54 protein-coding genes, 1 tRNA gene and 1 pseudogene (1 of these 56 only partly in view) are annotated in these 56,754 nt (G+C 71.5%); 32 read left to right on the top strand and 24 right to left on the bottom strand.

What is annotated here, in order from left to right; translation table 11 throughout:
- Both ACFT4A_RS20305 and ACFT4A_RS20310 read left to right on the top strand, forming a co-directional pair.
- Positions 1-1,678: PTS fructose transporter subunit IIC (locus tag ACFT4A_RS20305; RefSeq protein WP_382832098.1), on the top strand; the 1,678-nt coding region annotated here is incomplete at its 5' end.
- Between the two features lie 117 nt (positions 1,679-1,795).
- Positions 1,796-1,957 (top strand): hypothetical protein, encoded by a 162-nt coding sequence (locus tag ACFT4A_RS20310; RefSeq protein ID WP_382832100.1) that lies wholly within the window; start codon positions 1,796-1,798, stop codon positions 1,955-1,957.
- A gap of 17 nt (positions 1,958-1,974) precedes the next feature.
- On the opposite strand, the gene ACFT4A_RS20315 is transcribed toward ACFT4A_RS20310, so the two are convergent.
- The 4 genes from ACFT4A_RS20315 to ACFT4A_RS20330 all read right to left on the bottom strand — a co-directional run bounded on the left by ACFT4A_RS20315 (position 1,975) and on the right by ACFT4A_RS20330 (position 6,613).
- Positions 1,975-2,721: a DUF6227 family protein gene (locus ACFT4A_RS20315; protein ID WP_382832102.1), complete on the bottom strand. Its 747-nt coding sequence runs from the start codon at positions 2,719-2,721 to the stop codon at positions 1,975-1,977.
- Positions 2,722-2,900: 179 nt separating this feature from the next.
- Positions 2,901-4,118 (bottom strand): Ig-like domain-containing protein, encoded by a 1,218-nt coding sequence (locus ACFT4A_RS20320; RefSeq protein WP_382832104.1) that lies wholly within the window; start codon positions 4,116-4,118, stop codon positions 2,901-2,903.
- A gap of 166 nt (positions 4,119-4,284) precedes the next feature.
- Complete coding sequence (locus ACFT4A_RS20325) at positions 4,285-5,325, bottom strand: P1 family peptidase (RefSeq protein ID WP_382832106.1); 1,041 nt, start codon at positions 5,323-5,325, stop codon at positions 4,285-4,287.
- A 58-nt stretch (positions 5,326-5,383) separates the two neighbouring features.
- A complete protein-coding gene (locus ACFT4A_RS20330; protein ID WP_382832107.1) occupies positions 5,384-6,613 on the bottom strand; it encodes a low temperature requirement protein A in 1,230 nt (409 codons plus the stop codon).
- A gap of 56 nt (positions 6,614-6,669) precedes the next feature.
- Here ACFT4A_RS20330 and ACFT4A_RS20335 point away from each other — a divergent pair, with 56 nt between their 5' ends.
- Positions 6,670-6,849, top strand: a complete 180-nt coding sequence (locus ACFT4A_RS20335; RefSeq protein ID WP_382832108.1) for a hypothetical protein — start codon at positions 6,670-6,672, stop codon at positions 6,847-6,849.
- Between the two features lie 7 nt (positions 6,850-6,856).
- On the opposite strand, the gene mscL is transcribed toward ACFT4A_RS20335, so the two are convergent.
- From mscL to ACFT4A_RS20365, 6 genes are all read right to left on the bottom strand, one after another.
- Positions 6,857-7,321, bottom strand: a complete 465-nt coding sequence (mscL, locus tag ACFT4A_RS20340; protein WP_382832109.1) for a large conductance mechanosensitive channel protein MscL — start codon at positions 7,319-7,321, stop codon at positions 6,857-6,859.
- A gap of 123 nt (positions 7,322-7,444) precedes the next feature.
- Complete coding sequence (locus ACFT4A_RS20345; RefSeq protein ID WP_382832323.1) at positions 7,445-7,999, bottom strand: hypothetical protein; 555 nt, start codon at positions 7,997-7,999, stop codon at positions 7,445-7,447.
- Between the two features lie 270 nt (positions 8,000-8,269).
- Positions 8,270-9,157: an S-methyl-5'-thioadenosine phosphorylase gene (locus ACFT4A_RS20350; protein ID WP_382832111.1), complete on the bottom strand. Its 888-nt coding sequence runs from the start codon at positions 9,155-9,157 to the stop codon at positions 8,270-8,272.
- A 78-nt stretch (positions 9,158-9,235) separates the two neighbouring features.
- Positions 9,236-9,577, bottom strand: coding sequence for an FmdB family zinc ribbon protein (locus ACFT4A_RS20355; RefSeq protein WP_382832112.1), 342 nt, complete (start codon positions 9,575-9,577; stop codon positions 9,236-9,238).
- Between the two features lie 67 nt (positions 9,578-9,644).
- Positions 9,645-10,955, bottom strand: a complete 1,311-nt coding sequence (locus tag ACFT4A_RS20360) for an MFS transporter (protein ID WP_382832114.1) — start codon at positions 10,953-10,955, stop codon at positions 9,645-9,647.
- A gap of 250 nt (positions 10,956-11,205) precedes the next feature.
- Positions 11,206-12,735 (bottom strand): potassium/proton antiporter, encoded by a 1,530-nt coding sequence (locus tag ACFT4A_RS20365; protein WP_382832115.1) that lies wholly within the window; start codon positions 12,733-12,735, stop codon positions 11,206-11,208.
- Positions 12,736-12,973: 238 nt separating this feature from the next.
- On the opposite strand from ACFT4A_RS20365, the gene ACFT4A_RS20370 reads away from it, so the two are divergent.
- Positions 12,974-15,766, top strand: a complete 2,793-nt coding sequence (locus tag ACFT4A_RS20370; protein WP_382832117.1) for a penicillin acylase family protein — start codon at positions 12,974-12,976, stop codon at positions 15,764-15,766.
- Positions 15,767-15,834: 68 nt separating this feature from the next.
- On the opposite strand, the gene ACFT4A_RS20375 is transcribed toward ACFT4A_RS20370, so the two are convergent.
- Positions 15,835-16,464, bottom strand: a complete 630-nt coding sequence (locus ACFT4A_RS20375; RefSeq protein WP_382832119.1) for a 5-formyltetrahydrofolate cyclo-ligase — start codon at positions 16,462-16,464, stop codon at positions 15,835-15,837.
- Between the two features lie 93 nt (positions 16,465-16,557).
- Here ACFT4A_RS20375 and galU point away from each other — a divergent pair, with 93 nt between their 5' ends.
- The 7 genes from galU (at position 16,558) to ACFT4A_RS20410 (ending at position 22,016) form a co-directional block, all read left to right on the top strand.
- Positions 16,558-17,460, top strand: a complete 903-nt coding sequence (gene galU / locus ACFT4A_RS20380) for a UTP--glucose-1-phosphate uridylyltransferase GalU (protein WP_382832121.1) — start codon at positions 16,558-16,560, stop codon at positions 17,458-17,460.
- A gap of 4 nt (positions 17,461-17,464) precedes the next feature.
- The gene (gene glp / locus ACFT4A_RS20385; protein WP_382832122.1) at positions 17,465-18,802 is read left to right on the top strand and encodes a gephyrin-like molybdotransferase Glp; all 1,338 of its coding nucleotides are present in this window, start codon (positions 17,465-17,467) and stop codon (positions 18,800-18,802) included.
- A 62-nt stretch (positions 18,803-18,864) separates the two neighbouring features.
- Positions 18,865-19,359 carry a cyclic pyranopterin monophosphate synthase MoaC gene (moaC, locus tag ACFT4A_RS20390; RefSeq protein WP_193479936.1) on the top strand — a complete coding sequence of 165 codons (495 nt, stop codon included), beginning with the start codon at positions 18,865-18,867 and terminating at the stop codon, positions 19,357-19,359.
- A complete protein-coding gene (locus tag ACFT4A_RS20395; protein ID WP_382832124.1) occupies positions 19,356-19,856 on the top strand; it encodes a molybdenum cofactor biosynthesis protein B in 501 nt (166 codons plus the stop codon). Before moaC ends, ACFT4A_RS20395 begins: the two co-directional genes overlap by 4 nt.
- Before the next feature lie 23 nt (positions 19,857-19,879).
- Positions 19,880-20,500, top strand: a complete 621-nt coding sequence (locus ACFT4A_RS20400) for a GNAT family N-acetyltransferase (RefSeq protein WP_382832325.1) — start codon at positions 19,880-19,882, stop codon at positions 20,498-20,500.
- A 172-nt stretch (positions 20,501-20,672) separates the two neighbouring features.
- Positions 20,673-21,860 (top strand): gephyrin-like molybdotransferase receptor GlpR, encoded by a 1,188-nt coding sequence (gene glpR / locus ACFT4A_RS20405; protein WP_382832126.1) that lies wholly within the window; start codon positions 20,673-20,675, stop codon positions 21,858-21,860.
- 82 nt (positions 21,861-21,942) lie between these two features.
- Positions 21,943-22,016: transfer RNA gene (locus ACFT4A_RS20410), tRNA-Ala, on the top strand.
- 69 nt (positions 22,017-22,085) lie between these two features.
- On the opposite strand, the gene ACFT4A_RS20415 is transcribed toward ACFT4A_RS20410, so the two are convergent.
- Positions 22,086-22,562, bottom strand: coding sequence for a GNAT family N-acetyltransferase (locus ACFT4A_RS20415; RefSeq protein ID WP_382832128.1), 477 nt, complete (start codon positions 22,560-22,562; stop codon positions 22,086-22,088).
- A 186-nt stretch (positions 22,563-22,748) separates the two neighbouring features.
- Between ACFT4A_RS20415 and ACFT4A_RS20420 the strand changes: the two genes are divergently transcribed.
- Both ACFT4A_RS20420 and ACFT4A_RS20425 read left to right on the top strand, forming a co-directional pair.
- Positions 22,749-22,982, top strand: a complete 234-nt coding sequence (locus ACFT4A_RS20420; protein ID WP_382832130.1) for a hypothetical protein — start codon at positions 22,749-22,751, stop codon at positions 22,980-22,982.
- 23 nt (positions 22,983-23,005) lie between these two features.
- Positions 23,006-23,830, top strand: coding sequence for an exodeoxyribonuclease III (locus ACFT4A_RS20425; protein WP_382832132.1), 825 nt, complete (start codon positions 23,006-23,008; stop codon positions 23,828-23,830).
- Positions 23,831-23,834: 4 nt separating this feature from the next.
- On the opposite strand, the gene ACFT4A_RS20430 is transcribed toward ACFT4A_RS20425, so the two are convergent.
- Positions 23,835-24,455 (bottom strand): MerR family transcriptional regulator, encoded by a 621-nt coding sequence (locus ACFT4A_RS20430; protein ID WP_382832327.1) that lies wholly within the window; start codon positions 24,453-24,455, stop codon positions 23,835-23,837.
- A 156-nt stretch (positions 24,456-24,611) separates the two neighbouring features.
- On the opposite strand from ACFT4A_RS20430, the gene ACFT4A_RS20435 reads away from it, so the two are divergent.
- The 4 genes from ACFT4A_RS20435 (at position 24,612) to ACFT4A_RS20450 (ending at position 28,237) form a co-directional block, all read left to right on the top strand.
- Positions 24,612-26,132 carry a flavin-containing monooxygenase gene (locus ACFT4A_RS20435; RefSeq protein WP_382832134.1) on the top strand — a complete coding sequence of 507 codons (1,521 nt, stop codon included), beginning with the start codon at positions 24,612-24,614 and terminating at the stop codon, positions 26,130-26,132.
- Positions 26,129-27,052 (top strand): alpha/beta fold hydrolase, encoded by a 924-nt coding sequence (locus ACFT4A_RS20440; protein WP_382832136.1) that lies wholly within the window; start codon positions 26,129-26,131, stop codon positions 27,050-27,052. The genes ACFT4A_RS20435 and ACFT4A_RS20440 overlap by 4 nt, the downstream gene beginning before the upstream one ends.
- Positions 27,049-27,933, top strand: coding sequence for an SDR family oxidoreductase (locus tag ACFT4A_RS20445; protein WP_382832138.1), 885 nt, complete (start codon positions 27,049-27,051; stop codon positions 27,931-27,933). The genes ACFT4A_RS20440 and ACFT4A_RS20445 overlap by 4 nt, the downstream gene beginning before the upstream one ends.
- A gap of 76 nt (positions 27,934-28,009) precedes the next feature.
- A complete protein-coding gene (locus tag ACFT4A_RS20450; RefSeq protein ID WP_382832139.1) occupies positions 28,010-28,237 on the top strand; it encodes a hypothetical protein in 228 nt (75 codons plus the stop codon).
- A gap of 58 nt (positions 28,238-28,295) precedes the next feature.
- On the opposite strand, the gene ACFT4A_RS20455 is transcribed toward ACFT4A_RS20450, so the two are convergent.
- Positions 28,296-31,538, bottom strand: coding sequence for a S41 family peptidase (locus tag ACFT4A_RS20455; protein WP_382832141.1), 3,243 nt, complete (start codon positions 31,536-31,538; stop codon positions 28,296-28,298).
- 140 nt (positions 31,539-31,678) lie between these two features.
- On the opposite strand from ACFT4A_RS20455, the gene ACFT4A_RS20460 reads away from it, so the two are divergent.
- The 3 genes and pseudogenes from ACFT4A_RS20460 (at position 31,679) to ACFT4A_RS20470 (ending at position 35,837) form a co-directional block, all read left to right on the top strand.
- Entirely contained in the window at positions 31,679-32,278 is a 600-nt protein-coding gene (locus tag ACFT4A_RS20460) for a TetR/AcrR family transcriptional regulator (RefSeq protein ID WP_382832143.1), read from the top strand.
- Between the two features lie 112 nt (positions 32,279-32,390).
- Entirely contained in the window at positions 32,391-34,592 is a 2,202-nt protein-coding gene (locus tag ACFT4A_RS20465) for an MMPL family transporter (RefSeq protein ID WP_382832145.1), read from the top strand.
- Positions 34,593-34,777: 185 nt separating this feature from the next.
- Positions 34,778-35,837: pseudogene (locus tag ACFT4A_RS20470) on the top strand (RNA-guided endonuclease InsQ/TnpB family protein).
- Here the strand turns inward: ACFT4A_RS20470 and ACFT4A_RS20475 are convergent.
- Entirely contained in the window at positions 35,818-36,489 is a 672-nt protein-coding gene (locus tag ACFT4A_RS20475; RefSeq protein WP_382832147.1) for a DUF4097 family beta strand repeat-containing protein, read from the bottom strand. The pseudogene ACFT4A_RS20470 and the gene ACFT4A_RS20475 overlap by 20 nt on opposite strands.
- A gap of 223 nt (positions 36,490-36,712) precedes the next feature.
- Between ACFT4A_RS20475 and ACFT4A_RS20480 the strand changes: the two genes are divergently transcribed.
- The 4 genes from ACFT4A_RS20480 to ACFT4A_RS20495 all read left to right on the top strand — a co-directional run bounded on the left by ACFT4A_RS20480 (position 36,713) and on the right by ACFT4A_RS20495 (position 39,212).
- Positions 36,713-37,432, top strand: a complete 720-nt coding sequence (locus tag ACFT4A_RS20480) for a helix-turn-helix domain-containing protein (protein WP_382832149.1) — start codon at positions 36,713-36,715, stop codon at positions 37,430-37,432.
- A gap of 75 nt (positions 37,433-37,507) precedes the next feature.
- Positions 37,508-38,023, top strand: a complete 516-nt coding sequence (locus ACFT4A_RS20485) for a YbaK/EbsC family protein (protein ID WP_382832151.1) — start codon at positions 37,508-37,510, stop codon at positions 38,021-38,023.
- Positions 38,020-38,865, top strand: a complete 846-nt coding sequence (locus tag ACFT4A_RS20490; RefSeq protein WP_382832153.1) for an EamA family transporter — start codon at positions 38,020-38,022, stop codon at positions 38,863-38,865. The genes ACFT4A_RS20485 and ACFT4A_RS20490 overlap by 4 nt, the downstream gene beginning before the upstream one ends.
- Positions 38,866-38,936: 71 nt before the next feature.
- A complete protein-coding gene (locus ACFT4A_RS20495) occupies positions 38,937-39,212 on the top strand; it encodes a DUF1876 domain-containing protein (RefSeq protein ID WP_382832154.1) in 276 nt (91 codons plus the stop codon).
- Between the two features lie 27 nt (positions 39,213-39,239).
- On the opposite strand, the gene ACFT4A_RS20500 is transcribed toward ACFT4A_RS20495, so the two are convergent.
- The 6 genes from ACFT4A_RS20500 to ACFT4A_RS20525 all read right to left on the bottom strand — a co-directional run bounded on the left by ACFT4A_RS20500 (position 39,240) and on the right by ACFT4A_RS20525 (position 44,077).
- The gene (locus tag ACFT4A_RS20500) at positions 39,240-40,403 is read right to left on the bottom strand and encodes a serine hydrolase domain-containing protein (RefSeq protein WP_382832156.1); all 1,164 of its coding nucleotides are present in this window, start codon (positions 40,401-40,403) and stop codon (positions 39,240-39,242) included.
- 43 nt (positions 40,404-40,446) lie between these two features.
- Positions 40,447-40,893 carry an organic hydroperoxide resistance protein gene (locus tag ACFT4A_RS20505; protein WP_382832158.1) on the bottom strand — a complete coding sequence of 149 codons (447 nt, stop codon included), beginning with the start codon at positions 40,891-40,893 and terminating at the stop codon, positions 40,447-40,449.
- 105 nt (positions 40,894-40,998) lie between these two features.
- The gene (locus ACFT4A_RS20510) at positions 40,999-41,469 is read right to left on the bottom strand and encodes a MarR family winged helix-turn-helix transcriptional regulator (RefSeq protein WP_382832160.1); all 471 of its coding nucleotides are present in this window, start codon (positions 41,467-41,469) and stop codon (positions 40,999-41,001) included.
- Between the two features lie 10 nt (positions 41,470-41,479).
- Complete coding sequence (locus tag ACFT4A_RS20515) at positions 41,480-42,247, bottom strand: energy-coupling factor ABC transporter ATP-binding protein (RefSeq protein WP_382832162.1); 768 nt, start codon at positions 42,245-42,247, stop codon at positions 41,480-41,482.
- Positions 42,235-42,996, bottom strand: a complete 762-nt coding sequence (gene cbiQ / locus ACFT4A_RS20520) for a cobalt ECF transporter T component CbiQ (RefSeq protein ID WP_382832164.1) — start codon at positions 42,994-42,996, stop codon at positions 42,235-42,237. Before cbiQ ends, ACFT4A_RS20515 begins: the two co-directional genes overlap by 13 nt.
- A 1-nt stretch (position 42,997) precedes the next feature.
- Positions 42,998-44,077 (bottom strand): energy-coupling factor ABC transporter permease, encoded by a 1,080-nt coding sequence (locus ACFT4A_RS20525; RefSeq protein ID WP_382832166.1) that lies wholly within the window; start codon positions 44,075-44,077, stop codon positions 42,998-43,000.
- Positions 44,078-44,246: 169 nt separating this feature from the next.
- Between ACFT4A_RS20525 and ACFT4A_RS20530 the strand changes: the two genes are divergently transcribed.
- On the top strand, positions 44,247-44,612 hold the full coding sequence (locus ACFT4A_RS20530) for an SsgA family sporulation/cell division regulator (protein ID WP_382832168.1): 366 nt from the start codon (positions 44,247-44,249) through the stop codon (positions 44,610-44,612).
- A gap of 9 nt (positions 44,613-44,621) precedes the next feature.
- Here the strand turns inward: ACFT4A_RS20530 and ACFT4A_RS20535 are convergent, their stop codons facing one another.
- The 3 genes from ACFT4A_RS20535 to ACFT4A_RS20545 form a co-directional block, all read right to left on the bottom strand.
- Complete coding sequence (locus ACFT4A_RS20535) at positions 44,622-46,292, bottom strand: penicillin-binding transpeptidase domain-containing protein (protein ID WP_382832170.1); 1,671 nt, start codon at positions 46,290-46,292, stop codon at positions 44,622-44,624.
- 97 nt (positions 46,293-46,389) lie between these two features.
- On the bottom strand, positions 46,390-48,021 hold the full coding sequence (locus tag ACFT4A_RS20540) for a penicillin-binding transpeptidase domain-containing protein (RefSeq protein WP_382832329.1): 1,632 nt from the start codon (positions 48,019-48,021) through the stop codon (positions 46,390-46,392).
- Positions 48,022-48,152: 131 nt separating this feature from the next.
- Complete coding sequence (locus ACFT4A_RS20545) at positions 48,153-49,898, bottom strand: dolichyl-phosphate-mannose--protein mannosyltransferase (protein ID WP_382832172.1); 1,746 nt, start codon at positions 49,896-49,898, stop codon at positions 48,153-48,155.
- An 85-nt stretch (positions 49,899-49,983) separates the two neighbouring features.
- On the opposite strand from ACFT4A_RS20545, the gene rsmI reads away from it, so the two are divergent.
- The 7 genes from rsmI to ACFT4A_RS20580 all read left to right on the top strand — a co-directional run.
- Complete coding sequence (gene rsmI, locus ACFT4A_RS20550) at positions 49,984-50,829, top strand: 16S rRNA (cytidine(1402)-2'-O)-methyltransferase (protein ID WP_215120901.1); 846 nt, start codon at positions 49,984-49,986, stop codon at positions 50,827-50,829.
- Positions 50,830-51,033: 204 nt separating this feature from the next.
- Positions 51,034-51,480: a hypothetical protein gene (locus ACFT4A_RS20555; protein ID WP_382832174.1), complete on the top strand. Its 447-nt coding sequence runs from the start codon at positions 51,034-51,036 to the stop codon at positions 51,478-51,480.
- Positions 51,481-51,560: 80 nt separating this feature from the next.
- A complete protein-coding gene (locus ACFT4A_RS20560; RefSeq protein ID WP_382832175.1) occupies positions 51,561-52,442 on the top strand; it encodes a TatD family hydrolase in 882 nt (293 codons plus the stop codon).
- Between the two features lie 131 nt (positions 52,443-52,573).
- Positions 52,574-53,923, top strand: coding sequence for a ubiquitin-like domain-containing protein (locus ACFT4A_RS20565; protein ID WP_382832177.1), 1,350 nt, complete (start codon positions 52,574-52,576; stop codon positions 53,921-53,923).
- Between the two features lie 50 nt (positions 53,924-53,973).
- On the top strand, positions 53,974-54,861 hold the full coding sequence (gene rsmA, locus ACFT4A_RS20570; protein WP_382832178.1) for a 16S rRNA (adenine(1518)-N(6)/adenine(1519)-N(6))-dimethyltransferase RsmA: 888 nt from the start codon (positions 53,974-53,976) through the stop codon (positions 54,859-54,861).
- The gene (locus ACFT4A_RS20575) at positions 54,858-55,757 is read left to right on the top strand and encodes a 4-(cytidine 5'-diphospho)-2-C-methyl-D-erythritol kinase (protein ID WP_382832180.1); all 900 of its coding nucleotides are present in this window, start codon (positions 54,858-54,860) and stop codon (positions 55,755-55,757) included. The genes rsmA and ACFT4A_RS20575 overlap by 4 nt, the downstream gene beginning before the upstream one ends.
- A 64-nt stretch (positions 55,758-55,821) precedes the next feature.
- Positions 55,822-56,754, top strand: the 5' portion of a protein-coding gene (locus ACFT4A_RS20580) for a HEAT repeat domain-containing protein (protein ID WP_382832182.1). 288 nt of this gene lie beyond the right edge of the window; only the first 933 of its 1,221 coding nucleotides appear in the window; the start codon lies at positions 55,822-55,824; the stop codon falls past the right edge of the window.

Consider the following 56,754-nt stretch of genomic DNA (forward strand, 5'->3'; position numbering starts at 1 on the left):
CTCCCTCACCGCACCACCTCGTACAACACCTGCCCCCCAGGCCCCCGCCCCCCCACACGCAACCCCCACCCCCCGCCCCCCCCCCGCGGCCCCCCGCCCGCGCCCCCGGGGCGCGCCCCCCCCCGCCCCCGCCACGGTCACCGACGACGACTCCGGGGCCGAGAGCGCCCCCGAGGAGCGCCCGTTCCGCATCGTCGCCGTCACCTCCTGCCCCACCGGCATCGCCCACACCTACATGGCGGCCGAGTCGCTGGAGAACGCCGGCCGTGAGGCGGGCGTCGAAGTCACCGTCGAGACACAGGGCTCGGCCGGGTTCACCCGGCTCGACCCGGAGGTCATCGCGGCGGCGGACGGCGTGATCTTCGCCCACGACGTGTCCGTACGGGAGAAGGACCGCTTCGCCGGCAAGCCGACCGTCGACGTCGGTGTGAAGGCGGGCATCAACCGCCCCGCCGAACTCATCGCCGAGGTACGGGAGAAGGCCGCGCGCGGCGAGGTCACCTCCGGCTCCCCGGGCACCACGCCCGTCGAGCGCGCCGGCGACTCCGGCGAGGGCTACGGCACCAAGCTGCGCAAGTGGCTGATGTCCGGCGTCAGTTACATGGTGCCGTTCGTCGCGGCGGGCGGTCTGCTGATCGCCCTCGGCTTCGCGATCGGCGGCTACAAGGTCAACAAGGCCCCGTCGGTGATGGACCACTTCCTGTGGACGCAGGCCGACAGCTGGGCGGCCCTGCTCTTCCAGATCGGTGGCGTCGCCTTCGGCTTCCTCGTCCCGGTCCTGGCGGGCTACATCGCCTACGGCATGGCCGACCGGCCCGGTCTGGTGCCCGGCTTCGTCGGCGGCTCGATCGCACTGACCATCAACGCCGGTTTCCTCGGGGGCCTCGCGGCCGGTCTGATCGCCGGTGGCGTGGTCATCGCGATCCAGAAGGTGAACATCCCGGCGGCGCTGCGCGGCATCATGCCGGTGGTGGTGATCCCGCTGATCTCCTCGGCGATCGTCGGGTTCCTGATGTTCGTCGTCATCGGCAAGCCCATCGCCGAGGCGCAGAAGGGCATGACCGACTGGCTGAACAGCCTGTCCGGCGCCAACGCCATCCTGCTCGGCACCCTCCTCGGCCTGATGATGTGCTTCGACCTCGGCGGGCCCGTCAACAAGGTCGCCTACACCTTCGCCACGGCCGGTATCGCGGTCTCCGACCCCAGCGACTCCGCGATGAAGATCATGGCGGCGGTCATGGCGGCCGGCATGGTGCCCCCGCTGGCGATGGCCCTGGCCACGACCGTGCGCGGCAAGCTCTTCAACGCCACCGAGCGCGAGAACGGCAAGGCCGCCTGGGTGCTCGGCGCCTCCTTCATCTCCGAGGGCGCGATCCCGTTCGCCGCGGCCGACCCGCTGCGCGTCATCCCGGCCTCCATGGCGGGCGGCGCGATCACCGGTGCCCTGTCGATGGCCTTCGGCGCCACCCTGCGCGCCCCGCACGGCGGCATCTTCGTGGTCCCGCTGATCGGCAACCCGCTGCTCTACCTGGTCGCCATCGCCGCGGGCGTCTGTGTCACGACCGCCCTGGTGATCGTCCTGAAGGGCATGCGCAAGCAGGCCCCGGGCGCCACCGCGGCCCCCGGCGAGGGCACCGCGGCCCCGGCGGCGGAGACCAAGCAGCCGGTGGCGGCGTGACACCCGAAGCGGTCCGTCCCTTTCGTGGCGTGTGAACCGTTCATGCCACCTGCGAGATAGATCACGAAAATCACGGCCCGGGACCGAAGTCCCGGGCCGTGGTGTCTACTGGAACGCATGCCTGAGCACCTCTCCGGGTGGCCCGAAGGCCACTCACTCCCCGCTCTCCCGCAACAGCGGCAGACAGGCCCCCGGTCGGAGTCCGTGGAGCTGACCACGGAGGAGAGAGACGCCTTCACCGAGCTGGTGCGCCAGTTGGGCGGAGGCCGGGGCGTCTAGGAAGGCCGCGACGGCTCCTACGAGAGCTGCGCCGCCCGCCGCTCCATCGCCTCGCGCGCCGCGTCCTCGCTGACGTACACCTCGCACATGTGCCGCCCGTCCGGCGTCGCCGTGTGCTCGACCTCCCAGAGGGAGAGCTCCTCGCCGTCACCCAGCAGGAACGCGTGCTCGTAGAGCGAGAAGCCCAGCCCCGCCCGGCCGGCGCGGCAGGGGCGGCCGAAGGCCTGGGTGATCCGGTGGCCGGACGCCGTGGCCAGCAGCGCCGCCGTGTCCGCGCCCGGCCGGTCCGTGTTCTCCGCCCGGCGCAGTAAACGGCGCGCGTGGTCCGCCGAGTCGTCGCTGGCATAGGCGTGCCGGGGCACGGGGACCGGTGACAGCTGCACCGTCACCGGCAGTTCGAAGTCGGGCGTGTCCGGCGGCAGCGGCAGACGCGCGGTCGCGGCCCGCAGCTCCTCCTCGTCCACATAGACCTCGTGCTGCGGTTCGCTGCCCGGAGCGGTGTTGTGGACGAGCTCCCAGAGCGTGAGCGCCGAACCGTCGGCGAGCAGCCACGTGTGCCGGTACGTCTCCCGGTGCAGGCCCGCGCTGTGGTGCGCGGAGTGCAGCGAACCGTCGTGGGCCAGGGCGCAGTCCAGCCGCCGGATCGTCTCGTCCGGTAGCTCGAAGGAGTTCAGGGCGCGGCCGAGGAGTCGCGCGAGGTGCTCCTCCGGAGACTCGGGCGAGTCGTGGGGTTCGTACGCTGCCGTCTCGTACGGAACGCTCAAGGTTTCTCCCGGCGTTGCTGCATGTCACCTTGTGGGTGCATACCGTAGCCCCTCGGTCGGACATCATGTCCGGGAACCGAGAAAACGTACGTCCGGGAAAACGCGCGGGCCGCGCGAATGGTTCCCGCGCGGCCCGGTCGGTCCGTCAAAAACCCCAGTTGGGGCGGCTGTTCAGTCGCTCACGACTCGCTGCCCGCGACCCACTGGCTCCAGTCCATGTTCCAGCCGTTGAGCCCGTTGTCCGGCGACACCGTCTTGTCGGGGGAGTTCTTCACGATCACCACGTCCCCGATGAGGGAGTTGTCGTAGAACCACTTGGCGGGCGTGCTGCCCCCGGCGCCCTGGACGTCCGCGAGGCCGACGCAGCCGTGGCTGGTGCCCTGGCGCCCGAAGGGTGGGTTGCCCTTGTTGTACCAGTAGTTGCCGTGGATGAACGTGCCGGACGTCGTCAGGCGCATCGCGTGCGGCACGTCCGGGATGTCGTACTCACCGCCGAGACCGACCGTCCGGCTGTTCATACGGGTCTGCGTGAACTTCTCCGAGATCACCATCTGCCCGTTGTACGTGGTGTGCTCCGGGCTGCCCGCCGAGATCGGGATCGTCTTGATGGTCTTGCCGTCCCGGACCACCGTCATGGTCTGCGTGTTGACGTCGACCGTGGAGACCTGCGAGCGCCCGACGGTGAAGGTGACCGTCTTCTTCTGCACGCCGTAGACGCCGTTCGCGCCCTCGACCCCGTCCAGGTCGATCTTCATCGTCACCTTGGAGCCGGCCTTCCAGTACTCCTCGGGCCGGAAGTCGAGCCGCTGCCCGTTGAACCAGTGCCCGACCACCTTCTGCCCGCTGCTGGAGGTGACCGTGATCCGCGACTGCACGGCCTTCCGCTCGGTGATGGCCTTGTCGAAGGTGAACGACACCGGCATGCCCGCACCGACCGTGGTGCCGTCGTCCGGCGTGTACGTCCCGATGAAGCTGTTCGACGACGACACCGTCGTGAAGATCGAGTTGGCGGCGGCCGTCCGGCCGTCCGAGTCCTTCGCGGTCGCGGATATCTGGTACTTCGTGCCGCGCTCCAGCTGCTCCTTCGGCTTCCACGCCTTGCCGTCGGAGGAGATCGAGCCCGGCACGGCCTCACCGTCGCCCGCCAGCGTCATCTTCACCTCGGTCAGCTTCCCGTCGCTGACCTTCACACCGGTCGAGTTGATGGACGCGCCCGTGGAGCCGTCCTTCGCCGAGATGGCTATCTTCGCGACGGACGTGTTGCCCGTGCCCTTGCCGCCCTTCTCGTCGTCCTTGGCGGTGGCGCTGCCACCGCAGGCGGTGAGCGTCAGGGCGCCGACCATCAGGGCGGCACAGGCCCCCAGTGTGCGCCGCGCGGCAATGTCCGGCGTTGTCACGGGCTGCTCCCAGTTCGTGTGATGTGAGTGATCCGCTCCAGTACGTGAAGCAAGAGGGGCCCGGCGGCCGTTCGGGTTCCGTCCGACCGCCAGGAACGACATCACCGTTACATTGCCGGGACAATGTCCGGCACCGCTGTGGAGCCGCTGTGCGGTGCCCGGCCGCTCAACGGCCCGCGTACAACTCCCCGTACGACGGCCACGCCCCGCCCGGGCCGTCGACCGACTCGGCGGCGCGCACCGCCCCCACGATCGCCCGGGTCACCACATCGGCGCCCGCCGCGAGGACCTCGTTGAGGGCGAGCGGGTCCGCGGCGTCCAGGGCGCGCTCTCCCGTCGCCAGCGTGAACACCGTGTCCCCGTCGTTGAGCAGGTGTACCGGCCGCACCGCGCGGGCGATGCCGTCGTGCGCCGTGCCGGCCAGCTTCTGCGCCTGTGCCTTCGACAGATCCGCGTCCGTGGCGACCACCGCGAGCGTGGTGTTGAGCGGCGGAGGCGCGCTCCTCGCGGCCGTCTCGGCGAGGCGCCGCCGTGCGGCCTCATGGACCTCCGTCTCCGGATACTCCACCCGTCCCTGGAACAACTCCCCGTACAGCACCCCCGTTTCCGGATCCACCGTCGAACCCGCCGCGTTGGCCACCACCAGCGCGGCCACCGTGACCCCCGAGCCGAGCACCGTGCTCGCGCTGCCGATACCGCCCTTCACCACCCCGGTCACCGCCCCCGTACCTGCGCCCACGCACCCCTGGGCCACCCGCGCGCCGGGCCCGCTCGCCGCCGCCGCCTCGACCGCGGCACGGCCGGTGGCCGCGTCCGGCCGGGCCCGGAAGTCGCCGCCCCGCCCCAGATCGAAGACACAGGCGGCGGGCACCACCGGCACGACATGCGCCGGATCCGCCCCGACCCGGATCCCGCGCCCCCGTTCCTCCAGCCAGGCCATCACCCCCGAGGCCGCGTCCAGCCCGTAGGCGCTGCCGCCGGTCAGCACGATCGCCTCGACCTTCCGCACCACGTTGCGCGGGTCGAGCGCGTCCGTCTCCTTGGTGCCGGGGCCACCGCCCCGCACGTCCACGGCGGCCACGGCCCCGCCCTCCGGGGCGAGCACGACCGTGGTGCCGGTGAGCCAGCCGTCGCCGGCGCGGGTCGCGTGCCCCACACGCAGGCCGGAGACATCCGTCAGAGCGTCCACCAGAGCGTCAACTGTCATGGCGCCCAGTGTTGTCCAGTCGTCGGCCCTCGCGGGTGCACCGGGCCGGACGGCGCGCTCAGCCGGCCGGGCTCGACGACTGCCGGGCCCTCGCCGGGCGCGCGGCCAGAGTCTCTCCCGCCACCACCGACAGCACGCAGACCACGCCCGCCGTGAGCACCGCCCAGTCACCCAGGAACGTGCAGCAGATCACCAGCAGTGCCGTCGTCGGCAGCACCAGCTGCTGGGCGATGCCCGCCTTGAAGTGACGCGAGTGCAGGGCCCACACGGTCAGCAGATACAGGGCCGTCGGCAGGGTCACGGCGGCCGACGCCGCCAGCAGGGAGATGTGCGCCTCGCCGACCGTCTGCTCCACCGCCACCTCCAGCCCGGCCCCGATCGCGGCCGCCGAGGCGAAGACCACGTAGTGGCCGTAGCCCCACAGGAACGCCTGCCGGTTGGAGCGCAGATGGCCGTGGATCGGGACCACGAAGTAGATCCACCACGCGGCGAAGATGATCAGCAGCCCGCCCGACGCGATGGGGAGGAGCTCGCCCAGCGCGTCGTTCTCGTCGATACCGGACTTCACGGCGATCGTGGCCGCGGCGATCGTCTCGCCGAGCACGATGATGGTGAACAGCCCGTAGCGCTCCGCGATATGGCGGGGATGCCAGGACGTGGGACGGCCCCGCTCCGCGAAGAGCGGCACGCACATCTCCAGCAGCGCCATCACCAGGAACCACCAGGGCCGGGCGCCCTCGGGCAGGAGCAGCAGCCCCAGCCAGCCGACCTGGCAGAGCAGCACCCCGCCGGCGTAGCGCAGGGCCGTCGTACGCTCCGCGCCCTCGGCGGCACGGGCCGCCCGCAGCCACTGCGACGCCAGGGCCAGCCGCATGATCACGTAGCCCAGCCAGACCACGAGGTAGTCGTGGTCCTCGAACGCCTGTGAGACCCCCGCCGCGAGGACCAGCACACCCGCGATCTGCACCAGCGTGACGACCCGGTACAGCACGTCGTCGTTGTCGTACGCCGAGGCGAACCACGAGAAGTTCATCCAGGCCCACCACACCGCGAAGAAGATCATCGCGTAGTCGAGGATCCCCTCGCCGGCATGGCCCTCGGCGACGGAGTGCACCAGCTGGATGCCCGCCTGGGCGACGGCCACGACGAAGCACAGGTCGAAGAAGAGCTCCAGCGGCGAGGCCGTCCGGTGCGCCTCGTCGCGTCCGCGGGCCCTGAGCCTGCGCAGCGGTCCCCGGTCGGCGGGCGGGCCGGAGGGGACGGGCGGGGGAGTGGGGCTGGGCGTCATGATTCCCAGCACAACAGAAGGCGCGGGGATTTTCTCCGCGACCGTACCCTGGACGCATGAGCAGCGCCCCCGATCCCCAGCCGCCCGCGCCGAAGCCGGCGCTGGTCTTCGACGACCCGCTCGACCAGCAGTCCTCCGACGACACGGACCGCGGCTGGGGCGAGCGCACCGACTCGGGCGGTGGCGCGGCCGACCTCAAGCGCTTCCTCGACGAGAAGCCGCCCCACCACATCTGAGCCGGCGCTACCGCTCCTGCTGGTCGTGCCCCGCACCACGCTGTGCGACCAGCGTGTCCCGGATCTCCTTCAGCACCTCCAGCTCGGTCACCTCGATGACCTCCTGTGTGCCTTCCTTCGCCTTGCGGCGGGCCTCCTGCCGGGCCAGGTACTTCGCCATGGGCAGGACCATCAAGAAGTAGACGACCGCCGCGGTGATCACGAAGCTCATGGCGGCGCCGAGAACGGAACCCCACAGGATCTGGATGCCTTCCTCGCCCTGGCACGTCGAGCTCAGGCATGAGCTGTAGTGGTCGAGGTTCTTGGTCCCGATGGCTCCGACGACCGGGTTGACGATCCCCTTCACCACGGCGTTGACGATGTTCGTGAACGCGGCGCCGATCACCACCGCCACGGCCAGATCGACGACGTTCCCGCGCATCAGGAAGGCCTTGAAGCCCTCCCAGAGGCTCGGTTCCTTCTTCTCGCTCACCTCGGGGCCTTTCCTCGCACGAGCAGCTTATGGAACAAAACGCTCCGCAACCTACGTCACGCTTGGGCCGAATCGAGCACCTGGGTCCCTCGAACGAGGGCCTTGACCAGATCGTGCACAGCATCACCACAGGGTCACCGCCAACCGTGCCGTCGCGCTCGCCCCGGCGAGCCGGGCGGCGGTGGCACGCGGCACCGAGAGGACGACCAGTGCCCCGCCGTCGGTCGCGCCCTCCAGGGGCTCCGGCACCTTCGTCACCCTGGCCCCGCGCGCGACGACACGGGCGTCGCCGCCCGACACCGTCCCCTCGGCGGCGATGACGTCGACCCGGTCGCCCGGCCGCAGCAGCCGTACCGTCGCCGCGTCGGCGATCCGGATCGGGGCCGTCACCGGGCCCGTCGCACCCGCACCCGCACCCGCACCCGCTCCCGCCACCGCCGCACCCGCCCCCGCGGCATCACGCGTCCGCCCGGACCGCTCCCCGGACACCGAGGCCGTGTGCGCGGGGGACTGGGCCCGGGGCTGACCACGGGCCCCGTCACCGTCACGCGGTCCCGCCGCCACCAGCGCGGTCGCGGTGACCGCGAGCCCGACGGCCAGGGCCCGCCGCCGGTGCCGCCCGAGCCGGCCCGACCGGTACCGGCCCCCGCGCACCCGCACGGGATCGAAGCGCGGCACCTCACGCGTCGCGGGCACCTCGGGGCCGGGCGGGAGTGCGGCGACGGGGGAGCCGCCGAAAAGAGCGGACGTGAGCGGAGCGAGGGACACGGGAACCACCACCTGCGACGAGGACCGGCTTGCGCTCCCCACGATGAGGCTTCCCGCCGCCGCCCGCTCGGGCCTGTGGACCTACCCCGGCCTGTGGACAACTCCCTCACCCGAACGGCGAGTTCCGCCGCCCCACCACCACGGCCCGCCACCAGACGCGCACCACCAGACGCCCACCAGCTACGGCAACACGAACCCCGGATCCATCCCACCCAACGCCCCGCCACACAGACAGTCCCGCTCGTCCTCCCCCGGCAACCCGGCCACCGCGTCGAACAGCACCCCCCGCAACCGCCCCACGTTCGCCGCGAACACCCGCAGCACCTCGTCGTGCGAGACGCCCTCCCCGCTCTCGGCACCCGCGTCGAGGTCGGTGACCAGGGTCAGGGACGTGTAGCAGAGCTCCAGCTCACGGGCGAGGGCCGCCTCGGGATGCCCGGTCATCCCCACCACCGACCAGCCCTGCGCCTGGTGCCACAACGATTCGGCACGGGTCGAGAAGCGCGGCCCCTCGACCACGACCAGCGTGCCGCCGTCCACCGGCTCCCAGTCCCGGCCGCGCGCCGCCTTCAGCGCCACGGCCCGCCCGGCGGAGCAGTAGGGGTCGGCCAGCGACACGTGCACCACGTTCGGCACCGACCCGTCGGGCAGCGGCTCTCCGTCGAAGTACGTGTTCGCGCGGGACTTCGTGCGGTCGACCAGCTGGTCCGGCACCAGCAGCGTGCCCGGCCCGTACTCGGGACGCAGTCCGCCCACGGCGCACGGGGCGAGCACCTGGCGCACGCCGACCGAGCGCAGGGCCCACAGGTTGGCCCGGTAGTTGATCCGGTGCGGCGGCAGATGGTGGCCCCGCCCGTGCCGCGGCAGGAAGGCGACCCGCCGGCCGGCGATGTCACCGAGGAAGAGGGAGTCGCTGGGCGGCCCGTACGGGGTGTCGACCTGGACCTCGGTCACGTCGTCGAGGAAGGAGTAGAACCCGGAGCCGCCGATGACGCCGATCCCGGCGCCCTGCCCGTCCACCGGGCCCGCCACGTCCGTCGAGCCCGCCACGTTCGCCTTGTTCGCCATGTCCGCACCCTAACCGCACGCGGAAACGCCGAGGACCCCGTCGCCCGAAGGGCGGCAGGGTCCCGTGGAAATCAGGCCTTACGCGGCGGTGGTGCTGCTGCTGGTGGAGCTGCCCGTGCCCGACGAGGAACTCGAGGACGAGCTCGACGAAGAGCTCGAACCGGAACTCGAGCCGGAGCCCGAACCGGAGTCGGAGGACGATGAGGAGCTCGACGACTTCGCCGGGGAGCTGCTCGACGAGGAGCCGCGGCTGTCGTTCCGGTAGAAGCCGGAGCCCTTGAAGACGATGCCGACCGCCGAGAACACCTTCTTCAGGCGGCCCGCGCAGTTCGGGCACTCGGTGAGGGCGTCGTCGGTGAACTTCTGCACCGCCTCGAGGCCCTCGCCGCACTCGGTGCACTGGTACTGGTAGGTCGGCACTGTCTTCCTCCTGGCACTCTCACTCGATGAGTGCTAACGACGGTCCATAGTGACGTATTCCAGCCGCTCAGTCCACTGCCACCGGCACGCGGTGACCCACGCCACGTGCGACCGTCCGCCCGTGGGCACGCCCCGCCAGCCGGGAACGCAGGGCCAGGAGGGTCGCCAGGGCGAGCACGGTGCCGCCCATGGGCACCAGGAAACCGGCACCGCCCCACAGGCGGTCCTCCAGCTGCCCGGCGATGCTGACGGCCGCCGCCTGGCCGAGTGCCACCGCGCCGGTCAGCCAGGTGAAGGCCTCGGTACGGGCACCGGCCGGGACCAGGCCGTCGACCAGGGTGTAGCCGGTGATCAGGGCGGGCGCGATGCACATGCCGACCAGCAGGCCGAGGCCGGCCAGGACCGGTACCGAGTGGGCGGCCCACAGGCCCGAGGCGGTGAGGGCGAGTGCCGTGTAGCCGATGACCAGGCGCCGCTGCGGGGCCGCCTTCCAGGCGATCGCGCCGCAGACGAGGCCGGAGATCATGTTGCCCGCCGCGAAGACGCCGTAGAGGACACCGTTCAGGCCCGGTTCGCCGATCGACTCGGTGAACGCGGCCAGCGAGACCTGCATGCCGCCGAAGACGGCGCCGATGCCCAGGAAGGTCACGATCAGCACGCGCACACCGGGGACGCGCAGCGCGGAAGCGTGCTCCACGCGCGCGTGCCCGCCGTCCTCGACGGAGGGCTGGGTGCTCTTCTGCGCGGCGAACAGCAGACCGCCGATCAGTGTCAGCGAGGCCTCGGTGACCAGTCCGGCGGCCGGGTCGATCGCCGTGCACAGCGCGGTGGCCAGCAGCGGTCCGACGACGAAGGTCAGTTCGTCCGTGACGGACTCGAAGGCCGCCGCGGTGGTCATCAGGGGCGAGTCCTTGAGCTTCACGCCCCAGCGGGCCCGCACCATGGGCCCGACCTGCGGCACCGAGGCGCCGGTCGGGACGGCCGCCGCGAACACCGCCCACAGCGGGGCGTCCAGCAGCGCGAGCGCCGTCAGCGTCAGGCCGGAGACCGCGTGCAGCAGCACCCCGGGGATCAGCACGACGCGCTGTCCGTGGCGGTCGGCGAGGCGGCCGCTGTAGGGCGCGAACAGGGCCATGGAGACACCGGTGACGGCCGCGGCGGCGCCCGCCGCTCCGTAGGAGCCGGTGGTGTGCTGCACCAGCAGCACGATGGAGATCGTCAGCATCGCGAACGGCTGGCGTGCCGCGAAACCGGGGAGCAGGAACGTCCAGGCGCCGCGGGTGCGCAGCAGCCGACCGTATCCGGGGCGGGCGGAAGCCGTCGATTTCTTCGAGGTCCTCGAGTTCTTCGACTTCTTCGAGGTGACCGTGGATGCCACGGCCCGTGCCTTTCTGCCGCCTGGTAGCACGGCCCGGCGGGCGGGCGGCGCCGAGAGCTGTCCTCTTGCGCGGAACTGCGGTAGATGCCGGGGCCCGCTGAGGGGGGACGTCCCGACCGCCATACGGTCGCGCCAGCTCTGCGTCAGACAGAGTTGGTTCGATCTTGGGTCAGACGTTCATCGTACAGGCACCGAGTACAGGCACTGAGTACAAGCACCGAGTACAAGCACCGAGTGCAGGCACCGAGCCTCAACGACCCGCCCCGTCCGTCCCCAGCCATCCGGCCAGCTTGCCGCCGTGGCCCACCGCCCGCAGCCGCTTCTCGGTCGCGTCCCGGACCGGATCCGTGGCCACGACGAGGAGCTCGTCCCCGCGTTGCAGCACGGTCGTGGGGAGCGGAACGAACGATTCGTTCGCGCGCACGACGAGCGTCACGGCCGCGCCGGGCGGCAGCCGCAGCTCGCCCACCTCCACGCCGTGCATCTTCGACCCCTCGGGGATCGCCACGGACAGCAGATGCCCGCGCAGCCGCTCCAGCGGGGCCGACTCGATGCCGAGGTCGGCGGCCTCCGAACCGTCGCCCAGACGCAGCTTGCGGCCCAGCCACGGCAGCGTCGGGCCCTGGACCAGGGTGTAGACGACGACCAGGACGAAGACGATGTTGAAGATCCGGCGGCTGGCGTCGACGCCCTCCACCATGGGGATGGTCGCCAGAATGATGGGCACGGCCCCGCGCAGTCCCGCCCAGGACATCAGGGCCTGCTCGCGCCACGGCACCCGGAACGGCGTCAGGCAGAACACCACGCTCAGCGGACGCGCCACCATGGTCAGCACCAGCCCGATGGCGAGCGCGGGCACGATGTCGTCGCCCAGCTCGTGCGGACTGACCAGCAGGCCGAGCAGGACGAACATGCCGATCTGGGCCATCCAGCCGAGCCCGTCGGCGAAGCCGCGCGTGGCCGGCCAGTGCGGCAGCCGCGCGTTGCCCATCACCATCGACGCGAGGTACACCGCGAGGAACCCGCTGCCGTGGGCCAGCGCGCCCGCCGCGTACGCCACCGTCGCGATCGCCATGACGGCGATCGGGTAGAGGCCGGAGGCGGGCAGGGCCACGTGCCGCAGCCCCCAGGAGCCCAGCCAGCCCACCGCGAGCCCGATGGCCGCGCCGATGGCCAGCTCCAGCAGGATCACGCCCAGCAGGACGTACCAGTGCTCGACCGGGCCCGCCGTGGACAGGGAGACCACGAGGATGACCACGGGCGCGTCGTTGAAGCCGGACTCCGCCTCCAGCGTGCCCGTCACGCGCGCGGGCAGGGGCAGTTTGCGCAGCACGGAGAAGACGGCCGCCGCGTCGGTCGAGGAGACGACCGCCCCGATGATGAGCGCCTGCCGCCACTCGAGACCGATCAGGTAGTGCGCGGCCGACGCCGTGATCCCGACGCTCACCGCGACACCGGCCAGCGCCAGTGCCGTGGCGGCCGGCAGGGCCGGCTTGATCTCCTTCCACTTCGTGCCGAGACCGCCCTCGGCCAGGATCACGACCAGGGCCGCGTATCCGATGACCTGGGTCAGTTCGGCGTTGTCGAAGTGGATGTCGCCCACGCCGTCCTGGCCCATGGCGACGCCTATGCCCAGGTAGACGAGCAGGCTGGGGAGCCCGCTGCGCGAGGAGATCCGTACCGCTGCGACGGCGACGAGCAGGACGAGCGAGCAGACGAGCAAGAGCTGGTTGAGGTGGTGAACAGTCAGCGGCCGAATCCTTCCCTGGCCCGCACGCACACGCGCGTGGGCTCTCGTACATCGCACATGAAGCTGTGGCGCACCGCGCCAACTACTTCGTTACCTTACCTAACTCTTGACGATTTCTTGACACTTCCGAGGGCAAGATCGAACATTCGTCCGTGCTGGTTCCCGACTCCGCGTCAAGGGGCGCGAGACCCTGCGCCTATCGTTGCTCCAGCGCTCAGTTAAAAGCACAGCCGAACCTGCCGCTCGCGTTAGGACAGCAAGGACAGCGATGCCCCCCAACACCACCGCCTCCACGGGTCAGCAGCCCGGCAAGTCCGGCAGGAGAAAGGGGCGCAAAGCCCGACTGGTCCTGCTTGTCCTGGTGCTGGCCCTCATCGGGGGCGTCGCCTTCGGGGGGTACTGGTCCGTCAGCACCGTCCGGGCCTCCTTCCCGCAGACCAAGGGAACCCTCACGCTCAAGGGCCTCTCGGGGCCCGTCGAGGTCAAACGCGACAACTACGGCATTCCGCAGATCTATGCCTCGTCCGACGCGGACCTGTTCATGGCGCAGGGCTACGTCCAGGCGCAGGACCGGTTCTACGAGATGGACGTACGCCGCCACATGGCCTCAGGGCGGCTGTCGGAGATGTTCGGCAAGAGCCAGGTCGACAACGACGAGTTCCTGCGCACGCTCGGCTGGGACCGCGTCGCCAAGAAGGAGTACGACACCAAGCTGTCGGCCTCCACGAAGAAGTACCTCCAGGCGTACTCCAAGGGGGTCAACTCCTACCTCCAGGGCAAGGACGGCAAGGACATCTCCCTGGAGTACGCGGCGCTCGGCTTCACGAATGACTACAAGCCGCAGAACTGGAGCCCGGTCGACTCGGTCTCCTGGCTGAAGGCGATGGCCTGGGACCTGCGCGGCAACATGCAGGACGAGACCGACCGCGCCCTGCTGACCAGCCGCCTCGGCCCGAAGCAGATCGCCGACCTGTACCCGGAGTACCCGTCCGGCCGCAACAAGGCGATCGTCCAGGAGGGCCAGTACAGCGAGCTGACCGGCACGTTCGAACAGGGCGGCACGAGCGGCACGTCCGGCACGTCCGGCGGCTCCACAGGCACCGGCTCCTCCGTCGGCACCGGGGGCACCGCCGCCGGCAGCTCCGCCGGCTCCGGTACGGAGGGTCTCCAGAGCCAGCTCACCGGCCTCACCAAGGTCCTGGACGACCTCCCGCCGGCGGTCGGTGTGAACGGCGACGGCATCGGATCCAACTCCTGGGTCGTCTCCGGTGAGCACACCATCACCGGCAAGCCGCTGCTGGCCAACGACCCGCACCTGTCGCCCTCGCTGCCGTCCGTCTGGTACCAGATGGGCCTGCACTGCCGCAGCGTCTCCAGCGCGTGCCAGTACGACGTCAGCGGCTACACCTTCGCGGGTATGCCCGGCGTGATAATCGGTCACAACCAGGACATCGCCTGGGGCATGACCAACTCCGGCGTCGACGTCACGGACCTCTACCTGGAGAAGATCACCGGCAACGGCTACCAGTACGACGGCAAGATCAAGCCTTTCCAGACGCGCGAGGAGACCATCAAGGTCGCCGGCGGCGAGTCCAAGAAGATCGTCGTCCGCGAGACCGACAACGGGCCCCTGCTGTCGGACCGCGACGAAGAGCTGGTGAAGGTCGGCAAGAAGGCCGGCGTCAACACCGCCGCGCCCGACAGAGGCGACGGTTACGGTGTCGCCCTGCGCTGGACCGCGCTGCAGCCCGGCACCACCATGGACGCCGTCTTCGCCATGGACAAGGCGAAGGACTGGAACGGCTTCCGCAAGGCCGCCGCGCAGTTCGAGGTGCCCTCGCAGAACCTGATCTACGCGGACACCCAGGACAACATCGGCTACACCCTCCCGGGGAGGATCCCCGAGCGCGCGGAGGGCGACGACGGCTCGATCCCCGCGCCCGGCTGGGACCCCAAGTACCGCTGGACCGGCTACATCGACCAGGACGCTCTGCCGTACGAGTACAACCCGAAGCGGGGCTACATCGTCACCGCCAACCAGGCCGTGATCGACCCGGACAAGTACCCCTACACGCTCACCACGGACTGGGGCTACGGCACGCGCAGCCAGCGGATCAGCGATCTGATCCAGTCGAAGATCAAGAACGGCGGCAAGGTCTCCACGGACGACATGCGCCAGATGCAGCTCGACAACAGCAGCGAGATCGCCCGGCTGCTGGTGCCCACGCTGCTGAAGATCGACCCCGAGAACAAGGACGTCCGCGAGGCGCAGAAGCTCCTCGAGGGCTGGGACTACACCCAGGACGCCGACTCGGCCGCCGCGGCCTACTTCAACGCGGTCTGGCGCAACATCCTCAAGCTCGCCTTCGGCAACAAGCTGCCCAAGGAGCTGCGGCCCAAGGGCCAGTGCCTGTGGGTCAAGCCGGTCAACATCACCGGGCCCGCCGACGAGACCGAGGAGGCCCGCGAGTGCGGCCAGCGGGACCCCGACCAGGCGCAGCCCGACGGCGGCGACCGCTGGTTCGAGGTGGTCCGCAAGCTGATGGAGCAGCCCAAGAGCGACTGGTGGAAGACGCCCGAGGCGGGCACCCGTCCCGAGGCCGTCAACCGTGACCAGCTGTTCAGGCGGGCCATGATCGACGCCCGCTGGGAGCTGACCGCCAAGCTCGGCAAGGACATCGACAGCTGGAGCTGGGGCCGGCTGCACCGCCTGTTCCTGGACAACCAGACCCTCGGCAGCGAGGGCCCCGGTTTCGTCCAGTTCGCCCTCAACCGCGGCCCGTGGGAGCTCGGCGGCGGCGAGGCGACGGTCAACGCGACCGGCTGGAACGCCGCCGGCGGCTACAGCGTCGTCTGGGTGCCGTCCATGCGGATGGTCGTGAACCTCGGCGACCTCGACAAGTCGAAGTGGATCAACCTCTCCGGCGCGTCCGGGCACGCCTACAGCGCCCACTACGTCGACCAGACGGACAAGTGGGCCGAGGGCGAACTGCTGCCGTGGTCCTACTCGGACAAGGCGGTCGAGGACAGCGCGACCGACAAGCTGGTGCTCAAGCCGTGAGCCGCTGACGCCCGCACCACGAGAACGGCCCTCCACGCACGCGTGGAGGGCCGTTCTCGTCGCCGGTATCAGTCGGCGGGCCGGCTGAACCGCCGCACCCCCGAGGGAGTCACCACCGCGTGCACCGGCCGGTCGTGCGCCTCCTCCGGGACCCGCTCGATCACCTCGGAGTCGTACAACAGCACCACCAGGGACGGCCGGGCGTCCGCCCGTTCCAGCCGCGCCAGGACACGGTCGTACGAGCCGCCGCCACGCCCGAGCCGCATCCCGCGCGTGTCGACCGCGAGCCCCGGAAGCAGCACCGCGTCGGCACCGGTCACGGCGTCCGGTCCGAGGCGCTCGCCGGAGGGCTCGAAGAGCTCCATCCGGCCGCCGCCGTGCCGGACACGCGCGAGCGAGCCCTCGTCTTCGTAGACGCCCCAGTCCAGATCGTTGTCGGCCAGCAGGGCCGGAAGAAGGACGCGCACGCCCCGGGCGCGCAGCGTGTCCAGGAGCGCGAGGGTCCCCGGTTCACTCCCCACGGAGACGTACGCCGCGACCGTGCCGGCCCGCGCCAACTCCGGCAGTTCCAGCGCCCGCGCGGCCAGTGCGGCCGAGGTTTCCCGCAGGTCATCCGCCGTCAACCTGTTCCTCACCGAGAGGAGCCCTCGCCGCAAACTCCGCTTGTCAGGCTCGCCCGGACGCCCGATGTGACTCAATGGTTGCTCCCGTATCGTGCTAATACGCTCATATGAGCGTCCATGAACCGGAGCCGCAGATTCCGCCCAAAGGCACCGGATATGGTGGCGGACATGACTCAGGCACACCCTCGGATCAGCAAGGCTGTCATTCCCGCAGCAGGCCTCGGCACCCGGTTCCTGCCGGCCACCAAAGCCACTCCCAAGGAGATGCTGCCGGTCGTCGACAAGCCGGCGATCCAGTACGTGGTCGAGGAGGCCGTCGGCGCGGGTCTCGACGACGTCCTCATGGTGACGGGCCGCAACAAGCGCCCCCTCGAGGACCACTTCGACCGCAACTACGAACTGGAGTCGGCGCTTCAGAAGAAGGGCGACGCCGGCCGCCTCGCCAAGGTCCAGGAGTCCAGCGACCTCGCGACCATGCACTACGTCCGCCAGGGCGACCCCAAGGGCCTCGGCCACGCCGTCCTGTGCGCCGCCCCGCACGTCGGCGAGGAGCCCTTCGCCGTCCTCCTCGGTGACGACCTCATCGACCCCCGCGACCCCCTGCTCCAGCGCATGGTCGAGGTCCAGGAGCAGCACGGCGGCAGCGTCATCGCGCTCATGGAGGTCGCCCCCGAGCAGATCCACCTCTACGGCTGCGCCGCCGTGGAGACCACCGAGGACAGTGACGTCGTCAGGGTCGGCGGTCTCGTCGAGAAGCCCGACCCGTCCGACGCCCCGTCGAACTACGCGGTCATCGGCCGCTATGTCCTCGACCCGCACATCTTCGACATACTGCGCCGGACCGAGCCGGGCCGCGGCGGTGAGATCCAGCTCACGGACGCCCTCCAGCAGCTCGCGGCCGACGAGAAGATCGGCGGCCCGGTGCACGGCGTCGTCTTCAAGGGCCGCCGCTATGACACCGGCGACCGCGGCGACTACCTGCGTGCCATTGTCCGACTCGCATGCGAACGTGAAGACCTGGGCCCGGACTTCCGGACCTGGCTTCGCAGTTACGTAGCCGAGGAGATGTAACACGTTGAGCAGCGCCGCGCCCCGCACCCCGGTCCAGGACCACTCGGGCCCCGACCACCTCTGGTCGGTGGACGAGCACCTGGAGGACATCCTCACCACCGTCCGCCCCCTGGAACCCATCGAGCTGCAGCTGCTCGACGCGCAGGGCTGCGTCCTGGTCGAGGACATCACGGTGCCGGTGTCCCTGCCGCCGTTCGACAACAGCTCCATGGACGGCTACGCGGTACGGGTCGCGGACGTGGCGGGCGTGAGCGAGGAGTTCCCGGCGGCCCTGGAGGTCGTCGGGGACGTGGCGGCGGGCCAGGCCGAGCCGGTCCATGTGGGCCCCGGCCAGGCGGCCCGCATCATGACCGGCGCCCCGCTGCCGCCCGGCGCCGAGACCGTCGTGCCCGTGGAGTGGACCGACGGCGGGCTCGGCGAGGGCCCGGTGCACGGCATGCGCGCCCGCAGCCTCGGCCCCGAGGGCGCCTCGGGCCATGTGCAGGTGTACCGCCCGGCCGAGGCACGCGCGCATGTGCGCGCGCAGGGCAGCGATGTGAAGGCCGGCGACCGCGCCCTGCGGGCCGGCACGATCCTCGGCCCGCCCCAGATCGGCCTGCTCGCCGCGATCGGCCGCGGCACCGTACGCGTCCGCCCGCGCCCGCGCGTGGTGGTGCTCTCCACCGGCAGCGAACTCGTCCAGCCCGACGAGAGGCTGCGCACCGGTCAGATCTACGACTCCAACAGCTTCGCCCTCACCGCCGCCGCCCGCGACGCCGGCGCCATCGCCTACCGCGTGGGCGCCGTCGCCGACGACGCCGAGACCCTGCGCTCCACCATCGAGGACCAGTTGGTCCGCGCCGACCTGATGGTCACCACGGGCGGTGTCAGCGTCGGGGCGTACGACGTCGTCAAGGAAGCCCTCTCCCATGTGGGTGACGAGGACGAGGCGGGCAGCGGCATCGAGTTCCGCAAGCTCGCCATGCAGCCCGGCAAGCCCCAGGGCTTCGGCTCCATCGGCCCCGACCACACCCCGCTGCTGGCCCTGCCCGGCAACCCGGTGTCGTCGTACGTCTCCTTCGAACTCTTCGTCCGCCCCGCGATCCGCGCCCTCATGGGCCTGCCGGACGTCCACCGGGCGACGACCCGGGCCACCCTGGCCGCCGACAAGGCGCTGACCTCGCCGAAGGGCCGCCGCCAGTTCCTGCGGGCCACCTGCGCCGACGGACGGGCCACCCCGGTCGGCGGCGCCGGATCCCATCTCGTCGCGGCGCTCGCCCACGCGGACGCCCTGATCGTCGTCCCCGAGGACACCGAGTCCGTCGAGCCCGGCGCCGAGGTCGAGGTGGTCCTGCTCGGCTGAGAGCCGCTGGTTGGGGGTACCGTGTCGCGCACAGCAGGCCCGGACCGGGAGCGCCACACAGCATGAGCACGCAGGATCCCCCTACGCAGGACCGACTGACGCACATCGACGACGCCGGCGCCGCCCGCATGGTCGACGTCTCGGAGAAGGACGTGACCGCGCGCACCGCCCGAGCCAGCGGACGCGTGCTCGTCTCGCCCCGCGTGATCGAACTGCTGCGCGGCGAGGGCGTCCCCAAGGGCGACGCCCTCGCGACCGCGCGGATCGCCGGAATCATGGGCGCCAAACGCACCCCCGACCTGATCCCGCTCTGCCACCCCTTGTCGGTATCCGGTGTGAAACTGGACCTGTCGGTCGCGGACGACGCCGTGGAGATCCTGGCCACCGTGAAGACCACGGACCGCACGGGGGTCGAGATGGAGGCCCTCACCGCGGTCTCCGTCGCCGCGCTCACCGTGATCGACATGGTCAAGGCGGTCGACAAGGGAGCGGTCATCACGGACGTACGGGTGGAAGAGAAGACGGGCGGTAAGTCGGGCGACTGGAGCCGGGCATGACGTATCGCGCTCTCGTCGTCACCGCCTCCAACCGGGCCGCCGCCGGGATCTACGAGGACAAGGGCGGCCCGCTGATCTCAGCAGGTCTGAAGGGCTTCGGCTTCGAGGTCGACGGACCGCAGGTCGTCCCCGACGGCGACCCCGTGGAGGCGGCCCTGCGCGCCGGTGTCGAAACCGGCTACGACGTCATCGTCACCACCGGCGGCACCGGCATCTCGCCCACCGACCGCACCCCCGAGGCGACCCGCCGGGTGATCGACCACGAGGTGCCGGGCATCGCCGAGGCCATCCGGGCGTTCGGCCGGGAGAAGGTGCCGACCGCGGCGCTCTCCCGGGGCCTGGCCGGAGTGGCCGGCGCGACGCTGATCGTCAATCTGCCCGGGTCCAGCGGTGGTGTGAAGGACGGACTTGCCGTCCTGGAGCCGCTGCTGGTCCACGCCGTCGAGCAGCTCCGGGGCGGCGACCACCCCAGACCCGGCACGGGGGGTGCGAGCTGAACAGCGCATCCTGGCCCGTCGAGCTGGTGGACGGCGACATCGTCCTCCGGCCGATAAAGCTGCGCGACCAGCGGGCATGGCGCGAGGTCAACCGGCGCAACCGCGACTGGCTGCGCCCCTGGGAGGCCACCATCCCGCCGCCCGCGCCCGGCGGGCCGCTCGCGCACCGCCCGACCTTCCGCCAGATGGTGCGGCACCTGAGGTCGGAGGCGAACGCGGGCCGGATGCTGCCCTTCGTCATCGAGTACCAGGGGCGGCTGGTGGGGCAGTTGACGGTCGCCGGGATCACCTGGGGCTCGATGTGCTCGGGGCACATCGGCTACTGGGTGGACGAGTCGGTGGCCGGGCGCGGGGTGATGCCGACGGCGGTGGCGCTCGTCGTGGACCACTGTTTCCGCACCGTCGGACTGCACCGCATCGAGGTCTGCATTCGCCCCGAGAACGGGCCCAGCCGCCGGGTCGTGGAGAAACTCGGATTCCGCGAGGAGGGGCTCAGGCCCCGTTATCTCCACATCGACGGGGGCTGGCGCGACCACCTCGTGTTCGCGCTCACGGCGGAAGAGGTGCCGGACGGGTTGCTGCGCCGCTGGCACCGGGCACGATCGCAGAGTAATCCGGGAATCCGGCACCGCCCCGGAAATTGAATATGTGTTCGAAAATGATCGGCCAGTGACCGTCTCAGGGCAATGAATTCCCGGCCTGGGCGGTCTGCTGATCGCATCGGTCACAAAAAAAGTTCGAAATATCAGCCAGATCGTGCGACACACCGGCTCAATTGGCAGATGGCCTCACGCAAACCCCTCTACGGTGTGAGACGTGAGCAGCAGCGGCCTCATCTACGCAGTCATTGTCGGGGCCTGGGCCGCCTACTTGGTGCCGATGTGGCTCCGTAGGCAGGACGAGCTGAACGAGGCCCGTCCGACGGAACGCTTCAGCACCGCCATCCGGCTGCTTTCCGGCCGGGCGGGGATGGAGCGCCGGTACGCCAAGGACCTGCGGGCGCGCTCCACCGAGGAGGGGGAGCAGGGCGCCGACGATCCGGATGCCGTCACCGACTCGGTGGACGTCCGGGCCTTCGCCGTGTCCAAAACGCGTCCGCAGACCCAGGCACCCGTACCGTCGCCCGCCCCGGAGCAGCCGGCGCGAGCGGCGCAGCCGGCCCGTCCGGCACCCGCGTCGAACGCGGCGTCCGCGGCCCGCGGGGAGGGCCGTGTGCCCGCCGCCCGTCGCCGCCCGTCACCCCAGGCCCAGGCGGCCGCAGCGCGGGCCCGGCGCTCGAAGGTGCTCGCGCGCCGTCGGCGCACCACCACCATGCTGTTCCTCGCCTTCACCCTCGGCGCGATCGTCGCCGCGGTCGGAGGGCTCGCGTTCCTGTGGGCGCCCGGCGTGCCCGCGGTCATGCTCAGCGTGTACATCGCGTACCTGCGCACCCAGGAGCGCCGCCGCTTCACTTACCAGATGGACCGCCGCCGGGCCGAGATCGCGGCCCAGCGGCTGCGGGAGCGGCAGCGCCAGCCCGGCCGGCGCGTCGCCGACGAGGAGTCCGACGAACCGGAGGACGGACCCGAGCCGGTGACCGACCCCGGCCTGTCCGCCCTCGCGGCCGACCGGCGCGCACTCGTCGAGCAGACCGACCACGCCGAATGGGTCGACCAGCAGCGTGAGCGGCAGCGGCGCCCCGGGCAGGGCGACAGCTGGGACCCGGTGCCGGTGCCCCTGCCGACCTACGTCACCGCACCGGTCGCCCCCCGGGCCACCAGTGACGTGGATCTCGGGGCCCCCGACACCTGGAGCTCGGCACGGTCGAGCTCCGTCACCCCGGACCTGGAGGGCGACGCCGACCTCCCCGGCGAACCGGAGCCCCACCCCGAGGAGCGGGGCGACGACGACGGGCGCACCGACGCCCGCCGCGCGGCCTCCGCACGGCGGGCCCGGGAGCGCGGCCGCACGCCGCTGTTCGACCAGTACGAGGACGGGGACCGGCCCCGGGCCGCCAACGAGTAGCCCCCGAACCCGCAGGTGACCGCCCCTCGGGAACGGATTTCCAAGCAGGGCGATCGGGGTGCTAAAGTTTCACTCGTTGCAAGGGCCTGTGGCGCAGTCCGGTAGCGCACCTCGTTCGCATCGAGGGGGTCTGGGGTTCAAATCCCCACAGGTCCACGCACGCAGCTCAGAGCCCCGGTCGGGAATCCCGACCGGGGCTCTGACGTATGTTCAGCGCCCCACGCGTCAGAGGCTCTTGGCGAAGCAGCGGCTCGACTCGTAGTGCCGGTAGTAGCCGAACTTCCCGCACGGCTCGTAACCGCTGGACGTGTAGAGGGCTATGGCCTCCGGCTGCTTCGTGCCGGTCTCCAGGACCATGCGGGTGCGGCCCGCCGCGCGGGCGTCCTCCTCCAGGGCGGCCAGGATGCGGCGCGCCAGGCCCCGGCCGCGCATGCCGTCGACCACGTACATGCGCTTGATCTCGGCGTCGCCGTCCAGGTTGCCCTCGTGGTTCGCGTCCTGGGTGCGCCAGCCGCCGGAGGCGACGGGGGAGTCGTGCTCGTCGTACGCGATCAGGTAGGTGCCGTTCGGCGGTGCGAAGTCCTCGGCGGCCATGGTCGTGGCGTCGCCGCCGTCGCCGTAGCGGACGTGGTACTCGGCCTGGACCTGGTCGTTGAGCTTCGTGGCGTCGGGGTGGTCGAAGGGGACCCGGCGTATTTGCATGCTGTGTACCGTATGTCAGCTCATCTGGGGTCGGGAGCCCGGAGGGTTCGGCCGGTTCCGGGCGTGACAACGCGCACCGGGTGTGTGGAGCATCGCGGTATCGCAGCGTGTGGCGGAGAAACGGGGGATCACATGTCGGTACGTCGTGCTGTGTCGTGTCTGGCCGCGGTCGGACTGTGTCTCGGGGTGGCCGCGACCGGAGCGTCGGCGTCATCGGGGCCGGCGGCGGGGGAGCGGGTCGCCGCGCCGCCCGGCGCTCAGGCCCAGTGGTGGCGTTCGGGCTTCTACGAGATCGAACGACGGTGTGACGAGGATCGCAAAGCCAAGGAACACAAGGGCGTCCCCACCAATCCGACGGACGGCTGCTTCCGGAACGCAAACGGGTACTACTTCTCGTGGTACGGCAGCTTCTGGGACTGACGTCCGGAACTGGACCTCGTCCAGTGTGCCGGTATCGTGCCGGGGTGCTGACTGTTACCTCTGTGAATGTGAACGGGCTGCGTGCCGCCGCGAAGAAGGGCTTCGTGGAGTGGCTGGCGGCGACTGACGCCGATGTGCTGTGCCTGCAGGAGGTGCGGGCCGAGCCGGGGCAGCTGCCCGAGTCCGTGCGGGCGCCCGAGGGGTGGCATGTGACACACGCGCCGGCCGCCGCCAAGGGGCGGGCCGGGGTGTCCCTCTACAGCCGCCGCGAGCCCGACCGGGTCCAGGTCGGGTTCGGGTCGGAGGAGTTCGACGGCAGCGGGCGGTATGTGGAGGCCGACCTGCCGGGCGTCACCGTCGCCTCCCTCTATCTGCCCTCGGGTGAGGTCGGCACCGAGCGGCAGGACGAGAAGGAGCGCTTCATGGGCGAGTTCCTCCCCTATCTGAAGGGCCTCAGGGAGCGCGCCGCCGCCGAGGGGCGCGAGGTCCTGGTCTGCGGCGACTGGAACATCGCCCACCAGGAGGCCGACCTCAAGAACTGGCGCGGCAACCGGAAGAACTCCGGGTTCCTGCCCGAGGAGCGGGAGTGGCTCACCCAGGTCTTCCAGGAGGCGGACGGGGGGTACGTCGATGTCGTGCGGTCGCTGCACCCGGACACCGAGGGGCCGTACTCGTGGTGGTCGTACCGGGGGCGGGCCTTCGACAACGACACGGGGTGGAGGATCGACTACCACGTGGCCACGCCCGGGCTCGCCGGGCGGGCGGTCAAGGGGTTCGTGGAGCGGGCCGCCACGCATGAGGAGCGGTGGTCCGATCACGCGCCCGTGACCGTCGTGTACGAGAGGTAGGGGCTCAGGGCCTGCGCATACGCCGGTCCAGCGCCAGCGACAGTTCCGCCTCCACCACGCTTCTCGCCAGTGGGCGCAGGCGCGGTAGGTCCTGGGCGGAGGCGTGGCGGAGGACCAGGGCCGTGAAGAGGTCGGCCAGGGCGTCGGCGTGGGTGCGGACCTGTTTGGCGGCGGCGAGGACGTCGGCGAGGGGGATGCCCTCGTGGACCAGGGCCGAGGAGACGTCCAGGAGGCGGCGGCTGATGTGGACGATCTCGTCGCCGTCGGTGGCGAGGTAGCCGAGTTCCAGCGCGGCGGCGAGGTTCTCGGGCGTGGTCTCGCCGGCGAAGTGGTCGGCGAGTTCCTCGGGGGTGAGGTGGACCGGCTCCTCCTCGGTGGGGGCGCCCTCGACGCCGAGCAGCTCGCCGACGTCCCGGCCGTTGTCGAAGGCCTCCGCGAGTTCCGCGATGCCGCTGAGGGTGTGGCCGCGCTCCAGCAGGGCCGTGATCGTGCGCAGCCGGGCCAGGTGGTGGTCGTCGTACCAGGCGATGCGGCCTTCCCGGCGGGGTGGCGGGATCAGTTTGCGTTCGCGGTAGAAGCGCAGGGTGCGCACCGTGATCCCGGCGAGGCGGGCCAGCTCTTCCATGCGGTATTCACGCTTCTCGGCCACCTGGGCACCTTAAGGCGTACCACGGGTAACTTCCTCGTTCCGCCCCCTACCCATCAGTACGCCGCTGCCCTACGCTCCCATTGCGCCAGTGTTCACTGGCGTGGTTCTCGTGGTGTGTGTGGAGGTGTCGGCATGGGCGAACGCGAACACGAACGCGAGCATGTACGGGTCGCGGTGGTCGGGTCCGGGTTCGGCGGGCTGGGGGCCGCCGTGCGGCTGCGCCGCGAGGGCGTCACCGACTTCGTCGTCCTGGAGCGGGCGAGCAGCGTCGGCGGCACCTGGCGGGACAACAGCTACCCGGGGTGCCGGTGCGACGTGCCCTCGCATCTGTACTCGTTCTCCTTCGCGCCCAACCCCGACTGGCCGCGCACCTTCTCCGGGCAGGAGCACATCCGCGCCTATCTGGAGCACGTCACGGACGTGTTCCGGCTGCGGCCGCACATCCGCTTCGACTCGGAGGTGAAGCGGATGAGCTGGAACGCCGAGCGGCTGTGCTGGGACATCGAGACCAGCAGCGGGAATCTGTCGGCGGACCTGGTGGTGTCGGCGACCGGGCCGCTGTCCGATCCGAAGGTGCCGGAGATACCGGGGCTGGAGTCCTTCCCCGGCAAGGTCTTCCACTCGGCCCGCTGGGACCACGACTACGACCTGCGCGGCAAGCGCGTCGCGATGGTGGGGACCGGGGCCTCGGCCGCCCAGATCGTGCCGGCCGTCCAGCCCGACGTCTCGCACCTGACCCTGTTCCAGCGGACCCCGCCGTGGGTCATGCCCCGCGTCGACCGGAACATCAGCGACGGCGAGCGGTGGCTGCACCGGCAGCTGCCCTTCACCTCGCAGCTGCGGCGCGGACTGCTGTGGGGTATCCGGGAGTTGCAGGTGCAGGCGTTCACCAAGCACCCGGGCCAGCTCGGTCTCGTCGAGGAGATGGCCCGCCGCAACATGGCCCGCTCCATCAAGGACCCGGCGCTGCGGGCGAAGCTCACCCCGGACTACCGCATCGGCTGCAAGCGGATCCTGCTGTCCAGCGACTACTACCCGGCGCTCGCGCAGCCCAATGTGGACGTGGTCGCGAGTGGTCTGGCCGAGGTCCGCGGATCGACCCTGGTCGCCGCCGACGGCAGTGAGGCCGAGGTCGACGCGATCGTCTTCGGCACCGGGTTCCACGTCACCGACATGCCCATCGCCGACCGGGTCGTGGGCGCCGACGGACGGACCCTAGCCGAGACCTGGAAGGGCGGCATGGAGGCCCTGCGCGGTGCCTCCGCCGCCGGGTTCCCCAACTGGATGACGATCATCGGGCCCAACACCGGCCTCGGGAACTCCTCGATGATCCTGATGATCGAGTCGCAGCTGAACTACCTGGCCGACTACGTCCGCCAGCTCGACGTCCTCGGCGGCCGGGTCGCCCTCGACGCCCGGCCGGGTGCCGTACAGGCCTGGAACCACCGGGTGCAGGAGCGCATGAAGCGCACGGTGTGGAACACCGGCGGCTGCACCAGCTGGTACCTCGACGCGAGCGGCCGCAACACCACCATCTGGCCCGGCACGACGGGCGAGTTCCGGCGGGCGACGCGACGGGTGGATCTCGCGGAGTACGACGTCCTGCGCGTCCCCGCGCGGAAGGAAGCCGAGAAGGCCGGGGTGGACGCGTGAGCCGCCTCCTGCACGTCGACTCCGGGCCCTACGCCCCGCCCGCCCCCGCGCGCGAACTGACCGCCGTGTCCGCCGACGGCGCCCGGCTGCACGTCGAGATCCACGGTCCCGACGGTGCCCCGGCCGTCGTCCTCGCCCACGGCTGGACCTGCTCCACCGCCTTCTGGGCGGCGCAGATCCGTGAACTGGCCGCCGACCACCGGGTCATCGCCTACGACCAGCGCGGCCACGGGCGCAGCCCCGCGAGCCCCGCGTGCAGCGCCGAGGCGCTCGCCGACGACCTGGAGGCCGTACTCGAAGCCACCCTTGCGCCCGGCGAACAGGCCGTGATCGCCGGGCACTCCATGGGCGGCATGACCGTGATGGCGGCCGCCGAGCGGGCCGGCTTCCGGGCGCACGCGGCCGCCGTCCTGCTGTGCAGCACGGGCAGTTCGCAGCTGGTCGCCGCCTCCACCGTCGTACCGATCCGGGCCGGTCGGCCGCGCACCTGGCTGACCCGGCGGATCCTCGGTTCCCGGGCGCCGCTCGGCCCGGTCACACCCCTGGCCCGCCGGATCCTCAAGTACGCGACGATGGGCGCCGGTTCGGCCCCGCACATGGTCGAGGCGTGCGCCCGTATCGTGCACGCCTGCCCCCGCAGGGTCCGCCACTCCTGGTCGCAGGTGCTGGACCTGCTCGACCTCGACCACGGCGTGCGGGAACTGCGCGTGCCCACGGCCGTCGTCGTCGGTACGGCGGACCGGCTGACCCCGCCGGTGCAGGCCCGGGCCCTGGCCGCCGCGCTGCCGCAGTGCACCGGGCTCACCGAACTGCCCGGCATCGGCCACATGACGCCCATCGAGGCGCCGGGTCTGGTCGGCCAACGCATACGGGAACTCGTCCACGCACACATCCAGGTCGTATCCGAGGAGAGCGCATGAGCAGGGTGAGCCTCGAGGGGAAGGTCGCCGTGGTGACCGGGGCGGCGCGCGGCGTCGGGGAGTTGCTGGCCCGCAAGCTCTCCGCGCGCGGCGTGAAGGTGGCGCTGGTCGGCCTGGAGCCGGACGCGCTCAAGGAGGTCTCCGGGCGGCTGCACAGCGACAGCGACCACTGGCACGCCGATGTCACCGACCACGAGGCGATGGCCAAAGTGGCGAGTGAGGTGAAGGAGCGCTTCGGGAGGGTCGACATCGTCGTCGCCAACGCCGGTGTCGCCACCGGCGGTCCCTTCGCCGACTCCGACCCGGAGTCCTGGCGGCGGGTGATCGAGGTCAATCTGATCGGCTCGGCGGTGACCGGCCGCGCCTTCCTGTCGATGCTGCTCCAGAGCCGGGGGTATCTGCTCCAGATCGCGTCCCTCGCCGCGATCACCCCGGCGCCGATGATGACCGCGTACTGCGCCTCCAAGTCCGGTGTGGAGGCGTACGCGCACAGCCTGCGCGCCGAGGTCGGGCACCGGGGCGTGAAGGTCGGCGTCGGGTATCTGTCGTGGACCGACACCGACATGGTGCGCGGGGCCGACCAGGACGACGTCATGCGGGAGTTGAGGCAGCGGCTGCCCTGGCCGTCCAACAAGACCTATCCGCTGGGTCCGGCCGTGGACCGGCTGGTGGCCGGGATCGAGAGCCGGTCGAGCCATGTGTACGGGCAGTGGTGGCTGCGCGGCATGCAGGGCGTGCGCGGCTACCTGCCCGGGGTCATCGGGACCGTGGGGCAGCGCGAGATGCGGCGGTTCGCGGAGCGGCTGACGGGCATGCGCTCGGGCCTCGTCGGGGCAGGCGGCGCGGCCGATGAGCAGCAGCGGGCTACGCTCCGTAAGTGATCGACATGCGCAGGGTCACGACCCGTGTGAATCTGATCGAGCCAGATCCCCTCACCCCCAACGGGAGTGAACCCACATGGGTATGAAGGACCAGTTCCAGGAGAAGTCCGAGCAGTGGCAGAACCAGGCCCGTCAGAAGGCCGACCAGGCCCGCGAGCAGATGCAGGGCCGCGGTCGCCGGCGGGACGAGGACATGGACTCGCCGCAGCACCCGCAGCACCCCCAGCACCCGCAGAACCCGCAGCGTGACCGCGAGCGGGAGCGCGAGCAGGAGGACCGCTTCGACCAGGACTACGACGCCTGACGACGCGTGCTGAAGGGAAGGGGTGCCTCGCGCGGGGCACCCCTTCCTCGCGTCCCGCTCAGGCCCGGGGCGGCAGCTTCGGCCGGGAGCGGTCCGGTACGTCGCTGTACGTCGGGGGCACCGCCGCGGGATTGCTCTCCAGCAGCCCGAGCGCCAGCTCCACCGCGTCGGTCAGCTGGGCGTGCCGGCCCTCCGCCCAGTCCAGCGGGGTGCGCAGGACGTCGATGTCGGGGGCCACGCCCCTGTTCTCCACCGACCAGCCGTACGCGTCGAACCAGGCCGCGTTCATCGGCACCGTGATCACCGTGCCGTCCCCCAGCTCGTGGCGGCCGGTCATGCCGACGACACCGCCCCAGGTCCGCTGCCCCACCACCGGGCCCAGCTTCAGCAGTTTGAAGGCGGCGGTGATCATGTCGCCGTCGGAGGAGGTCGCCTCGTCCGCCAGGGCCACCACCGGGCCCCTCGGCGCGTTCGAGGTGTACGACACGGGCTGGGCGTCGCGGGTCAGGTCCCAGCCCAGGATCGTGCGGCTCAGCGTCTCGATGACCAACTCGCTGATGTGGCCGCCGGCGTTGCCGCGCACATCCACGATCAGCGCCGGCCGGGACACCTCCATGCGCAGATCGCGGTTGAACTGCGCCCAGCCCGAACCGCCCATGTCCGGGATGTGCAGATAGCCGCAGCGCCCGCCGCTCAACTCCCGTACCACTGCCCGGCGTTTGGCCACCCAGTCCTGGTAGCGCAACGGCCGCTCGTCCACCAGCGGGACGACGGCGACCCGCCGGGGCGGACCCACGCCCTCCGCCGAGTCCCCGGCCGGGGTGAAGGTCAGCTCCACCGTCGAAGCGCCCGCGCCCGCCAGCAGCGGATAGGGGCCCGCGTCCGGATCCACCGGGCGGCCGTCGACGTGGGTGAGGACCGCGCCCTCCCGGATGCCCGTGCCGGCCAGCGGGGAGCGGGCCTTGGAGTCGGAGGAGTCGCCGGCCAGGATCCGCAGAACCGTCCAGCCGCCGTCCCGGCGTACGAAGTTGGCGCCCAGCAGGCCTTGGCGGCGCTGGTAGTGCGGCGGGCCCTCGTTGCGCCGGGCGGCGGTGACGTACGCGTGGGAGGTGCCCAGCTCGCCCAGCACCTCGCGCAGCAGGTCCGCGAACTCGTCCGGGGAGGCGACCCGTTCGACCAGCGGCCGGTACTGGTCCAGCACCCCGGACCAGTCGATGCCGCACATGCCCGGCTCCCAGAAGTACGCCCGGATCAGCCGCCCCGCCTCCTCGTACGCCTGCCGCCACTCCGCCGCCGGGTCGACCACGTGCAGGATGCGGCGCGCGTCGATCCACACCGTCGAGTCGGCGTCGCCCGACTCGGTGGCCGGCACCGCGCGCAGCTCGCCCTCGTCGACCACGACCAGCCGGCTGCCGTCGCCGCTCACCGCGAACCAGTCGAGGTGATCGACGAGTTCGGACTTCTTGGCCTTGGTGATGCCGAAGTGCTCCAGGGTCGGTCGGCCGCTGGTGTCGTCCGGGTTGGCGAACGTCTCGCCCAGCGCGCCCGAGATCGGCCAGCGCAGCCACACCAGCCCGCCGCCCGCTACCGGGTACAGCGCCGAGTACTTGGAGGCGGCCACCGGGAACGGCGTGACCCGGCTCTCCAGGCCCTCGGCCTCGACGGTCACCGCACCGCCGTCGCCGTTCTCGTCGTCCTCCACCGGGTCGAGACCTCCGGCGGCCGGACGGCCCTCCGGGTTCACCGCGAACGGGGAGGGCGTAGCGGAGGACAGCGGCACGAGGTACGGGCGGCAGCCCAGCGGGAAGGACAGGTCGCCGGTGTGCACGTCGTAGACGGGGTCGAAGCCGCGCCAGGACAGGAAGGCGAGGTAGCGGCCGTCGCGCGTGAACACCGGGTTCTCGTCCTCGAAGCGGCCGTTGGTGACGTCGATGACGGCACCCCCCTGGATCCTGGCCATCTTGATCTGCCGCAGGGTCCGCCCGATGCCCGGGTGCGACCAGGTCAGCCACGCCCCGTCCGGGGAGAACGCGAGGTCGCGCACGGGCCCGTTGATCGACCGGATCAGCTCGGTGACCTCGCCGTCCGCGTCCTCGGTCACGTCCACGAGCAGCAGCCGCCCGTCGTGCGAGGCGACCGCGAGCCGCTCGCCCTCCGGGTCGGAGACCAGCTCGCGCACCCGGCCCAGCGCGCCCGGCGCCAGCCGCCGCGGCACGCGGTCGCCGGACGCCCGGGGCAGCGAGGCGATCTCGATCGCGTCCTCGCCCTCCGCGTCCGTCACATACGCCACCCGCCCGCTCGCGCCGAGCATCTCCGGCATCCGCACCCGGACGCCCGGGGTGTCGGTGAGGGTGCGGGCGGGCCCGTCGCGGTGGGTGAGCCAGTACAGGCTGCCGCGTACGACGACCGCGCTGGCCCGGCCGGTCTCGTCGACGGAGATTCCGTCGAGGTGCTGGGCCGCCGCCACCTGGTACGGGCGCCGCCCCGCGCGCGGCCCGCCCATCCGTACGTCGAGGCGCCGCGGCGCGGAGTCCGGCGACAGATCGTCGACCAGCCACAGGTCGCCCGCGCACTGGTACACCACCCGGGTCCCGTCGCTGGAGGCGTGCCGGGCGTAGAAGGCGTCGTGGTCGGTGTGACGGCGCAGATCGGAGCCGTCGTGGGCGCACGAGTAGAGGTTGCCGACGCCCTCGTGGTCGGAGAGGAAGGCGATCCGGCCGCCGACGAACATGGGGGAGTGCAGATGGCCGCCGAGCCCGGCCAGCAGCCGTTCGCCGTGCAGCCACAGCCGGCCCGTGGCCCCGCCCCGGTAGCGCTTCCAGGAGGCCGGCTCGTGCGGCGGGGTGCCGGTGAGGAGAAGGGTCTTGCGCTCCCCGTCCAGGTCCGCGACCTGGAGGTCGGAGACCGGGCCCCAGGGCAGTTTGCGGCCCGGGGCGCCGTCGAGGGGGACCTTGTAGCCCCAGGTGAAGAAGGAGAAGGGCTCGCCGTGCGAGGCCACGGCCAGGATCTCGCCGTCCGGGGTCCAGCCGCAGACCCGTGTGTCGGCACTGCCCCAGTGGGTCAGCCGGCGGCCCGGACCGCCGTCCACCGGCACGAGATGAACCTCGGGTCCCAGGCTGCGCCAGCTCGTGTACGCGAGGTGGCGGCCGTCGGGCGAGAAGCGGGGGTGGCCCAGTTTGGTGCGGTCGACGGTGAGCCGCCAGGCGCGGCCCGGGGCGTCGAGCGGGGCGAGCCAGAGGTCGTCCTCGGCCACGAAGCACAGCAGGTCGTCATGGAGGTGCGGCAGACGCAGATAGCTCACCTCCCCATGCTTGGCCTCGGGGCAGACCGCAGCAAGTTATGACAAACAGGCCGCCGTGACGCAGCACACGTACGAAACGGTTTCGTTTCTCTAGGCTCTGCGCTAGATTCCTCTTGTGCCGGAGAAGGAAGGTGAGCGAGATGGCTGAGGCCGCCACCGCGCGTCGCAGTCGGATCTCCCCCGAGCGGGAGGCCGAGCTGTACGCGGCCGTGCTCGACCTGCTCCGGGAAGTCGGCTACGACGCCCTCACCATGGACGCCGTGGCGGCGCGCACCCGGTCCAGCAAGGCGACGCTCTACCGCCAGTGGGGCGGCAAGCCGGAGCTGGTGGCGAAGGCGGTCCGGCACAACAAGCCGGGCAACATCGCCGACGTCGACACCGGCTCCCTGCGCGGCGACCTCCACGCCCTCACCTCGCGTGAGGACGACTGCACCATGCAGCAGAACGCCGCGCTGATGCGGGGTCTGTTCATGGCGGTGCACGCCAACCCGGATCTTCTCCAGGCGTTCAGGGAACTGCTGATCGAGCCGGAGATGGAGGAGTTCCACCGGGTCGTGCGCAAGGCGGTCGAACGCGGCGAGATCCGCGCCGACTGTCCGGCCCTGGACTACGTCGTGCACATGCTGGTCGGCGCCTTCGCCACCCGCACGCTCATCGACGACCAGCCGCCGACGCAGGCCTTCCTCCTCTCGTACATCGACGCCGTGGTCCTCCCCGCCCTCGGCATCCCCACCACCTGAGCAATCCCCCTCATCTGAGAAACCGCAGCACCTGACGCGATCACCGCTCACGTCGTCGGGCTGATCTCCCCTGCCCTGAAACACCCCACGACCTGACCGGGAGTACGCCCTCGTGGCCACTTTCCTCTACAAACTCGGCCGGCTCTCGTACCGGCGGCGGCACTTCGTCGCCCTGATCTGGGTGGCCCTGCTGACCCTCGCCGGGGTCGGCGCGGCCAGTGCCCCCGCCGCCGGCAACAGCTCGTTCTCCATCCCCGGCACGGAGGCTCAGAAGGCCTTCGACCTGCTGGAACAGCGCTTCCCCGGCGTGAGCGCCGACGGCGCCACCGCACGCGTCGTCTTCAAGGCGCCGAGCGGCGAGAAGATGACGGACCTCGCCAACAAGGCGACGGTCCGCGAGACCGTCGAGGAACTGGCCGACGGCTCCGAGGTCGCCCGCGTCACCGACCCGTACCAGGCGAAGGCCGTCAGCAAGGACGGCACGATCGCCTACGCGCAGGTGTCGTACAAGGTCTCCGGCATGGAGCTGGAGGACTCCTCCCGCGACGCCCTTCAGGACAGCGCGCGGGACGCGCGCAAGAGCGGACTGACCGTCGAGATCGGCGGTGACGCGCTCCAGACCGTCCCGCACACCGGCTCCAGCGAGATCATCGGCATCGCGGTCGCCGCCGTCGTCCTCGTCATCACCTTCGGCTCCCTGGTCGCGGCCGGTCTGCCGCTGCTGACGGCGCTCATCGGCGTGGGCATCGGCGTCTCCACGATCACCGCCCTGGCCGGCGCGCTGGACCTGGGCTCCACCACCTCCACCCTGGCGATGATGATCGGCCTGGCGGTCGGCATCGACTACGCCCTGTTCATCGTCTCCCGCTACCGCGCCGAACTGGCCGAGGGCCGCGACCGCGAGGAGGCCGCGGGCCGGGCCACCGGCACGGCGGGCTCGGCGGTGGTCTTCGCGGGTCTGACGGTCGTGATCGCGCTGGTGGGTCTGTCGGTCGTCAACATCCCGATGCTGACCAAGATGGGCGTCGCGGCGGCGGGCACGGTGGCCATCGCGGTGCTGATCGCCCTGACCATGATCCCGGCGCTGCTCGGATACGCGGGCCGGAAGGTGAAGCCCATGGGAGAGAAGGGCAAGCGGTTCGGCCGGTCGTCGAAGAAGCCGGAGCGCCCCAACCTGGGCACGCGCTGGGCGAGTTTCGTCGTCCGACGCCCGATCGCGGTCCTGCTGCTCGGTGTCATCGGCCTCGGCGCGGCGGCCGTCCCGGCGTCGAGCCTGGAACTGGGCCTGCCGGACGACGGCTCCCAGCCCACCTCCACCACCCAGCGCCGCGCCTACGACCTGCTGTCGGAGGGCTTCGGCCCCGGCTTCAACGGCCCGCTGATGGTCGTCGTCGACGCGAAGGACAGCGACGACCCGAAGGCGGCCTTCTCGGCGGTCGGTGACGAGATCAAGGGGCTCAAGGACGTCGTCACGGTGACGCCGCCGGCGCCCAACAAGGCCGGTGACACGGCCACCATCACTGTGATCCCGGGCTCCCAGCCGTCCTCCGTGACGACGGAGAACCTGGTGCACGGCATCCGCGACGCGGGCACGGACATCAAGGCCGACACGGACGCGAGCGTCCTGGTCACCGGCAGCACGGCGATGAACATCGACGTCAGCGAGAAGCTCAACGACGCGCTGGTCCCCTATCTGGTCCTGGTGGTCGGCTTGGCCTTCCTGCTCCTGATCGTGGTTTTCCGCTCGATCCTGGTCCCGCTGAAGGCGGCGCTCGGCTTCCTGCTGTCGGTGATGGCGGCCCTCGGCGCGGTGGTCGCGGTCTTCCAGTGGGGCTGGCTGTCGGACCTGATGGGCGTGGAGCAGACGGGCCCGGTCATGTCGATGATGCCGATCTTCATGGTCGGTGTGGTCTTCGGCCTGGCCATGGACTACGAGGTGTTCCTCGTGACCCGGATGCGGGAGGCCTACGTCCACGGCGAGAAGCCGAGCCAGGCGATCGTGACGGGCTTCCGGCACGGCGCCCGGGTGGTCACGGCCGCGGCGGTCATCATGATGGCGGTCTTCGCCGGCTTCATCGGCTCGTCCGAGTCGATGGTCAAGATGATCGGCTTCGGCCTCGCGATCGCGGTCTTCTTCGACGCGTTCATCGTCCGCATGGCCATCGTCCCGGCCGTCCTGGCCCTCCTCGGCCGCAAGGCCTGGTGGCTGCCCAAGTGGCTGGACCGGGCCCTGCCCAACGTGGACGTCGAGGGCGAGGGCCTGCGCCCGGACTCCGACCGGGGGGACACGGACCGGGAGCTGGTACGCGCCTGACGTTCCGCCGCTTCCGGTGAGACCGGCCGGTGAGGGCTCCGTGGGGACGGGGCCCTCACCGGCATCCTGGAGCGGGCATCCTCCGCCTCGAAGTTCTCGAACACATTTGCTCGAATCGTGTGCAATTCCGGTTGGATGTGACCTTTCGCCGCGAGCGGCCATGAAGCGTCCATACGGTGATCGGTATACAGCTTCGCTACAACTACCGGGCCTACCCGGACGCCCCGCAGCGCCGTTCGCTGGCGAAGGCGTTCGGGTGCGCCCGTGTGGTGTGGAACGACTGCCTGCGCGACCGCAAGGAAGCGCACGCGGCGGGACTGCCGTACGTGAAGTCGGCGGATCTCTCCAAGCTGCGCATCACCCAGGCCAAGCGCACCGAGGAACGCGCCTGGCTCGCCGAGGTATCGGCGGTCGTCCTGCAACAGCGCCTTCTCTCTCCAGGACGACGGCACGGTGTACGTGGCCAAGGTCGGCGATCTCAAGGTCAAGTGGTCGCGCTGGCTGCCCAGCAAGCCGACGTCCCTGACCATCACCAAGGACAGCTGCGGCCGGTACTTCCTCAGTTTCGTGGTGGACACTGAACCGGACATCCTCCCCGGCCTGGAGACCGACGCCGGGATCGATCTGGGCCTGTCCGCGTTCGCGGTCCTGTCCGACGGCCGGAAGATCGACAGCCCGCGCTTCCTGCGCCGGGCGGAGAAGAAGCTCAAGCGTCTTCAGCGGGAGCTGTCCCGCAAGACGAAGGGGTCGAAGAACCGGGCCAAGGCCCGCATCGAGGTCGCACGCCAGCACGCGCGTGTGGCGGACCGGCGCCGGGACTGGCACCACAAGGCTTCCACGCAGATCATTCGCGACAACCAAGCGGTGTATGTGGAAGACCTCGCGGTGTCAGGTCTCGGGCGCACCTTCGCCAAGGTGGGCCGTGCCTTCCCGTCCTCCCAGGTCTGCTCGGCCTGCGGGTTCCGGGACGGTCCCAAGCCGCTGCACGTCCGGCAGTGGACGTGCAGCGCGTGCGGCACGGTGCACGAACGCGACCACAACGCGGCCCGCAATGTCCTCTTCGAAGGACGTCGTATCGTCGCCGCCGGACGGGCGGAGACGCTAAACGCCTGTGGAGCGCCGGTAAGACGGGCACATGTGCCCGCACAGCGCGGTGAAGCAGGAAGCCACCGGAAGGGTCAGGCGACCCAGGCCGGAATCCCTGGACTTCAGGACAGGGAGCACGTCAAAGGCTGCGGGCGGTGATGTCGCCGTAGGCGGTGGTCGCGCGGATGTTCAGGCCGGCGGCGGCGCCGTCGGCGTTCATCAGCGCGTTGTGGATCCGGCCGAAGCCGGTGCCGGCGTCCAGCGAGGCGGAGACGCCGCGGCCGGCGCCGATCGAGATCTCGCCGTGCTCGGTGCGCAGCTCGACCGTGCCGCCCATGGCCTCGGCGACCCGGATGTCGCCCTTCTGGGTGCTGATCTCGGCGGAGCCGCCGAGCCGGCCGACCGAGACGTCGCCGGAGAGGAGGGTGAGGCGGGCGCCTTCGGTCTCGTCGAGCTTGACCAAGCCCTGCGCGCCCTCGAAGGTGACATCGCCGAGCCGTCCGACGCCCCGGAACTCGGAGCTGTCCGCCTTCGCCTCGACACGGGAGCCCGCGGGCAGCTGGACGGTCACCTCGACGGATCCGGAGTGGCCGAGGATCCGGTTCTTCGCCGGTGCGGCCTCGATCCGCAGGACACCGTCGCCGTACGCGACCTGGATCTGCTCCGCCGCCTTCACATCGCGGCCGTTCGAGCTGTCCGCGGGCCGGACCTCGACGGTGGTGTCGGCCCGGTCGGCGGCGATGAACTGGATGCGTCCGGCGGGGATGTCGAGGACGGTGGCGATCGGGGCGGGGGTGGTGAACTTCTGCATCGTGCTCTCCTTGGGCTCGTTGTTTCTGATGAATGAAACGCTACGTTGCGTTCATGGATCTGGCAACGCATTCGTTGCGCTGGAATGACGTACTTCCAGCTCAAGGCAGCAATTTCGTTGCAATGGTTTCCCATTTAATGCAACGTCAGTTACGTCGTCGTTGCAATGAAATGAAGGTGAACGCTATGCTGAAGGCCACTTGGGGAGAACGAAGGAGATCGCGATGCCGGGAGGCAGGCTCACCCAGCAGGAACGTCAGCAGATCGCGCTGGGACTGGCCGACGGCCTCGCCTACGCGGAGATCGCCCGACGTGTCGACCGCCCGACCTCGACCATCACACGCGAGGTCATGCGCAACGGCGGCCCCACCGCCTACCGCGCCGACCTGGCCCACCGCGCCACCGAACGCCGGGCCCACCGGCGCCGGCAGGCCACGCCCCGGGCTGCGGAGGCGCCCCCGCAGGCCCACGGGCGCGACGCCGAGGCCGTGCGGGAGTACGAGGAGGTGTTCACCACCGTCCTCATGGCGTCGGGCATGACGACCATGCCGGCCAGGGTGATGGCCTCCCTCACGCTGACCGACAGCGGCAGCCTCACCGCGTCCGAACTGGTCCAGCGCCTCCAGGTCAGCCCGGCGTCCATCTCCAAAGCGGTCGCGTTCCTGGACAGCCAGGGCCTCGTCCGCCGGGAACGCGACGAACGCCGACGCGAGCGCTACATCGTCGACGACGACATCTGGTACCAGTCGATGATGGCCAGCGCCCGGTCCATCGCCCAGCTCGTCGAGATCGCCCGCCAGGGCGTCGGCGTCCTCGGCCCCGGCACCCCGGTCGCCGCCCGCCTCGAGAACATCGCCCGCTTCCTCGACTTCGTCAGCGAGAGCACGGCCCGCGCGGCGGAACAGGCCCGCGAGATCCTCCGTACGAACGTGGAGCGGCCTTAGGGCCTGTCGTCGGCTTCGTCGACGGACACCGGCCGCCGCTCGCGTGTCCGATACACGGACCGCTAGCGTGCCCCCATGACGACGACAGCCGCCACGGACGCCGATGACTCCGGTGCACACCCCCTCTTCGCCCAGGCCCTGCGGGAGCTCGGGCTCGACGAGGTCGTTCCGCTCGTCCGGCGTTTCCCGGAAGCCACCCGTACCGCCTCCGAAGCCGCCGCCGCTCTCGGGTGCGAGCTGAGCCAGATCTGCAAGTCGCTGATCTTCGCGGCGGACGGGGTGCCCGTGCTGGTGCTCGTGGACGGGGCCTCCCGGGTCGACCTCGAGCTGGTGCGCAAGGAGCTCGCCGCGGACAAGGTCACCCGGGCCAAGGTCGATGTCGTGCGGGAGACGACCGGCTATGCCATCGGCGGCGTGCCGCCCTTCGGGCACCGGACGAGGACGCGCGTGCTCGCCGACCGGTCCCTGCTCGGCCACGAGACCGTGTGGGCGGCGGCCGGGACGCCGTACACCGTGTTCCCCATGACGCCCCGCGACCTCGTCGCCCACGCCGGCGCGACTCTGGTGGACGTGCGCGAGAGCGCCGCGTGACGCCGCTGGTCACGGCCGCGGTTCTGCTCGCCGCCGTGACCCACGCCAGCTGGAACGCCCTCGCGCACAGGATCACGGACAAGCTCGCCGGGTTCGCGCTGATCTCGGGCGGCGGGCTGGTCATCGGGCTGGCGCTCGCGCCGTTCGTGGCGTTCCCGGCGGCCGGGGCGTGGCCGTATCTGTTCCTCTCCGCGGCCATCCACATCGCCTACTACGCGCTGCTGATGAAGTCCTTCCGGCTGGGCGACTTCGGGCAGGCCTATCCCATCGCGCGCGGCACCGCGCCCCTCGTCGTGACCCTGCTCGCGGCGCTCTTCGCACACGAGGTGCCCGACGGGTGGGCCGCGGCCGGCATCGCCCTGTCCTGCGCGGGGCTGACCGGCGTCGCCCTGTGGGGGCTGCGCGGGCGGCGGCCCGACTGGGCGGCGATCGGGGCGGCCCTGGCGACGGGGCTGACGATCGCCGTGTACACCGTCGTGGACGGGCTGGGCGTGCGGGCGTCGGGGTCCTCGCTCGGGTACATCGCCTGGCTGATGACCGTGCAAGGGGTCGTCATCCCCGCCTACGCCGTGAGCCGCTGGCGCGGGCGGACCGTCGCCCTGCTGCGGCCGTTCGCCGTGACCGGGCTCATCGGGGCCGCCCTCTCCGTCGCCGCCTACGCCCTCGTCCTGTGGGCCCAGACCAAGGCCGAACTCGCGCCCATCGCGGCCCTGCGCGAATCGTCGATCATCGTCGGCGCGGCCATCGGCGCCGTGTTCTTCAAGGAGCGGTTCGGCGTGCCGAGAATCGCGGCGGCCGGGCTGCTCGTCGTCGGGATCGGGTTGATGCTGCACGCCGGTTAGGCGCGTCGGGACGGGTGCGCCAGGACGGTGCGAGGAGCACCCTGGAACTAGGTCTTCCGGAGGTGATCGTCATGATGCACACCCGAGCGGGATGGCACGTCGAGATGGAGTTCATGGAGGACGACCAGCACACGCGCGCGGTCGCGATGGTGCGGCTGCCCGACGGCAGCGAGGTACGGGCGCACGGGGCGGCCAACCGGCACCGGTCCGACGCCAATCAGCCCAGGGTCGGAGAGGAGATCGCCGGGGCCCGGGCGCTCAACGAACTCGCCATGCGGTTGCTGACCAAAGCGCACGAGGAGATCGACCAGGCGTCCGGGCGGATCTCCCACCCGATCCACGTCTAGAGGCCGAGAGGCCGGAGACCGGGAGTCTCAGAGGCCGAGCGCCTGCCGTACCGCCCGCACCAGGGTCTGGGCCCGCGGATCCGCCGTCACCGTCTTGCGGAAGCCGTTCGTGACGTAGCCGAAGGCGATCTTGGACTCCGGGTCCGCGAAGCCCAGGGCGCCGCCGCGGCCCGGGTGTCCGAAGGAGCCCGGGGCCAGGAAGGGCGAGGCGCTGCCGTGCAGCATGTAGCCGAGGCCGAAGCGGGTGCCGACCACCAGGACGCGGTCGGGGCCCGCCGACTCCTCGGCGCGGGCCAGTTCGACCGTCTCCGGCGTGAAGAGGCGTGCGGCACCGGCCGTGTCGCCGGTCAGCGTCGCGTAGAAGCGGGCCAGTCCGTCCGCCGTCGCGATGGCGTTGGTCGCGGGCAGGGCCGCCGCGCGGTAGGCGGGGTCGTTCTGTTCCGGGAACGGGGTGATCGCCGCGAAGGCCCGGCGGGTGAGGGAGGCCGGGTCCTCGTAGGCCTCGGTGACCGAGCGCTTCGGCCGGGCGCGCAGGCCCCCGGTCGGCTCGGGGCCCTCCACGCGGCCCGCGCGTCCCACCCGGTGGGCCTCCGACTCGGGCAGACCGAGCCAGAGATCCAGGCCCAGCGGGCCGGTGATCTGCGCCGCTAGCCACTCGCCCGCGCCCTGCCCGGTCACGCGCCGCACCAGTTCGTCGAGCATCCAGCCGTAGGTGAGCGCGTGGTAGCCGTGGTCGGTGCCGGGCTCCCACACGGGGGCCTGGGCGGCGACCGCCGCGGGGCCCCGCAGCGGGTCGAGGGCCTGCTCGGGGGTGAGGGGGTGGTCGAGGACCGGCAGTCCGGCCCGGTGGTTCAGGACGTGCCGGACCAGCACCCGCTCCTTGCCCCGCGCCTTGAACTCCGGCCAGTAGTGGCCCACCGGCGCGTCCAGGTCCAGCTGTCCGCGCTGGTGCAGCAGGAGCGGTACGGCGGCGGCTATGCCCTTCGTCGCCGAGCGCACGACCTGGGCGGTGCCGTGCTCCCAGGGGCTCGTGCCGTCGACGTCCTTCGTGCCGGCCCACAGGTCGACGACCCGCTGCCCGTCCCGGTAGACGGCGACCGACGCGCCCCGTTCCCCGAGCGTCTCGAAGTTCCGTACGAATGCTTCCCTGACCGGCTCGAAGCCCTCGGCGACTGTGCCGTTCACGTCCACGTCCGTACTCCTCGTCCTGCTTGCGGTACCGCTGTGCTCCCCCTTAGCCAAGCAGGATCGTCACGTCGATGTTCCCGCGGGTCGCGTTCGAGTACGGGCAGATCTCGTGGGCGGCGTCCACCAGCTTGGTCGCGAGGTCGGGGTCGACGACCGGGAGGGAGACGCTCAGGGCGACCGCGAGGCCGTAGCCCTGTTGGGCGTTGGGGCCGATGCCGACCTTCGCGGCGACCGTGGAGCCGGCCAGGTCGTAGCCCTCGCGGTTGCCGACCAGGATCAGGGCGTTGTGGAAGCAGGAGCTGTAGCCGGCCGCGAAGAGCTGTTCCGGGTTGGTGCCGTTGCCGTCGCCGCCGAGCTGCGGGGGCATCGCGACCTTGAGCTCGATCTGGCCGTCCTGGCTGGTGACATAGCCCTCACGGCCGCCGTGGGCGGTGGCCTCCGCGACGTACATGATCTTCGTCGGGCGGGTGTCGACGGCGGGGCCGTCAGTCATGCTGTCCTCCCCCGGAAACAGGTGTGCACAAACACATCGTGCACAAGGTACTGGCCAGTAACCGGCCTGCGCCACCAGGGGGTCACAACCTCGGGCAACCCTCGCTCAGCGCGCCCGCTCCGCCGCCGACTCCGCCTTCTCGGCCAGGTGCCACAGTTCCTCGCGGAGCCGCGCGATCTCCGTGCCGTCCAGGCCCGTCGCCGCGAGCAGCGCGCCGGGCACGCAGGTCGCGCGCTCCCGGAGTTCCTCCCCGCGCCCGGTCACGGCCACGAGCACCGACCGCTCGTCCCGCGCCGACCGTTCGCGCCGCAGCAGACCCGCCGCCTCCAGCCGCTTCAGCAGCGGCGAGACCGTGCCGTAGTCGAGGCGCAGGGCCGCGGCCAGTTCCTTGACCGTGGTCTCGCCGCGCTCCCACAGGACCAGCAGCACGAGGTACTGGGGATAGGTGAGGCCGAGGTCGTCGAGGAGCGGGCGGTACGCGGCCGTCACCGCGCGCTGGGCGGCGTACAGGGCGAAGCACAGCTGGTCGTCCAGCAGCAGTGAAGCACCCCCGCTCGGGGGCTTCTCGTTCGTCACGCGCTCATTGTCACGGACGGGCCTCGGCGGCCGGCACGGAACGCGGATCGAATCCGAACGGCAGCTCCAGCCGGTGGGCGCGCATCAGCTCCTCGTCGGAGAGCAGCGTGCCGGTCGGGCCGTCCGCCGCGATCACGCCCTCGCTGAGGACCAGGGAGCGCGGGCACAGCTCCAGGGCGTAGGGGAGGTCGTGCGTGACCATCAGGACCGTCACGTCCAGCGAGCGCAGGATGTCGGCCAGTTCGCGGCGGGAGGCGGGGTCGAGGTTGGAGGAGGGCTCGTCGAGGACGAGGATCTCCGGCTCCATGGCGAGGACGGTCGCCACGGCCACCCGGCGGCGCTGTCCGAAGGAGAGGTGGTGCGGCGGGCGGTCCTTGAACTCCGCCATGCCGACCCGCTCCAGGGCCCGGTCCACGCGCTCCTCCAGCTCCGGCCCCTTCAGCCCGGCCGCCGCGGGCCCGAACGCCACGTCCTCCCGGACCGTCGGCATGAAGAGCTGGTCGTCCGGGTCCTGGAAGACGATGCCGACCCGGCGCCGGATCTCGGCCATGTGCCGCTTGTCCACGGGCAGCCCGGCGACCCGCACCGTGCCGGCGCCGCCGGTCAGGATGCCGTTGAGGTGCAGCACGAGGGTCGTCTTGCCGGCGCCGTTCGGCCCGAGCAGCGCGACCCGCTCGCCGCGCGCGACCGAGAAGTCGACGCCGAAGAGGGCCTGGTGCCCGTCGGGATAGGCGAAGGCCAGTCCGGCCACTTCGAGCGAAGGTGTCATAGGGCCCATCCCAGCAGACAGACGACGAGGGCCGCGCCCGGGAGGGCCAGGGCGTACGACCACTGCGCCCGGGACGCCGTCACCTCGTCGATGACCGGCATGGCACCGGCGTAGCCCCGGCTGACCATGGCCAGATGCACGCGCTCTCCGCGTTCGTAGGAGCGGATGAACAGGGCGCCGGCGGACTTGGCGAGCACGCCCCAGTGCCGGACGCCCTTCGCCTCGAAGCCGCGGGACTCCCGGGCGATCCGCATGCGCCGCATCTCGTCCGCGATGACATCGCCGTAGCGGATCATGAAGGACGCGATCTGCACGAGCAGCGGCGGCAGCTTGAGGCGCTGCAGGCCGAGGAGGAGTTCGCGCAGGTCGGTGGTGGCGGCGAGGAGGACGGAGGCGGCGACGCCGAGGGTGCCCTTGGCGAGCACGTTCCAGGCGCCCCACAGGCCGTTGACGCTCAGGGACATGCCCAGGACGTCGACCCGCTCGCCCTCCGCGACGAACGGCATGAGCACCGCGAAGGCGACGAACGGCACCTCGATCAGCAGCCGCCGGAGCAGGAACCCGGCGGGCACGCGCGCGACGCCCGCGACGACGCCCAGCAGCACGGCGTACCCCCCGAACGCCCACATCGCCTCGCGCGGCGTCGCCACCACGACCAGCACGAACGCGAACACGGCGGCGAGCTTGGTGTGCGGCGGCAGGGCGTGCACGGGCGAGTGCCCGTGCCGGTAGAGCTTGTGCGCGTGTCCCGCACCCATGTCAGACGCCCGGGCTCGTCGCGTTCGTCGAGTCCGACGTGTTCGACGGTGAGGTGTCGTCCGAACGGCGCCGGCGTACGGCCCAGAAGACCGCGCTGCCCGCGACGACCGTGCCGCCCACGCCGATGACGCCCGCCAGCCCCCCGGACAGGCGGGCGTCGTCGACATCCTTGACGCCGTAGTCGGCGAGCGGGGAGTCGGCCGCGGCGTGCTCCTCGGCCTTCTGGTCGATGCCGTGGTCGGTGGCGACCTTCTCCAGGCCGTCCGGATCGGCCGAGGCGTAGAAGCTGACGAGTCCGGCCAGCAGGAGGGAGGTGACCAGGCCCGCGGCCCACACCCTGCGGTGGGAGGCCCGGGCGGCCACGGGTGCGGGCTCGGGCTCGGCGCCGGGCGCGTCGACCAGTTCGCCGTTCACCCGCAGCTTGAGCTTCGGGGTGAGGCCGCGGGCGCCGTGGACCAGGTCCGGGCGCACGGCGAGGACCGCGCCGACGGTCAGCGCGGTGATCGCGGCCTCACCGATGCCGATCAGCAGGTGCACGCCGATCATGGCGGTGGCGACCTTGCCGATCGACACGTCGGTGGTGCCGCCGATGGCGTACATGAGCGTGAAGGCCAGAGCGGCGGCCGGGACGGAGACGAGGGCGGCGACGAAGGAGGCCGCGGTGATCGACCGGCGGGAGCGCGGGAGCACCTTCGCCAGGCCCCGGAAGAGGGCGTAGGCGACGACCGTGGTGACGATCGCCATGTTGGTGATGTTCACGCCGAGCGCGGTCAGACCGCCGTCCGCGAAGAGCAGGCCCTGCATCAGCAGGACGACGGAGACGCACAGGACCCCTGTGTAGGGGCCCACGAGGATCGCGGCGAGCGCACCCCCGAGCAGATGGCCGCTGGTCCCGGCCGCGACGGGGAAGTTGAGCATCTGCACCGCGAAGATGAACGCCGCGACGAGACCGGCCAGCGGGGCGGTGCGCTCGTCGAGTTCGCGCCGCGCGCCGCGCAGGCTCACGGCGATGGCGCCCGCGGCGATCACACCGGTGGCGGCGGAGGTGGGGGCGTCGATGAATCCGTCAGGTACATGCACGCTTCGATGATGTGGCTTGATGCGAACGGTTTGCAAGAGCGTGACGCTTGTCTTATCTCACCCGTGATATGTCCGGTCCCCGAGGGCGCAATCCGGAAAATATGCGACATTGGAGAGGGAGTGGACGCACAGTTTCCGCTCAGGTCGCCCACGGTGAAGGGGCCGTCCGATGTCCGTAGTCGAGCAGTACGCGCGAGCCCATATCGTCACGGACGCGGCCGTACCGTTGATCGATGAGCTGGAGGCGGTTCCGGTCACTCTGCGGTACGACCCGGACCGGGATCCCCGTGCGGTGGGCATCAAGCTGCCGGGTGCCGGGGCGCGCGAGTGGACCTTCGGCCGTGAGCTCCTGGAGGAGGGCCTGCGGGCCCCCGCGGGCAGCGGTGAGGTGCGGGTGTGGCCGTGCGGCCGGGTGCAGGCCGTGGTCGAGTTCCACTCCGCGGAGGGCGTGCTGGTGGTGCAGTTCGAACGGCAGGCGCTGCTGCGGTTCCTGCGGCGGACGTACATGGCCGCCGCGGAACCGGTCATCCACTGACCTTCCGGGTCAGCTCCCCGCCTTCAGCAGCGCCGCCACGATCGGCCCGGCCGTCTCGCCGCCGTGGCCGCCCTGCTGGACCACGCCCGCGGCCGCGAGGTCGCCCCGGTAGGCGGTGAACCAGCCGTTCGGCTTCTTCTGGTTGTCGACCTCGGCCGACCCGGTCTTCGCACCGACATCGCCGCTGACCCCGGACATCGCCTCCGCGGCCGTGCCGTAAGCGGCGGTGTAGGACATCAGCTCGCGCAGCTGCGACAGCGTGCCCGCCGACATGGTGCGCGAGGCGTTGGCGAGCTTGCGGTCGTCCACGTCCGGGGAGACCAGGTACGGCTGGTGGAAGGTGCCGGCCTTGACCGTCGCCGACACCGACGCCATGTTCAGCGGGTTCATCCGGACCCCGCCCTGCCCGATCAGCGAGGCCCCCATCTGGGCCGCCGACTGCACCGGCACGGCGCCGTCGAAGGACGGCACACCGATCGCCCAGTCGTTCATCCCCAGGCCGAAGACCTGCTGGGCCTGCTTGGTCAGGTCGTCGTCCTTGAGCTTGGGTGCCTGACTGATGAAGGCCGTGTTGCAGGAGCGGGCGAAGCTCGCCTTGAACGTGCCGTTCTTGATCTCGAACTTGTCGTCGTTCTGGAACTTCCAGTGCCCGTACGTGAAGTACTTCGGGCACGGGTGCTTCTTGTCCGCCGAGGCCAGGCCCTTGTCCAGCAGCAGCGAGGCGGTGATGACCTTCATCGTGGAGCCGGGCGCGAGCGAGCCCTGGAAGGCGGTGTTGAAGCCGGGCGAGGCGTTGGCGGCGGCCAGGATCTCGCCGGTCGAGGCCCGCATGACGGCCACCGACGACTTGGCCTTCTTCGCGACCTGCTTCTCGGCCGCCGCCTGGAGGGCGGGGTCCAGCGTGGTCTTGACCGTGCCGGGCGTGCCCTTGCTCAGCTCCAGCAGGGTCTTGTCGGAGAGGTCGTCCGACTTGGCGGACTTCCCGCGCACGACCCGCAGCTCGATGCCGGCCTTGCCGCCGGCCTCCTTGCCGTACTTCTCGCGCAGGCCGTCCAGGATCGGGCCGAGGGAGGCGTACTTCTGCTTGGTCAGCTCGCCGCCGTCCCGGTCGAGCGCCTTGACCGGGGGCGTGCCCGCCTCACCGGTGACCAGCTTGTCGCCGTCCTTCAGATCCGGGTGGACGACCGCCGAGTGCCAGTCCACCAGCGGCTTTCCGTCGCCGGCGCGGCGGACGACGGTGAGCGCGCTCTCGTACGCCAGCGGCTTCTCGGTGTTCTTGTACGCCACCGTGCCCTTGACGGAGAACGGCACCTTGTCACCGGTGCGCTTGCCCGGGGTGAGGGTGACGTCCTTGATCCGGGCGTCCTTGGTGTAGCCGGTGAGCAGGGCCGTGGCCGCGGCCGCCTCGTCGGTGGCCGCGGCGGCCCGCGGAACCTTCCCGGACTGCCAGGCGGTGAGGAAGGCGCGGGCGGTGGTGGTGACCTCGGTCGCCGACAGCGGCCCGGTCTTCACCTCGGGCTTCTCGTCCGATGCCGCCCGGCTCCCGTCGTCGGCGGCCGCGCCGCCGCCGAACAGCGCGTAGGCGCCGAACCCGGCGCCACCGACGACCACGGCGATCACCCCGCCGATCACGGCGGGTCTGGTCTTCCGTCGCTCGGCGACGCGCCTTCTGTTGCCCACTGCTTGTCCGTTCCTCCGCGAATCCCCAGGGTCCCCGTTGCCCTCAGCTGTCCCAACGACGCCCACCACCCTAGAGTCCCGTCCTGCGCGGGTGAGATCAGCCACCCGTTCGTAGCACGGCTGCGACAATCGGCCCGGCCGCGTCACCGCCGTGACCGCCCTCCTCGGTCATGGCCGCCGCCGCGACATCGCCCCGGAACCCGGTGAACCAGCTGTTGGACTTGGCGTTGCCGTCGACCTCGGCGGAACCGGTCTTGGCGCCGATGTCGCCGCCCAGTCCCCGCATGGCCTCAGCGGCGGTGCCCTGCGTGGCGGTGAGCCGCATCATCTGCTTCAGCTGGGATGCGGTGCTCGCCCGCAGACCCTCGGCCCGCGCGAGCTGCCGGCCGTCCAGCTCCGGCGAGACCAGGTAGGGCTGGCGGAAGCTGCCGGTGATCGCGGTCGCGGTCACCGAGGCCATGTTCAGCGGGCTCATCTGGACCTGGCCCTGCCCGATGGCGCCGGCCGCCCGGTCCGGTCCGCCGACCGCGGGGACGCTGCCGTCGAAGGAGGCGATGCCGGTCTTCCAGTTGTCCTGCCCGAGCCCGAAGCGCCGCTCGGCCTCCTGCGTCAGCGAGGCGTCGGTGAGCGGCTTCTCGTCGATGAGCTTGATGAAGGCGGTGTTGCAGGACCGCATGAAGCTGTTGGCGAGCGTGGCGTCCTCGTTGGGCTTCATGTCGGTGAGGTTCTTGAAGGTCTGCCCCTGCCACACGGCGGTGTCCGGACAGGGCGCCGGGCCGTTCATCGAGGTCACGCCGTTGTCGATGAGCATCGCGGCCGTCATGATCTTCATGGTGGAGCCGGGCGCGGCCTGCCCCGCGAAGGCCGCGTTGAACCCGTCGTCACGGTTGTTGGCCACCGCCAGGACCTCGCCGCTGCTGGGCTTGACGGCCACCACCGACGACTGGGCGAACCGCTTGACCGCCTTCTCGGCCGCCGCCTGCGCGCTCGGGCTGATGGTCGTCTCGAGCTTGCCGGCCTTGCCCTTGGCGAGGGTGAGCAGCGGGGTGTCGGGAGCGCCGTCGGAGGGGTGCCGGACGACCAGCTCGATGCCGGGGGTGCCGCCGGCCTTCTCGCCGTACTTGTCGCGAAGGGCGTCCAGAACCGGGCCGAGGGAGGGGTACTTCTCCTTCGTCAGCACCGAGCCGTCGCGGCCCACGGCCTCGATGGGAGGGGCGGCCGACTGCTCGGTGACGAGGGTGTCCTGCTCTTTCCTCAGCTCGGGGTGCACGACGGACGGCCGCCAGTCGACGAGCGCGCGGCCCGTGGTCACGCCGCGCACGACCTTCAGCTCGCTCCGGTAGCTCAGCGGCTCGGACTTCCCGTCGTAGGCCACCTTCGCCTTCACCGTGTACGGCACGGTGGTGCCCCTGGCCGCCCCCGGCGTGATCTTCACGTCGGTGATGTGCGCATTGTCGGTGAACGCGGTCAGCAGCCGCTCGGCGGCAGCGTCGTTGTTGGTGTACGACGCCGCCGTCGCGGCCGCCGCCGTCTGCCAGGCCGCGAAGAACTTGGCCGTGGTCTCCTCGACCTCGTCCTTGTCCGGCGGCCCCGACTTCTCCGCGGACACCCCACTGGTACCCCCGTCGCCGGTCAGCGCGCTCACGATGTTGAAGGCGCCGTACCCGGCCCCGCCCACCATCACCGCGAACACGCCGCCTATGACAGCGACCTTGACCCCCTTGGCCATCAGGCCGTCCTCTCCCCGTAGAGCCTCCACGCGCTCCTTTGAACGCGTTCAGAAAGCTCGATCCCGGGAGCACTCTAGGGGGAAGCGGTTACCACAGGGACGGGTGTTGCGATTCTTGACCGAAACGTAGGTCAGACCCAGGTATCCAGCCACATCCGCGACCGCCAGTCGTCGATGGGGATGGCGGTGCCGGTGTACAGGGGCCAGAAGTAGATGAAGTTCCAGGCGATCAGCAGGACCAGGACGCCCGCGCCCGTGGCGCCCGTGACGCGGCGGGTGTCGGAGGAGCGGGGCGGGCCGATGATCGCGCCGAGGAGCATCGCCACCGCCAGGCACAGGAAGGGCAGGAAGACGACGGCGTAGAAGAAGAAGATCGTGCGCTCCTGGTACATGAACCAGGGCAGATAGCCGGCCGCGATGCCGCAGGCGATGGCGCCCGCGCGCCAGTCGCGGCGGAACAGCCAGCGCCACAGGACGTAGAGGACCGCGAAGCAGGCGACCCACCACAGCAGCGGCGTGCCGAGGGCGAGCACCTCGCTGGCGCACTTACCGCCCGCGTCGGCCGGGCAGCCGCCCTTGCCGGGCGCCGGGGACTCGTAGAAGTACGACACCGGGCGGCCGAGGACGAGCCAGCTCCACGGGTTGGACTGGTACGTGTGCGGCGAGGACAGGCCGACGTGGAACTCGTAGACCTGGTGCTCGTAGTGCCACAGGCTGCGCAGCCAGTCGGGCAGGAAGGTCCAGCTGCCGCCCTTGCCGCTGGTCGCGGCCCAGTTGCGGAAGTAGCCGCCCGAGCCGTCGGTCGCGGAGAAGATCCAGCCGGTCCAGGCCAGGACGTAGGTGACGACGGCGACCGGGACCGTCGCGAGGAACGCCAGGGGCGTGTCACGCCTGAGGACCACCGAGTACGGGTGCCGGGCGCCGGCCACCCGGCGTGAGGCGACGTCCCACAGGACCGCCATCAGGCAGAACGCGGCCAGGATGTAGAGGCCGTTCCACTTCGTGCCGATGGCCAGGCCCAGCATCAGACCCGCCGCCCAGCGCCAGGGCCGCCATCCCAGCCGGGTCGTCTCGGCCGTGTGCCGGTCGGGCCGGACCCGGCCGTCGGCGTCGACCGGGAGCGCGGCGGCGAGTCTCTCGCGGGCCTTGTCGCGGTCGACGAGCAGACAGCCGAACGCGGCCAGCACGAAGAACATCAGCACGCCGTCGAGCAGCGCCGTGCGGCTCATCACGAAGTGCAGGCCGTCCACCGCCATCAGGGTGCCCGCCAGACAGCCCAGGAAGGTGGAGCGGAACAGCCGGCGGCCGATGCGGCACAGCATCAGCACGGACAGCGTGCCGAGCAGCGCCGTCATGAAACGCCAGCCGAAGGGGTCGAAGCCGAACAGCAGCTCGCCGATGCCGATGACGTACTTGCCGACCGGCGGGTGCACGACGTACGCCGCGTCCCCCGGGATCGTGACGTGCCCGCCCGACAGGATCAGATCGTTGGCGTTCTTGTCCCAGTTGACCTCGAAACCGCGGTGGACCAGACCCCACGCGTCCTTGGCGTAGTACGTCTCGTCGAATATCACCGCCTTGGGGTGGCCCAGGTTCCAGAAGCGCAGCACGCCCGCCAGCAGCGTGACCAGCAGCGGGCCGATCCAGGCCGACCAGCGCACCAGCAGTCCCGCCAGGGTGTGCGGGACGCCGAGCGCCGCCCACAGGCGCGGGCCGGGCTCGGTGTACGGCGGCACCAGGCGTTCACGGACGTCGCGGGCGTCGCTTCTGGGCTGCCCCTGGTAGCCGAAGCGGCGCAGCCGCTGCTGCCAGGACGGCCGCTGTTCGAGCGGCGCCTGGCCCTGCCGGGTGTCCGTGGAGGACGCGGTACTGGTCACCGCGCCATCGTAGGGAACCGTTCTGTGTGAGTCCCGTGCATGGGCGGTATGCGTCCGCATCCTCCGCCCCTGGGAGGATGGTGAGGTGACTGGAATCCTCGTACTCGCAGGTACCCCCATCGGCGACATCGCGGACGCCCCGCCCCGGCTCGCCGACGAATTGGCCGGAGCCGATGTCGTCGCCGCCGAGGACACGCGGCGGCTGCGGCGGCTGACCCAGGCGCTGGGGGTCACGCCCAAGGGACGGGTCGTGTCCTACTTCGAGGGCAACGAGGCGGCGCGGACGCCCGAGCTGGTCGAGGAGCTGGCGGGCGGGGCGCGCGTGCTGTTGGTCACGGACGCGGGGATGCCGTCGGTGTCGGACCCCGGCTACCGGCTGGTCGCCGCCGCCGTCGAGCAGGACATACGGGTCACCGCCGTGCCCGGGCCGTCCGCCGTGCTCACCGCGCTCGCGCTGTCGGGGCTGCCCGTCGACCGGTTCTGCTTCGAGGGGTTCCTGCCGCGCAAGGCGGGGGAGCGGCTGGGGCGGCTGCGGGAGGTGGCCGGGGAGCGGCGCACCCTCGTCTACTTCGAGGCTCCGCACCGGCTCGACGACACGCTGGCGGCGATGGCCGAGGTGTTCGGCGCGGAGCGGCGGGCCGCGGTGTGCCGGGAGCTGACCAAGACGTACGAGGAGGTCCGGCGGGGCGGGCTGGGGGAGCTGGCCGCGTGGGCCGCCGAGGGAGTGCGCGGGGAGATCACCGTGGTGGTGGAGGGCGCGCCGGCGCCGGGGGCGGAGGATGTCGGGCCCGAGGAGCTGGTGCGGCGGGTCCGGGTGCGGGAGGAGGCGGGGGAGCGGCGCAAGGAGGCGATCGCCGCGGTCGCGGTGGAGGCCGGGGTGCCCAAGCGCGTGGTCTTTGATGCCGTTGTTGCCGCGAAGAATTCCGGGTGACGGTTGTGCGGGACACCCTCTGAGCAGGGCGCATGTCGTTTGAGCGTGCGCCCCATGGGTGGGCAAAGCGGGAAGGGCGCTGGGGCAAGGAACGCCCAAATCGGCGCCAATAGTCGACAGGTCTGCTGCCTTCGGTCCGGCTGAGGAGTCCACTGGGTTGCGGGGACGGAATCGTCCTCGCCACAGCGGACAACTGGAGCTGGCATGACTGAGATCGCAGGGCAGACCGGGCTCCGCGCCGGTGCGACCGCCGTCGTCAACGAGTCGTACTCCTTCGCCTGCATGCGGTGCGGGCACGGCTGGGAGCAGTCGTACGAGATAGAGCACCACACGGACGCCGCCGGGCACGAGTTCGTCCTCTACGTCGCGGACGGCAAGGTCGTGCCCTCACCCCTGTCCAAGCCCACGTGCCAGAACTGCGACGGCCACGTCGTACGGATCATGCGGCCCGGGCGTGTCGAGTCGGCGCGCAACGCGGCGCGCAGGCCCCGCCGCGTGCCGCCGCCCGGCGGGCCGGCCGAGGCACCGGAGGTGTCTGAGGCTTCTGAGGCGGATGCCGAGGACAGTGGAGCGGACGGGCGGGAAAAGCCCGAGCACCACCACTGGCATCTGTCCGATCTGCTCCACCCCTTCCAGCGCAAGGCGAGCTGACCCGTCCGGCTCCCCTTGTCCGACGCCCTCCCCGGTCCTCCCCCATCGGGGAGGGCGTACCCCTTTCGTAGGATCGGGGCATGCCTTCGAACGACTCCGGCAAGCACGCCGCGCCCCCGCTCCCGGAACCCCTCCGGGTGCCGGTCGCCGACTCCCACACCCACCTGGACATGCAGTCCGGCGCGGTCGAGGAGGCGCTGGCGAAGGCGGCCTCGGTCGGAGTGACGACGGTCGTCCAGGTCGGCTGCGACCTCAAGGGCTCGCGGTGGGCCGCCGAGACGGCAGCCGCGTACGACGCCGTCCACGCGACGGTCGCCCTGCATCCCAACGAGGCGCCCCGGATCGTCCACGGCGACCCCGACGGCTGGTCCCGGCAGGGCGCGCGTGAACCCGGCGGACAGGCGGCCCTGGACGAGGCGCTCGCCGAGATCGACCGGCTGGCAGCGCTGGAGCAGGTCAAGGGCGTCGGTGAGACGGGTCTCGACTACTTCCGCACCGGGCCCGAGGGCAAGGACGCGCAGGAGAGGTCCTTCCGCGCCCACATCGAGATCGCCAAGCGGCACGGCAAGGCCCTCGTCATCCACGACCGCGAGGCCCACGCCGACGTCCTGCGCGTCCTGAAGGAGGAGGGCGCCCCCGAGCGGACCGTCTTCCACTGCTACTCCGGCGACGCCGAGATGGCGCAGATCTGCGCGAGCGCGGGCTACTTCATGTCCTTCGCCGGCAACGTCACCTTCAAGAACGCCCAGAACCTGAGGGACGCGGTGGCGGTGGCCCCGCCGGAGCTGCTGCTGGTGGAGACGGACGCGCCCTTCCTCACCCCGGCGCCGTACCGCGGGCGGCCCAACGCGCCGTATCTCGTGCCGATCACGGTGCGGGCCATGGCCGAGGTGCGCGGCGTCGACGAGGACACGCTGGCCACCGCACTCGCCGCGAACACGGCACGCGCCTTCGGTTACTGACCCGCGCCGCCGACCTCACCGCACGACTGTGCGTAGTCGCGTCGCTTTGGAGAGTGACGAACGCTCCGCTAGGTTCTGGGGGCCCGATCCGGACCCCTCTGGACCCCCTCCGGCCCCTGGAGCGTGTCGGCGTGAGCAACTCGCAGTACGAGACGTTTGGCCCGGCCTACACGGAGCCGGTGCATGGCGGTCACGACGGTGTCTACGGGGACACCTACCGGCCCGCCTATGAGGTGCCGCCGCCCCGGCAGGTTGCCCCGGTGGACGCACCGGCGTCCGTCGTACGCCCGACACGCGCCGAAGCCCGCGCGGAAGCCCGCGCCGCGGCGCGCACCGGCTCACATCGCCGCTCCGCACGCCGACGCAAGGCGAGCCCCGCCGAGCGCACGGACGGCTCCATGCGGCGGCTGCTCCCGCAGGCCCTGGTCGTCGCCTTCCTGGCGGGCGGGACCACGGCGTTCGTCGCCAAGGACAAGGCGATCGAGCTGAACGTCGACGGCAAGGCCCGCACGCTGCACACCTTCGCCGACGACGTCACCGAGCTGCTGTCGGAGGAGGGCGTCGAGGTCGGCGCCCACGACGTGGTGGCGCCCGGGCCCGGCGCGGAGATCGCCAGCGGCGACGAGGTCGCCGTGCACTACGCCCGCCCCGTACGGCTCACCCTCGACGGGCACCGGCGCGAGGTGTGGACGACGGCGCACACGGTGGCGGGGGCGCTGCGAGAGCTGGGGGTGCGTCAGGAGGGCGCGTACCTGTCCACCTCGCGCTCCCGGCAGATCGGCCGCGAGGGGCTCGCGCTGGACGTGCGGACCGAGCGCACGGTCACGGTCATGGCCGACGGCCGGGCCCGCACCGTGCGCACCAACGCGGCGACCGTGCGGGAGGCCGTGGACGAGGCCGGGATCACCCTGCGCGGCCAGGACACCACGTCCGTCCCGCAGGGGAGCTTCCCGCGCGACGGGCAGACCGTCACGGTGCTGCGGATCACCGGCGGCAAGGAGGTCCGCGAGGAGGCGATCCCCTTCCAGACCCGGCGCAGCGAGGATCCGACCCTGTTCCAGGGCACGGAGGTCGTGGAGCGCGCGGGCGAGTCGGGCCTGCGCCGGGTCACGTACTCCCTGCGCACCGTCAACGGCGTCAAGCAGAAGCCGCGGCGGATCAGGGCCGAGGTGGTGCGCGAGCCGCGCCCGCAGGAGGTCAAGGTCGGCACGAAACCCCGGCCGACGTCCGTCCAGGGCGCCGACCACCTCAACTGGCAGGGCCTCGCGGCCTGCGAGTCCGGCGGCCGCCCCGACGCGGTCGACTCCTCGGGCACCTACGGCGGCCTCTACCAGTTCGACACCCACACCTGGCAGTCCCTCGGCGGCACCGGCCGCCCCCAGGACGCCCCGGCGGCGGAACAGACGTACCGCGCGAAGAAGCTGTATGTACGGCGGGGGGCGAGTCCTTGGCCGCACTGCGGGGGGCGGCTGCACGGGTAGGGACGGTCGACCGGCGTGGCCGCGTTCGAACCCCCCGTACCCTTGTCCCCGTGACCAGCCCCGCCCCCGACGCCCTCCTCGGCGCCGCCGACGTCCGCGAACTCGCGACCGCCCTCGGCGTACGCCCCACCAAGCAACGCGGCCAGAACTTCGTGATCGACGCGAACACCGTCCGCCGTATCGTCCGCACCGCACAGGTGACCCCCGAGGACGTGGTCGTAGAGGTGGGCCCGGGCCTCGGTTCCCTCACCCTCGCGCTGCTGGAGGCCGCCGACCACGTCACGGCCGTCGAGATCGACGATGTCCTCGCCGCCGCGCTGCCCGCGACCATCACGGCCCGCATGCCGGAGCGCGCCGACCGGTTCGCCCTCGTCCACTCCGACGCGATGCACGTCACGGAGCTGCCGGGCCCCGCCCCGACCGCGCTGGTCGCCAACCTGCCCTACAACGTGGCCGTCCCGGTGCTGCTGCACATGCTCGCCACCTTCCCGACCATCGACCGCACGCTCGTCATGGTCCAGTCGGAGGTCGCCGACCGCCTCGCCGCCGACCCCGGCTCGAAGGTGTACGGCGTTCCCTCCGTGAAGGCCAACTGGTACGCCGAGGTCAAGCGGGCGGGCGCCATCGGGCGGAACGTCTTCTGGCCCGCGCCCAACGTCGACAGCGGTCTGGTCTCCCTGGTCCGCCGCACCGAGCCGATCAAGACGACGGCCTCCAAGAAGGACGTGTTCGCCGTCGTCGACGCCGCGTTCGCCCAGCGCCGCAAGACGCTGCGGGCCGCGCTCGCCGGCTGGGCCGGTTCCGCCGCCGCCGCAGAGGCGGCCCTCGTCGCCGCCGGGGTCTCCCCGCAGGCCCGGGGCGAGTCACTGACCGTGGAAGAGTTCGCGCGTATCGCCGAGCACAAGGCGAACCAGCACCACGAGAAGGAGCCCGTGTGAGCGTCACGGTCCGTGTCCCCGCCAAGGTCAACGTCCAGCTGGCGGTGGGCCCCGCCCGCCCCGACGGCTTCCACCCCCTGGCCAACGTCTTCCTCGCCGTCAGCCTCTACGACGAGGTCACCGTGACCCCGGCCGACGAACTCCGCGTCACCTGCGAGGGCCCGGACGCCGACCTGGTCCCCCTGGACCGTACGAACCTGGCCGCACGGGCGGCCGAGGCGCTCGCGGCCCGCTACGGCCGCAGCCCCGACGTCCACGTCCACATCGCCAAGGACATCCCCGTCGCCGGCGGCATGGCGGGCGGCAGTGCGGACGGCGCCGCCGCGCTGGTCGCGTGCGACGCGCTGTGGGAGACCGGCGCCTCCCGTGAGGAACTGCTCGACATCTGCGCCGAGCTGGGCAGCGACGTGCCGTTCAGCCTGGTCGGCGGTGCCGCCCTCGGCATCGGGCGGGGCGAGCAGCTGACGCCCCTGGAGGTCGGCGGCGCCTTCCACTGGGTGTTCGCCATGGCCGAGCGGGGCCTGTCCACCCCGGCCGTGTTCCGCGAGTTCGACCGGCTCGGCGAGGGCACGGACATCCCCGAGCCCGTCGCCTCCCAGGAACTCCTCGCGGCCCTGGCGAAGGGCGACCCGGACGCGCTCGCCGCCGCCGTCTCCAACGACCTCCAGCCCGCCGCCCTGTCCCTCTACCCGGAACTCGCCGGCACCCTCGCCACCGGCCGCGCCGCGGGCGCCCTCGCCGCCCTGGTCTCCGGCTCCGGCCCGACCACGGCGTTCCTCGTCCGCGACCCGGAGTCGGCGGCCGCGGTGGCACAGGCGCTGCTGTCCTCCGGCACGTGCCGGACCGTGCGGACGGCGTCGGGGCCGACGCCCGGGGCGACGGTGGCCGGGCTTTAATCGCCTGCCCGGGCCGTTCCAGGCCGCTTAAGCTCCCCCGGTCGTCGAAAACGGGGGAGCACACGTGGAGAAACTCGTCGCGGCCGTACGACGCGGAGACGCGGACGAGGTCCGGGCCCTGCTGGAGTCCGGGGCCGACCCCGACACCCTCGACGGCCCTGACGGCCTCCCGGTCCTCTGCCTGGCCGTGGCGGCGTACGACACACCCGTCGCCGAGGCGCTGCTCGAAGGCGGTGCCGACCCCCTGCGCCCGATGCCCGACGGGAGCACCCCGCTGACGCGGGCCGTGGACGGCGGGGCACACCTCCTGACCCACGCGCTCGCCACCAGTCGGATTCCGCTCCCGGCACCGGCGCGCACCGAACTGCTGGCCCGGGCCCGGCGCTGGTCGGAGGCGGGCGCCGAGGCCGAACTGCGCCGCGTCACCGGCCTCACCGGGCCCATCGAGCGGATCAGGGTCGTGGACGACGAGGTCGGCTGGTGGTGCGAGCAGCTCACGCTCGGCCCCGTGACCGTGCGCGACGAGCACCGGGCCGTGCTCACGTCCATGGAGGCCCTCTACGGCATCCGCACCTCCTTCGACGAACTGGTCGCCCGGGCCATCGCCCACCCCGACCGGGACCACGTGGTGTGGTGCGACGTCGTGTTCACGCTCGGCCGGCGGACCGACGAGGAGACCTGGCAATGGAGCCGGGACCTGCTCAACCACCCCGACCGGACGCACCGCCTGCTCGCCGCCGACCTCCTGCTGTCCCTGATCCTCGGGGACGTCGTCAAGGGAAGCCGGCCGTTCTGGGAACGGGGGCGGGAGTTCGTGCCCTGGGCGGAGCAGGAGGAGGACCCGGAGGTGCTGGCGGTGCTGCTGCACGCGATGACCCATGACAGCGCCCCCGAGATCGAGGCCGTAGGGCTGTCGCACCTCACCCACCCGGACCCGAGGGTGCGCGCACTGGTACCGCAGACCGTGCACCGCCCCGAGAGCCTCACCACCGTGCTC

The organism is Streptomyces sp. NPDC057099, assembly GCF_042671245.1.
In the GTDB taxonomy this organism is placed as follows: Bacteria; Actinomycetota; Actinomycetes; order Streptomycetales; family Streptomycetaceae; genus Streptomyces; species Streptomyces purpurascens.

Bases quoted from the DNA above. Each gene is read 5' to 3' on its own strand.
- ACFT4A_RS20310 (WP_382832100.1), top strand. From the start codon at position 1,796: ATGCCTGAGCACCTCTCCGGGTGGCCCGAAGGCCACTCACTCCCCGCT.
- ACFT4A_RS20325 (WP_382832106.1), bottom strand. From the start codon at position 5,325: ATGACAGTTGACGCTCTGGTGGACGCTCTGACGGATGTCTCCGGCCTG.
- ACFT4A_RS20330 (WP_382832107.1), bottom strand. From the start codon at position 6,613: ATGACGCCCAGCCCCACTCCCCCGCCCGTCCCCTCCGGCCCGCCCGCC.
- ACFT4A_RS20335 (WP_382832108.1), top strand. From the start codon at position 6,670: ATGAGCAGCGCCCCCGATCCCCAGCCGCCCGCGCCGAAGCCGGCGCTG.
- ACFT4A_RS20350 (WP_382832111.1), bottom strand. From the start codon at position 9,157: ATGGCGAACAAGGCGAACGTGGCGGGCTCGACGGACGTGGCGGGCCCG.
- ACFT4A_RS20370 (WP_382832117.1), top strand. From the start codon at position 12,974: ATGCCCCCCAACACCACCGCCTCCACGGGTCAGCAGCCCGGCAAGTCC.
- galU (WP_382832121.1), top strand. From the start codon at position 16,558: ATGACTCAGGCACACCCTCGGATCAGCAAGGCTGTCATTCCCGCAGCA.
- moaC (WP_193479936.1), top strand. From the start codon at position 18,865: ATGAGCACGCAGGATCCCCCTACGCAGGACCGACTGACGCACATCGAC.
- ACFT4A_RS20395 (WP_382832124.1), top strand. From the start codon at position 19,356: ATGACGTATCGCGCTCTCGTCGTCACCGCCTCCAACCGGGCCGCCGCC.
- ACFT4A_RS20415 (WP_382832128.1), bottom strand. From the start codon at position 22,562: ATGCAAATACGCCGGGTCCCCTTCGACCACCCCGACGCCACGAAGCTC.
- ACFT4A_RS20430 (WP_382832327.1), bottom strand. From the start codon at position 24,455: ATGGAAGAGCTGGCCCGCCTCGCCGGGATCACGGTGCGCACCCTGCGC.
- ACFT4A_RS20435 (WP_382832134.1), top strand. From the start codon at position 24,612: ATGGGCGAACGCGAACACGAACGCGAGCATGTACGGGTCGCGGTGGTC.
- ACFT4A_RS20445 (WP_382832138.1), top strand. From the start codon at position 27,049: ATGAGCAGGGTGAGCCTCGAGGGGAAGGTCGCCGTGGTGACCGGGGCG.
- ACFT4A_RS20450 (WP_382832139.1), top strand. From the start codon at position 28,010: ATGGGTATGAAGGACCAGTTCCAGGAGAAGTCCGAGCAGTGGCAGAAC.
- ACFT4A_RS20460 (WP_382832143.1), top strand. From the start codon at position 31,679: ATGGCTGAGGCCGCCACCGCGCGTCGCAGTCGGATCTCCCCCGAGCGG.
- ACFT4A_RS20475 (WP_382832147.1), bottom strand. From the start codon at position 36,489: ATGCAGAAGTTCACCACCCCCGCCCCGATCGCCACCGTCCTCGACATC.
- ACFT4A_RS20480 (WP_382832149.1), top strand. From the start codon at position 36,713: ATGCCGGGAGGCAGGCTCACCCAGCAGGAACGTCAGCAGATCGCGCTG.
- ACFT4A_RS20485 (WP_382832151.1), top strand. From the start codon at position 37,508: ATGACGACGACAGCCGCCACGGACGCCGATGACTCCGGTGCACACCCC.
- ACFT4A_RS20495 (WP_382832154.1), top strand. From the start codon at position 38,937: ATGATGCACACCCGAGCGGGATGGCACGTCGAGATGGAGTTCATGGAG.
- ACFT4A_RS20505 (WP_382832158.1), bottom strand. From the start codon at position 40,893: ATGACTGACGGCCCCGCCGTCGACACCCGCCCGACGAAGATCATGTAC.
- ACFT4A_RS20515 (WP_382832162.1), bottom strand. From the start codon at position 42,247: ATGGGCCCTATGACACCTTCGCTCGAAGTGGCCGGACTGGCCTTCGCC.
- cbiQ (WP_382832164.1), bottom strand. From the start codon at position 42,996: ATGGGTGCGGGACACGCGCACAAGCTCTACCGGCACGGGCACTCGCCC.
- ACFT4A_RS20530 (WP_382832168.1), top strand. From the start codon at position 44,247: ATGTCCGTAGTCGAGCAGTACGCGCGAGCCCATATCGTCACGGACGCG.
- ACFT4A_RS20540 (WP_382832329.1), bottom strand. From the start codon at position 48,021: ATGGCCAAGGGGGTCAAGGTCGCTGTCATAGGCGGCGTGTTCGCGGTG.
- ACFT4A_RS20555 (WP_382832174.1), top strand. From the start codon at position 51,034: ATGACTGAGATCGCAGGGCAGACCGGGCTCCGCGCCGGTGCGACCGCC.
- ACFT4A_RS20560 (WP_382832175.1), top strand. From the start codon at position 51,561: ATGCCTTCGAACGACTCCGGCAAGCACGCCGCGCCCCCGCTCCCGGAA.